38 protein-coding genes and 1 pseudogene (1 of these 39 running past the window's edge) are annotated in these 57,671 nt (G+C 42.4%); 35 read left to right on the forward strand and 4 right to left on the reverse strand.

Translation table 11 applies throughout. From position 1 onward, the window contains the following. Positions 1-912 precede the first annotated feature (912 nt). The 14 genes from GC102_RS31200 (at position 913) to GC102_RS31265 (ending at position 16,789) form a co-directional block, all read left to right on the forward strand. The gene (locus tag GC102_RS31200) at positions 913-2,061 is read left to right on the forward strand and encodes a branched-chain amino acid ABC transporter substrate-binding protein (protein ID WP_171692962.1); all 1,149 of its coding nucleotides are present in this window, start codon (positions 913-915) and stop codon (positions 2,059-2,061) included. Between the two features lie 80 nt (positions 2,062-2,141). Beyond that, positions 2,142-3,050: a branched-chain amino acid ABC transporter permease gene (locus GC102_RS31205; protein WP_216628227.1), complete on the forward strand. Its 909-nt coding sequence runs from the start codon at positions 2,142-2,144 to the stop codon at positions 3,048-3,050. A gap of 3 nt (positions 3,051-3,053) precedes the next feature. Next, entirely contained in the window at positions 3,054-4,061 is a 1,008-nt protein-coding gene (locus tag GC102_RS31210; RefSeq protein WP_171692963.1) for a branched-chain amino acid ABC transporter permease, read from the forward strand. Between the two features lie 18 nt (positions 4,062-4,079). Further along, complete coding sequence (locus GC102_RS31215; RefSeq protein WP_171692964.1) at positions 4,080-4,862, forward strand: ABC transporter ATP-binding protein; 783 nt, start codon at positions 4,080-4,082, stop codon at positions 4,860-4,862. Continuing rightward, the gene (locus GC102_RS31220) at positions 4,855-5,568 is read left to right on the forward strand and encodes an ABC transporter ATP-binding protein (protein WP_216625559.1); all 714 of its coding nucleotides are present in this window, start codon (positions 4,855-4,857) and stop codon (positions 5,566-5,568) included. Before GC102_RS31215 ends, GC102_RS31220 begins: the two co-directional genes overlap by 8 nt. Positions 5,569-5,875: 307 nt before the next feature. After that, complete coding sequence (locus tag GC102_RS31225; RefSeq protein WP_047681044.1) at positions 5,876-6,424, forward strand: peroxiredoxin; 549 nt, start codon at positions 5,876-5,878, stop codon at positions 6,422-6,424. A gap of 81 nt (positions 6,425-6,505) precedes the next feature. Next, entirely contained in the window at positions 6,506-6,895 is a 390-nt protein-coding gene (locus GC102_RS31230) for a glycine cleavage system protein H (protein WP_171692966.1), read from the forward strand. 459 nt (positions 6,896-7,354) lie between these two features. Beyond that, complete coding sequence (locus GC102_RS40405; protein WP_171692967.1) at positions 7,355-9,100, forward strand: sensor histidine kinase; 1,746 nt, start codon at positions 7,355-7,357, stop codon at positions 9,098-9,100. Continuing rightward, the gene (locus GC102_RS31240) at positions 9,093-10,778 is read left to right on the forward strand and encodes a response regulator transcription factor (RefSeq protein WP_171692968.1); all 1,686 of its coding nucleotides are present in this window, start codon (positions 9,093-9,095) and stop codon (positions 10,776-10,778) included. Before GC102_RS40405 ends, GC102_RS31240 begins: the two co-directional genes overlap by 8 nt. A gap of 140 nt (positions 10,779-10,918) precedes the next feature. Further along, positions 10,919-12,622, forward strand: coding sequence for an extracellular solute-binding protein (locus GC102_RS31245; protein WP_171649230.1), 1,704 nt, complete (start codon positions 10,919-10,921; stop codon positions 12,620-12,622). A 117-nt stretch (positions 12,623-12,739) separates the two neighbouring features. Then, the gene (locus tag GC102_RS31250; RefSeq protein WP_171649268.1) at positions 12,740-13,609 is read left to right on the forward strand and encodes an ABC transporter permease; all 870 of its coding nucleotides are present in this window, start codon (positions 12,740-12,742) and stop codon (positions 13,607-13,609) included. An 18-nt stretch (positions 13,610-13,627) separates the two neighbouring features. Continuing rightward, positions 13,628-14,518, forward strand: coding sequence for a carbohydrate ABC transporter permease (locus GC102_RS31255; protein ID WP_171649231.1), 891 nt, complete (start codon positions 13,628-13,630; stop codon positions 14,516-14,518). Between the two features lie 19 nt (positions 14,519-14,537). Next, positions 14,538-15,797: a Gfo/Idh/MocA family protein gene (locus tag GC102_RS31260; protein WP_171692969.1), complete on the forward strand. Its 1,260-nt coding sequence runs from the start codon at positions 14,538-14,540 to the stop codon at positions 15,795-15,797. 11 nt (positions 15,798-15,808) lie between these two features. Beyond that, on the forward strand, positions 15,809-16,789 hold the full coding sequence (locus GC102_RS31265; protein WP_171692970.1) for a metallophosphoesterase family protein: 981 nt from the start codon (positions 15,809-15,811) through the stop codon (positions 16,787-16,789). Between the two features lie 500 nt (positions 16,790-17,289). On the opposite strand, the gene GC102_RS31270 is transcribed toward GC102_RS31265, so the two are convergent. Beyond that, positions 17,290-17,877, reverse strand: coding sequence for a hypothetical protein (locus tag GC102_RS31270; protein WP_171692971.1), 588 nt, complete (start codon positions 17,875-17,877; stop codon positions 17,290-17,292). A 25-nt stretch (positions 17,878-17,902) separates the two neighbouring features. After that, complete coding sequence (locus GC102_RS31275; RefSeq protein WP_171692972.1) at positions 17,903-18,535, reverse strand: zinc-dependent metalloprotease family protein; 633 nt, start codon at positions 18,533-18,535, stop codon at positions 17,903-17,905. Between the two features lie 954 nt (positions 18,536-19,489). Here GC102_RS31275 and GC102_RS31280 point away from each other — a divergent pair. The 4 genes and pseudogenes from GC102_RS31280 to GC102_RS31295 form a co-directional block, all read left to right on the forward strand. Next, positions 19,490-19,781: pseudogene (locus GC102_RS31280) on the forward strand (transposase); the annotation flags it as partial. A gap of 102 nt (positions 19,782-19,883) precedes the next feature. After that, a complete protein-coding gene (locus GC102_RS31285; protein WP_171692973.1) occupies positions 19,884-21,665 on the forward strand; it encodes a cache domain-containing sensor histidine kinase in 1,782 nt (593 codons plus the stop codon). A gap of 4 nt (positions 21,666-21,669) precedes the next feature. Continuing rightward, entirely contained in the window at positions 21,670-22,890 is a 1,221-nt protein-coding gene (locus GC102_RS31290) for a response regulator transcription factor (protein WP_171692974.1), read from the forward strand. Continuing rightward, the gene (locus GC102_RS31295) at positions 22,887-24,167 is read left to right on the forward strand and encodes an ABC transporter substrate-binding protein (RefSeq protein WP_171692975.1); all 1,281 of its coding nucleotides are present in this window, start codon (positions 22,887-22,889) and stop codon (positions 24,165-24,167) included. Before GC102_RS31290 ends, GC102_RS31295 begins: the two co-directional genes overlap by 4 nt. Positions 24,168-24,191: 24 nt before the next feature. Here GC102_RS31295 and GC102_RS31300 read toward each other — a convergent pair whose 3' ends face one another. After that, on the reverse strand, positions 24,192-25,061 hold the full coding sequence (locus GC102_RS31300; RefSeq protein WP_171692976.1) for an AraC family transcriptional regulator: 870 nt from the start codon (positions 25,059-25,061) through the stop codon (positions 24,192-24,194). Positions 25,062-25,236: 175 nt separating this feature from the next. Between GC102_RS31300 and GC102_RS31305 the strand changes: the two genes are divergently transcribed. The 5 genes from GC102_RS31305 to GC102_RS31325 all read left to right on the forward strand — a co-directional run bounded on the left by GC102_RS31305 (position 25,237) and on the right by GC102_RS31325 (position 31,348). After that, positions 25,237-26,550, forward strand: coding sequence for an ABC transporter substrate-binding protein (locus tag GC102_RS31305; protein WP_171692977.1), 1,314 nt, complete (start codon positions 25,237-25,239; stop codon positions 26,548-26,550). A gap of 77 nt (positions 26,551-26,627) precedes the next feature. Beyond that, a complete protein-coding gene (locus GC102_RS31310) occupies positions 26,628-27,503 on the forward strand; it encodes a carbohydrate ABC transporter permease (protein WP_171692978.1) in 876 nt (291 codons plus the stop codon). A gap of 13 nt (positions 27,504-27,516) precedes the next feature. Next, positions 27,517-28,380 carry a carbohydrate ABC transporter permease gene (locus tag GC102_RS31315; RefSeq protein WP_246321218.1) on the forward strand — a complete coding sequence of 288 codons (864 nt, stop codon included), beginning with the start codon at positions 27,517-27,519 and terminating at the stop codon, positions 28,378-28,380. A gap of 56 nt (positions 28,381-28,436) precedes the next feature. Further along, on the forward strand, positions 28,437-29,783 hold the full coding sequence (locus tag GC102_RS31320; RefSeq protein ID WP_171692979.1) for a glycoside hydrolase family 172 protein: 1,347 nt from the start codon (positions 28,437-28,439) through the stop codon (positions 29,781-29,783). A 68-nt stretch (positions 29,784-29,851) separates the two neighbouring features. Next, complete coding sequence (locus GC102_RS31325; RefSeq protein WP_171692980.1) at positions 29,852-31,348, forward strand: glycoside hydrolase family 32 protein; 1,497 nt, start codon at positions 29,852-29,854, stop codon at positions 31,346-31,348. A 311-nt stretch (positions 31,349-31,659) separates the two neighbouring features. Here the strand turns inward: GC102_RS31325 and GC102_RS31330 are convergent, their stop codons facing one another. Beyond that, positions 31,660-32,541 carry an AraC family transcriptional regulator gene (locus tag GC102_RS31330; RefSeq protein ID WP_171692981.1) on the reverse strand — a complete coding sequence of 294 codons (882 nt, stop codon included), beginning with the start codon at positions 32,539-32,541 and terminating at the stop codon, positions 31,660-31,662. A gap of 306 nt (positions 32,542-32,847) precedes the next feature. On the opposite strand from GC102_RS31330, the gene GC102_RS31335 reads away from it, so the two are divergent. From GC102_RS31335 to GC102_RS31395, 12 genes are all read left to right on the forward strand, one after another. Further along, a complete protein-coding gene (locus tag GC102_RS31335) occupies positions 32,848-34,227 on the forward strand; it encodes an ABC transporter substrate-binding protein (protein ID WP_171692982.1) in 1,380 nt (459 codons plus the stop codon). Positions 34,228-34,295: 68 nt separating this feature from the next. Then, positions 34,296-35,177, forward strand: coding sequence for a carbohydrate ABC transporter permease (locus GC102_RS31340; protein WP_171692983.1), 882 nt, complete (start codon positions 34,296-34,298; stop codon positions 35,175-35,177). Positions 35,178-35,193: 16 nt separating this feature from the next. Beyond that, positions 35,194-36,039, forward strand: coding sequence for a carbohydrate ABC transporter permease (locus tag GC102_RS31345; RefSeq protein ID WP_171692984.1), 846 nt, complete (start codon positions 35,194-35,196; stop codon positions 36,037-36,039). A 39-nt stretch (positions 36,040-36,078) separates the two neighbouring features. Beyond that, on the forward strand, positions 36,079-37,578 hold the full coding sequence (locus tag GC102_RS31350; protein ID WP_171692985.1) for a glycoside hydrolase family 32 protein: 1,500 nt from the start codon (positions 36,079-36,081) through the stop codon (positions 37,576-37,578). A 223-nt stretch (positions 37,579-37,801) separates the two neighbouring features. Continuing rightward, entirely contained in the window at positions 37,802-39,145 is a 1,344-nt protein-coding gene (locus GC102_RS31360; protein ID WP_171692987.1) for a NosD domain-containing protein, read from the forward strand. 372 nt (positions 39,146-39,517) lie between these two features. Continuing rightward, positions 39,518-40,525: a substrate-binding domain-containing protein gene (locus GC102_RS31365; protein WP_171692988.1), complete on the forward strand. Its 1,008-nt coding sequence runs from the start codon at positions 39,518-39,520 to the stop codon at positions 40,523-40,525. A 39-nt stretch (positions 40,526-40,564) separates the two neighbouring features. After that, entirely contained in the window at positions 40,565-42,169 is a 1,605-nt protein-coding gene (locus GC102_RS31370; RefSeq protein WP_171692989.1) for a response regulator, read from the forward strand. A gap of 12 nt (positions 42,170-42,181) precedes the next feature. Further along, on the forward strand, positions 42,182-43,957 hold the full coding sequence (locus GC102_RS31375; RefSeq protein WP_246321219.1) for a sensor histidine kinase: 1,776 nt from the start codon (positions 42,182-42,184) through the stop codon (positions 43,955-43,957). A gap of 274 nt (positions 43,958-44,231) precedes the next feature. Next, positions 44,232-51,200 carry a GH32 C-terminal domain-containing protein gene (locus GC102_RS40905; RefSeq protein ID WP_171692990.1) on the forward strand — a complete coding sequence of 2,323 codons (6,969 nt, stop codon included), beginning with the start codon at positions 44,232-44,234 and terminating at the stop codon, positions 51,198-51,200. Between the two features lie 301 nt (positions 51,201-51,501). Next, positions 51,502-55,551, forward strand: coding sequence for a GH32 C-terminal domain-containing protein (locus tag GC102_RS31385; protein ID WP_246321220.1), 4,050 nt, complete (start codon positions 51,502-51,504; stop codon positions 55,549-55,551). 475 nt (positions 55,552-56,026) lie between these two features. Beyond that, entirely contained in the window at positions 56,027-57,025 is a 999-nt protein-coding gene (locus GC102_RS31390; protein WP_171692991.1) for a substrate-binding domain-containing protein, read from the forward strand. Between the two features lie 103 nt (positions 57,026-57,128). Next, positions 57,129-57,671 carry the 5' portion of a sugar ABC transporter ATP-binding protein gene (locus tag GC102_RS31395; protein WP_171692992.1) on the forward strand. 1,014 nt of this gene lie beyond the right edge of the window, so only the first 543 of its 1,557 coding nucleotides appear in the window; it begins with the start codon at positions 57,129-57,131; the stop codon falls past the right edge of the window.

Below are 57,671 nucleotides of genomic sequence, written 5' to 3' on the forward strand. Positions count from 1 at the left end.
TCGCAGAGCGGCTTTTGCCCAACGATTGAAACATGTTTCTCAGCATCATTTCCATGTATGATTCCCCCAGAAGAATTGAACAATGTTGTTTAATTGTATGAATGAAATATACACTATTATTTTGTATTTGAACAGTCATTGTTTAAAAATAATGTGATTCGGATGAAATGGTTGAACAGTTTCTGTTGAATAACTTCGTAATCCATAATGCAAGCCCTCGCTCGGATCAACCTTTCTAGTGGTCAATTGTGGAATCGTCCCCGCGATGGGGCTGTTCCAAAATCATATTTGAAATATTCAGCTCCTACTTTGTGAATTTCAAAGCCTGAAGCTACTTTCATTGGATTTTTCCAATAGAAGTAGAGATTTGATAGCCTGAAAGTCAATTCCATTGGATTTATTCCAATAAAAGTACGATTTTCAAGGCAAGAGAGTTGATTCCATTGGAAAAATCCAGTAGCAGCATCATTTCGTTCGGAATACCGATTAGAATGTTGTTCCATAAGGTCAAATGACCTTAAAAGGGGAATTGTCTAGTAGGTTTAACTACTATTGGGACAACCTCTTTTTCATGAAATAATACTTTTTGGGGTTAGGGGGGAGGCGATTAAGCTTATTTTATTTTAGATAGGATAGTTAGTTGCGGATTTTTGCAAAGCTATTGAGATAGAGTAGTGGAGGAAGCGGCGTAAGCCATTCATTTATTATAGGAAGCTTCGCTCTAGGCGCCGACACTTCGAGAAAGGTGTGCTGCGCTTCTAACAGTATGGAAAATATGTGCAAAATTGTTCATATACAACAATGAACAATTAGATAATATACACAATAAACACAAATGTAAAATATTTCTTGTACACATTTTCCTGTTTTGTGTATAGAATGAACATCGAACACACAACTAGGGGGTCTACTATGAATAACCGAATTAAGAGCATGTTTGTTGTAAGCGCTATCACGAGTTTGATGATTTTGAGTGCTTGCGGACAAGGAACGACCTCCAGCAGTAAAGCTGCCGATGGCGACATTTTGATTGGACTGCAGCTTCCACTAAGCGGTAACGAAGCGAAAATGGGACAAGATATGAAACAAGCCGCTGAACTCGCTGTAGAGAAAATCAATGGGACAGGCGGTATCAACGGCAAAAAGATCAAACTGGCTGCTGAAGATGACGCTTGTGATCCACAAACCGCGACGGCGGCAGCTAACAAACTGGTGTCTCAAGGTGTTACCGCAATTGTAGGCGGTTATTGCTCCGGGGCAACGATTCCGGCAACAGGCGTTTACCATCAAAGCGGAATTCCGATGGTCATTACCGCTGCGAACTCGATGAAAATATCTGATCAGAAGTTCCCGGAAATATTCATGATCAACGGTACGACTCTTCACCAAGCTGAGATTGCAACCGATTACATGATGAAAAAGAAAAACGCGAAAAAAATCGCCATCATCCACGATAATTCCGGTTATGCAAAAGATTTAGCCGAACGTACGAAAGCGGCAGTTACTGCTGCAGGCGGACAAGTCGTCGTCTATGACGCGATCAATCCGGATGAAACAGACTTCTCCCCGCTTGTTTCCAAGCTGAAGCAAGCTCAGCCGGATGCAACGTATTGGACTGCTTACTATAAAGCAGGCGGATTGTTTATCAAACAGTTCAAGCAGCAGGGCGTTAGCGGAATTATCGGCGTAGGTGACGGAGCAAACGATAAAACAATCGTCGAGATCGCCGGCAAAGGCGCGGTTGAAGGAGCTTTTATCACAACGCCGCCAACGGCAGATTTGCTGCCAGAAGCGAAGAAGTTTACGGATGAATACAAAGCGAAATTCAACCAGGAGCCAGGTCCTTACTCCGCACTTGAATATGACGGTATGAACATTATGGCCGATGCGATCAAACGTGCGGGTTCCACGGACAAAGCCGCAATCGCAGCTGCTTTGAAGAAAACGGAACTTAAGACTCTGAATTCTGATCAAACAGCCTTTAACGACAACGGTACGCTAAAAAAATCGAACTTCGTGATGTTGCAAATCAAGAACGGCAGCTTTTTGAAAGCCGAATAATAGAGATTTCAAACAATTTTGGAGTGGTGCGGTGCCAGAAGGCGCCGTACGCCACTCTAACAGGAATAGGAGTGCCCGCCTTGCAAATAACGACTGACTTGTTTATTCAACAGTTGATCAACGCGCTCATCATCGGCTCGTTCTACTCTTTAATAGCTCTGGGCTATTCCATGGTTTACGGCATTATCAAATTGCTGAACTTTGCCCATGGCGACGTGTTCATGGCTGGCGCTTTCGTTGGCTATACCGTGCTTGCGAAGCTTACCGGCGTGGGAGGAAGCGTGCTAGGATTAGTGGCTGCCTTTGTCATTTCAATGATTGTAACCGGATTTCTTGGGATGGGTATTGAACGGATTGCTTACCGTCCTCTCTTGAAGGCACCGAAGCTGTCCATTCTTATTACCGCGGTAGGCATGTCGCTTGTTCTTGAAAACGGCGTGATGGCAGCATTCGGCTCCAAGCCGCATATTATGCCGATTACGCTCCCGACGGCAGGTTTTCAATTGTTGGGTGCGCAAATCACTTATACGCAAATCGGGATCATCACCATCTCGCTCCTACTCATGGTTGGACTGCAGCTGTTTATCCACAAAACCATTTATGGGAAGGCGATGCGGGCAATCGCCCTTGACCAGACGGCTTGCAGCTTGATGGGCATCAATGTGAGACGCGTAATTGCGCTTACGTTCTTTGTAGGCTCATCTCTCGCAGCCTCGGCAGGTATGATGAACGCAACTTATTACGGTACCATCACCTTTATGATGGGTTTCATTTTTGGACTGAAAGCGTTTACTGCAGCAGTCATCGGCGGAATCGGCAGCATTCCGGGTGCCATGCTAGGCGGTCTTGTACTTGGACTTCTGGAAACATTCGGGACATATGCGCTCGGAAGCGAGTGGAAGGACGTATTTGCCTTTATTATTCTCATTTTATTGCTAGTCTTGAAACCAACCGGCATGCTTGGAAAAAAAGTGACGGAAAGGATGTAGATGATGGAGAAAACGATACACCATACCGTTGCTAAACCGAAATTACTGGAGAAGCGCAAGCCCTTACTGCTTGGGATGCTACTCGTTGCCGCGGCGTTATTTCCGTTCTACGCAGGCAACTACTGGCTTGACGTTGGGTTTCTGGCCGTGTTTTACATTTGTCTTGGACTCGGGCTGAATATCGTCGTCGGTTATGCTGGACTGCTCGATCTCGGGTACTCCGCCTTCTTCGCAGTAGGAGCGTACACAACAGGCATACTGATGACCCAGTTTCATATGAATTTCTGGCCTACGATGCTAATAGGTGGCGCTTTGGCGGCCTTAGCCGGCATTCTTGTTGGAGCTCCGACGCTTCGTTTGCGCAGCGACTACTTGGCCATCGTTACACTAGGGTTCGGCGAAATTGTTCGCATCTCTGCCAAAAATCTCGATTTTACAGGAAGCGCCTCCGGTATTTACGGCATTATGAGCCCGTTTCCGGCTCCGGTGCAGTTTGGTGGCGTAACGATCAACAATTTAAGCTATTCGTTCTGGGCAATCCTCGCGCTTATGCTGATCGTCATCTTCGTATCCTTGCGTTTGAAAAATTCGCGAATTGGTCGTTCCTGGGCTTATATCCGTGAAGATGAAGATGCAGCGGAAGCAATGGGTATCAACCGCACGCGATCGAAACTTGCTGCTTACTCGATGGGCGCTATGCTCGGTGGCCTGGCCGGTTCCATCTTTGCTGTCAAGATGACTGCGATCGCGCCGGAAAGCTTCAGCTTCATGCAATCGACGATGATTTTGCTCGCCGTCATTCTCGGCGGAGTAGGCCGAGTATCAGGTGTTATTATCGGAGCCGTTCTTGTTATCGTCATACCGGAATTGCTTCGGGATTTCGACAAAGTCGTTCATTTGAACATCGGCGTCGATCGTTACCGTTACCTAGTATTCGGCGTCGCGCTTGTAATTTTAATGATTTTCCGTCCTAAAGGGCTCGTCCCCGACAAAGAAGATACTGATGAGTAACCGGAGGTGAAACCCTTTATGCCGATTATCCAAGTCAAAAATTTGCATCTGCAGTTCGGCGGATTGACAGCCGTGAACAATTTGAGTTTCGACATTCCAAATGAAACCGTGATGAGCGTAATCGGACCGAACGGTGCAGGTAAAACGTCGCTGTTCAATATGCTCTCTGGCTTTTACCGACCGACGCGCGGGGAAATCGTATTTAATGGCACGAATATCGTCGGAAAGCAGCCGCATCAGATTACAGCGCAAGGCATGGCGCGAACGTTTCAAAACCTCAGGGTATTCCCGAATTTGACGGTTCTCGAGAACGTCATGGCCGGGATGCATTCTCGAACGAAGCAGGGCCTCTATGGCGCCTTGTTTCATACGAAAGCGCAGCGGCTGGAAGAAGAAACGATCCTGAGTGTCGCGGAAGAATGCATCCGGTTTGTTGGCATTGACAAGTACAGAAACCGCCGAGCCAAAAACTTGCCATACGGGGCGCAGCGATATTTGGAAATTGCCCGGGCGCTAGCCATTCAGCCGAAAGTCCTATTCCTGGATGAACCGGCAGCAGGCTTCAACTTTACTGAAAAGCAGGATTTGATCGATCTAATCGGTCGAATACGCCGAACTTACAAGATTTCTGTGGTGCTGATCGAGCACGATATGGGGCTTATCAATAAAGTGTCCGAGCGGGTTCTCGTTCTTAACTATGGACAAAAGCTCGCGGAAGGAACGCCGGATGAGGTATTAAATAACCCGCTCGTTATCGAAGCCTATCTCGGAAAGGAGGATGAAACCGATGAATCTGCTTGAAGTGAACGGCCTGAAGACGTACTACGGTAAAATTCAGGCGGTTAAGGGCGTATCCCTTACCGTGAAACAAGGTGAAATTGTTGCTCTGCTCGGCGCTAACGGAGCCGGTAAGAGCACGATCCTAAAAACGATTTCCGGTCTTATCCGTCCTTCGGAAGGTTCGGTGTCGTTTGGCGGCGAGAACATCACGACGACCGATGCGCATGCCATCGTGGAAAAAGGTTTGATCCATGTTCCGGAAGGCAGACGCGTTTTTGCCGCGCTGACAGTAACGGAAAACTTGGAGCTCGGCGCGTTTACCAAAAAAGGCGCCAAATCAAAGACGGCGCAAAAAATCGCCATGGTTTTCGACATGTTCCCTCGATTAGCAGAGCGTCATAAACAAATGGCTGGTACGTTAAGCGGAGGCGAGCAGCAGATGCTTGCGATCGGCAGGGCGCTGATGGCCGAGCCGAAGCTGCTAATGCTCGACGAGCCGTCCATGGGGCTAGCTCCCATTATCGTCATTGAAATCATGAAGATCATTAAAAACATTAACGAACAGAACAAGACAACGATCTTGCTGGTAGAGCAGAATGCCAAGGCTGCACTCAAACTAGCCCACCGGGGTTACGTGTTGGAGACGGGCAACATTACAATGGAAGAAAGCTCGGAAGCACTTCGCAGCAACGACAACATCGTCAAAGCCTACCTAGGCGCACATTAAGCCTATCATTTGGCAGAGCCGGTTCGTAGGAACGGTTTATTTCAAGGATTAGCAGGGGCTGTCCCAAAAGTCATCTATCTATGACATTTGGGACAGCCCCTACTGCTTGTAAATTGATTTTTTTAACCTCAATGAAGGGGATCAGGGCATCCAAAAGCGTACATAGGGAAGCGAAATCGTTCATGTTCATCAGGTCTTCATATATTATAATAATTATTATATAGTATCCGATCTAATTATTGACTTTCATCTAGTCGGATGTTACCATTTTATACGAATAAGATAGATTTGAGGAGGAATCATACCCATGGCAGAGCGTTTAGTTGGTAAACAAGCTCCAGATTTTACAATGGAGACCGCTACAGGTGACGGTAAAGAATTTGGTAAAGTTTCTTTGTCTGATTACAAAGGAAAATGGTTAGTATTATTCTTCTACCCATTGGACTTCACATTCGTTTGTCCAACAGAAATCACAGCACTTAGTCATGCTGCTGCTCAATTCAAAGAATTGGACACTGAGATTCTTGGTGTTTCCATCGACAGTATCCACACACACAAAGCTTGGATCAATACTCCAATCAACGATAATGGTCTTGGCAAATTGGAATTCCCACTTGCTGCTGACATCACGAAATCCGTAGCACGTGACTACGGCGTTCTGATCGAAGAAGAAGGTATCGCGCTTCGCGGTCTGTTCATCATCGATCCAGAAGGCGAATTGAAATACGAAGTTGTTAACCACAACGACGTAGGCCGCAGCGTAGAAGAAACACTTCGTGTGCTTCAAGCGCTTCAATCCGGCGGATTGTGCCCAATGAACTGGAAACCAGGCGACAAAAACCTGGTTGTAAAATAAGCTTTTGAATACATAGAGAAGCTCCTCTGGTTGGCATGCGAATGCGAGCAGGGGAGCTTTTCTTCATGAAGGAGAGCGGACATGACGGTTCCGACGAATTTGAAATATACAAGAGATCACTACTGGATCAGGCTCGACGGGGAAAAAGCTGTTGTCGGGTTAACGGAGTACGGGATCAGCGAGCTGGGAATGATTGTTTTTATCGAGCTCCCAGATCAGGATACTCATGTGAGCAAGGGGGAATTCATTGGCTCTGTTGAGACTGCAGCGGACGATGAAAACGATCTGCTAGCCCCTTTATCCGGCAAAATAACATCAGTCAATCGGCTGCTGGAAAGAGCGGTAATGCTGATTCACGAATCCCCCTATGATAAGGGCTGGCTATTCACGATTCAGTGGAGTCAAGAATCTGAGCTGGAGCAGCTATGGGAAGAAGAAACTTATGATCGGGAGTTTTCGCTGGAAGACTAAGATCTGGGCTATAAAAGTAAAGAATGCAAGACCACTTCATTGGGGTCCTGCATTCTTTTTTTGTATATAAACCAATTAGAATGGCAAGTTTCCGATTTTAGAGTCATTCAGCTTTCGTGAGGGAAGATGGGCAATAGAGTTTATCAATGTTGTATTTCCTACAACAATTCACACGCCAAAAGGCTATTTTGCCACTTGAAGTTGCAGATTGTACAACATTTTGAGTCCATTTGTTGCAAAAACGCCTGTATGGGGCGAAATTGTTGTACGTTATGCAACAACGAAGGGAGAGGAGTGAGATTTGGACAGCAATTGTTGTACTTTTTACAACATCATTTAACTGAGGTACGCGTGGATAACTTGGATTAGCTCGCCTAGGTGAAAAGGTAGACGCTTTCACAAATTTTTTTGATATGATGAGAGGTGATTGAACTATGAACGGTCCAACAGGGAGGAAATGTGAAAAAAACAACTAAGCTGCCCAAATTGTACGTTTTTCAAAAAGTCATTATCGTGTTCACCGCATTGATTATTCCTGTCTACCTAGTAAATCTGTTGATGAATATGATGGGTCAATCCTTTATCAAACAGGAATTTTCGAATTCAATCCAATCCAAAGTACAATTTTACTCGAACCAGTTAGATGATCAAATCTCTTTCATCCGAAACCAGCAGCTGCAGGTTATCAACGATTCCGATCTCCAGAAGCTAAACTTTCTATCAGGCACACTTGATGACTATGAAGAAATCCAACTCGTTAAAAGGGTAAAGGAACGATTGGCCACCATACAGAACTCCAGTGTGTATTTGCTCAATACCGGGGTATATTTGAAATCATTCGGTAGAACGATCTCTACGCAAAGCGGAATCACTGAGCTGCCGAATCAGGAGTATGAGGTGATTGAAAAGTTCTTTAAATATTCACCCAAACCATCCTTATACTACAGCAATGGCCGATTGTTTTTTATCGAGTTTGCAAACAATTCAAGTGTCATCGTCTATTTGGAGCTATCCGTCCAAAAATTGGAAAAGACACTGAATCAACTAGTAGGAAATTATGGCGATGCGGGTGCTGTTCTCACAAATGAAACGTTTAGTTTCGATATATCACCTAAGCATGAAGATGCCATTGTCAAAAGTATATACAATACCGTTTCTAAAGAGCAGAATTACAAAACCTTGGACAGTAATGTCCTTAAAGTCGGAGATCAAAGCTACTGGGTCGCCTACAACCGAATAAGTACGCTCGGACTAACACTTTTTTCCTATGTAAATCAAAATGAGCTCACAGGGTCTCTCAAGAGATTCAATGTTTGGTTAATCATTATGTCCTTGGTCTCGATGGCCATCATTCTTGTTTTTTCATTTTCAGTCAAAATGATGATTCATAATCCGCTGAAAGAGTTGATTGCGGCGTTCAAAACGCTGGAAACGGATAACCTGAACATTTCGATAAGGCCGAAAAATGACATTGAGTTCGGTTACCTGTATAGAAGCTTTGATAAGATGATAGACAAGCTTAAGCAATCGATTCAACAAAATTATGAACAAAAAATAGCGCTGCAGCATTCCGAATTAAAGCAATTGCAATCGCAGATCAATCCTCATTTTCTATACAATGGATTTTTCAATATTTACATGATGTGTAAGGCCAAAGATTACGAAACGGTTGCCACATTTGCTCAGAAGCTGGGCAGTTATTATCAGTTTGTTACAAGAAGCGGAGAAGATGAGGTACCGTTCGCAAAGGAGTATCGACATGCCATGGATTATGTGGAAATCCAACGTATTAGATTCTCCAATCGGATTCAAGTCGTTGCGGAGGAAATTCCGGATGCGTGCAAACATCTCATGGTGCCGCGTCTGATCCTGCAGCCGATAATCGAAAATACGTTTGAACATGCTTTTGAGAACGAACGCAAAGGCGGCAGTATCCATATCACAGTTACTTGTGAGAATCATAGATTGTGCATATGTGTGGAAGATGACGGAAATAAAATTACGGATGAGTTTATTCATTCCCTGGAAGAGAGACTCGCCAATTCCTTCAATTTGCTTGAAAAAACAGGCATCATCAATGTTTGTAATCGAATCCGACTGAAGTATGGCGAGGAGAGCGGGCTATTTGTATCCCGAAGTGAATATGGGGGACTGAAAGCAGAAATCATCATTCAATTCAATTATGGGGGCGGCAGCGATGCATAGACTTTTAATTGTTGACGACGAGCCGGCAATTGTCGAAGGGCTTGTACAGATGTTTCAGGAAAGAGAGGAACTCGATCTCGACATATGTAAGGCATATTCAGCGTTTGAGGCGATTGGAATTATCAAAAAGACGAAGATTGATGTAGTTCTCAGCGATATTCGCATGCCAGAGAAAAACGGATTGCAGTTGATGGATGAGATTTTATTTTACTGGCCTTCCTGCAAAATTATTTTTTTGACGGGGCACAACGAGTTTGACTATGTGTACACAGCCATTCAAAAAAATGTGGAAAGCTATATTCTGAAAACCGAAGAAGATAAGGTTGTCATCGGTGCGGTTACTAATGCGTTAAGGAAAATAGAGGATGAGCTCACGAACAATGATCTTGTTGATAAGGCCCGGAAGCAAATGCTGGTCATGGCACCGCTATTGAATAAAGAAATGTTCGAAGCTTTACTTTTAGGCGAAAATGCAGCCGATCTTTTATCCGAAGACCTATTTGCGGGACAAGAATTAAAGCTGAAGGGGGATTCCCCTGTATTGATGCTTGTTGGCAAAATGGACTGTTGGCCGGAAGGCATGTCGTATGCCAATAAACGAAATGCGCTTTATTCCGTTAGGAACTTAGTTGAGCAATACTTGCCTTCCTCGATGATAAACGAAGATATAGTGTATGAAAATTCGACAATTGTTTGGTTCATTCAGCTGAATTCCGATACGGACAGGTTTCGAAGTGAAGACGATGCGATCGATTGGGGAGGCCTAGTCACCTATTTAAAAGGAGTACTTGAATCGGTTCAAAATGCGTGCCGCGATCTGCTTCAATTAGACGTTTCTTTCATCATTTCAAGGGGAGCAGTCGAATGGGACAGCATTCATAAGGAATTTGAACTTATGAAAGCAATGATTAGGAAAAGATCCGCAGCTGGGCTCAAAATGACGATTATGGACCTCGGTATGACGAACGGGTTTTTCAAATTGGAACCGGCGAAGGTTTCCGCTTACTCGGATGAATTCAACAAAAAACTGCGATTGCTTGAAAAAAGGCTGGATGAAGGGGACGAGCAGCAAGCAGAAATCGTTTGTAGGGATCTGATCAGCAGTTTGAAAGTGGATATGGGTCAAAATTATCTTGTCGGACTTGAAAGGTACTATATGTTCGTACTTGTCTTCTTAGCCTATATCAATGGGCAAAATATTACGGAAAGAATCAAGGATCATAGGCATTTCGAAAATTTTGCCATGATGGACATTCCCGGTGATTGGCTAACAACGGAAGCCTTTTATATAGAGCTTGGCAAACAGATATGCATGGAGAAGAAAGAGCAAGTTGACAAGGGTGAAAATTTGTTAGTTGAGCGAATTCATAGGTTCATAAACGAAAACTTGGGTGGAGATCTTTCTCTTGCGAGAATCGCTGAAGTGGTTTATTTTAATCCTTCGTATCTTTCACGTTTTTATAAGCAGCTAACAGGGCGCAATCTTTCCGACTACATCAATTCAGCCAAAGCGGAAGCAGCGGTGAGCATGCTAGAGGACATGCAGGTGAAAATCAATGAAATTGCTTTGAAATTGGGATTTGAATCTCCTTCCTACTTCACGGCATTTTTTCGGAAAATGAAAGAGGTGTCACCACAGGAATTTAGGGATACTATCATTCATAAAACGAGGAAGTAAACAAAACAGAACGATGTAAATAGTTTATTATAGCGAATATTCGTCCCCCAGCATTACAATAAATAGTGTAAAGCTCGAGCCTTTACCATAGTTCGTTAACAACGCTAGTTCTCAATTTGCGAAAATATGGGGGGTAAAACATGAAAAGAAAGCATGTCAGTTCTGTTCTCATGACTACACTGATGGTTGCATCGTTAGCGGCTTGCAGCAATAATGAAAGCGCTTCAAGCTCTACGAGTGCGCCGCAGCAAACTTCCAATACCCAAAAAAACGAAACCGTAGATCCATTGGGGAAATACGCTCAACCGGTCACCGTTACCGAAGTGCTAGGTTTCCGTCCTCCAGAAGACCCGAAAACGCCAAAGGGAATTACACCCGATCAGAATGCCTATCTGAAAGATTTGAAAGAAATGCTGAATATTGATCTGAAATACTTGTGGAGCGTACCGACAGAACAATACGAGCAAAAGTTTTCTCTTGCTGTTGCTTCCGCAGATTTGCCTGACATCTTGGATTTGGATGCGCTGCAATTTGAGAAATTGAAAAGTCAGGGCATGCTTGCAGATCTGACGGATGCTTATAGTAAATATGCATCTCCCGCTTTAAAGAATTATATGCAGGTGGATGGCGGGTTTGCTATGAAGACCACAACAACCGATGGCAAACTGTTGGGTATTCCTGGTTTCGAGGATCCGTATTTATCGACACAGCTATTGTGGATTCGGAAGGATTGGCTGAACAACCTTAATCTGCAGCCTCCGAAAACCATTGACGATTTGGAAAAAATAGCGGATGCCTTTGTCAAAAATGACCCTGGCAAAACCGGTAAAAATGATCGATATGGCATTGCGATGCAGAAAGCCCTCATTGGTTGGGGATTTGATGCGAGGGGTGTTTTCAACGGCTATGGTACGGCTCCAAAATCTTGGCTCAAAGGAAAAGACGGCAAGCTTGCAGCAGGTGAAATCCAGCCTGAAACGAAAAATGCCTTGGCTAAGCTGCAGTCTTGGTATCAAAAAGGGCTTATTGATAAGGAATTTGCGCTGAAAGACGAGAACAAGGTTGTGGAAGATATTGTTGCCGGCAGGGTCGGTATTTCGTACGGTGAATGGTGGTACCCGAACTGGCCGCTCAATATTAACAAGGATAAGGATCCAAATGCAGAGTGGGAAGCTTATCAAATTCCATCGCTGGATGGTCAGCCAGGGAAATCGATGGTAGGCAAAGTGCGGATGAGTCACATTATTGCTGTTAACAAAAAAGCGAAAAATCCGGAAGCTGCGATTAAGATGATTAACTTCTACCTCGAAATGGGCAAAAAACAGTATCTGGAGAAAAACAAAGCGGAAAACGGGTATGTTTACAATTGGTTCGTGCCTAGAATCTACAACCCTGCTCAAATTGAAACCATTTACACAGAGGTTAACAAGGCCTTGGATGCGAAGCAAGAGGCGATTACGCTTGATGATGATAATTATAAAAATGTCGCGGACGTGTTTAAGGCAACTAAGGAGTTCCTTGCAGGCGATACGAAGAACGCAACCAAAGGTTCAAATTGGGGTCAATACTACAGCCGTGCAGACAAAAATGGCGGTTGGGGCATAACGCGCCAAATTCGTGACAGCAAGCAAGTGTTCTTCAACGAGTTCTACGGTGTTCCGACGGAAACACAGGTAGAAAAGGGAGCGCAGCTTGATAAACTTCTCGACGAAACGTATACAAAAATCATTATGGGTGCACCTATAAGCGAATTCGACAAATACGTAGAGAGCTGGAAGAAGCTTGGCGGAGACGATATTACGAAGGAAGTAAACGAGTGGTACACGAAGAATGCCGTAAAATAAGGTGAACCATAGAACGGGGGAGAGAGAGTTTGTTACAATCTCTCCCCCATTTTTTTAAAATGGGACGTTTGAATTTGTGTGCGATTGGAGGCTTCACAGTTGAGAATAAAAACAGAAATGCCGCTGCATCTGATGCTGCTGCCTGGCGTGTTGGTGACACTTGTATATGCTTACGGCCCTATACTGGGAGTCGTGATGGCTTTTCAAAAATTTGAACCGGTGCTTGGTTTTTTTAAATCGAAATGGGTCGGGTTCAAAAACTTTAAATATGTATTCAATCTGCCGGACTTTCATCAGGTCATGTGGAATACGATACTCATTTCATCTTTAAAAATTGCCTTTTCCTTACTCGTTCCGCTCGTATTGGCGCTTCTACTGAATGAGATTACAAAGAAGTGGTTTCAGCGAATGATCCAAACAAGCATTTTTTTACCGTTTTTTCTCGCGTGGACCGTACTGGGCGGGGTCATTCTTGAGTTATTTTCATTGAGGGGCCCGGTTAACGACATCATTTCAAGCTTTGGTCTGGAACCGATTATGTTCATGGGCAGCAACAATTGGTTTCGAGCCATCATGGTCGGCTCAGATGTTTGGAAAGGTATGGGCTACAATATGATCATTTTTCTGGCTGCCATCACAGGCATCAATGCAAGTCTTTACGAGGCTGCAGAAGTAGATGGCGCTGGCAAATGGAAACAAATGATCCATATCACATTGCCGGGCATGATGCCCATCATTATTTTAATGAGCACTTTAAGTCTGGGTAATGTATTGAACGCAGGGTTTGATCAAATCTTGATCATGTATAATCCAACCGTTTATCAGGGTGCTGATATTATTGACACGTTCACTTACAGGCTAGGCCTATTCAGTCAACAGTTTGCGCCTGCAGCGGCAGTGGGGTTGTTTAAGTCAGGCATTTCTGTCGGTTTGGTATCGTTATCGTACTACCTTGCGTACAAATTCAGCAATTACCGAATATTTTAGATGGCTGGGGGATTTCATATGGTTTATAAACCATCGCTAAGCAGAAAGCTTTTCGTCGTGATGAATGCTTTGGTACTGACATTCATAACAATTATAGGGATCGTGCCGTTCATTCACCTTTTGGCCGTATCGTTAAGTTCCAATACGGCGGCGATGGCTGGCGAAGTTAAGCTGCTGCCGATCGGATTTACACTCGATGCTTACGTTTATCTCGGACATAAGGTGGAATTTATTAGGTCTCTTCGTGTTTCGCTGGAGAGGGTCGTGCTCGGAACGGCAATCAACATGTTTCTAATTTTCATTACTGCTTATCCGCTTGCCAAAGAAACGGAGCAGTTTCGCTCCCGAACTGTCTATGTGTGGTTTTTTGCGATTACGATTTTTTTGGGCGGAGGACTTATTCCGACGTATATGATCGTGAAATCGACCGGGCTGATTAATACGATTTGGGCGCTTATTTTGCCTGGAGCACTGAATGTATGGAATATGATTATGATGCTGAACTTCTTCCGAGGCATTCCGAAAGAAATGGAAGAGGCGGCTACGATCGACGGAGCCAATCATTGGACTTTGCTGTGGAAAATATATTTGCCTGTATCGTTGCCGGCGATCGCAACCATTGGGCTTTTTACCATTATAGGGCACTGGAATTCATGGTTTGATGGCATTCTCTATATGAACTCGCCGGACAAATATCCGCTGCAAACATATCTTTCCACCTTAATAACAGCCATGAATGCACAAATGCAGTCCGTTAATGTCGATCAGCTCAAACAGCTGGAGAATCTCAGCGAGAAAACGCTCCGAACTGCGCAGATTTTCATGGGTGCGCTGCCGATTCTCATGGTTTACCCGTTCGTACAAAGATTTTTTATCAAAGGTATGACAGTAGGCAGTGTGAAGGAATAAAAATAAGGCGGGATAGACAATGGGGAAAATTACAATTGCATTAATCGGAGCTGGACAAAGAGGAGTCAATTATACGGGATATGCGCTTGAACATCCGGATGAGCTGCAGGTAGTTGCCGTTGCAGAACCGAACCAGCAGAGAAGCCAAAAGTTTAAATCGCTGCACGGATTGTCTGATGAGATGTGTTTTGAGAGCTGGGAGGATTTATTGGCCAGACCTAAATTGGCGGATGCCGTGCTTATTTGTACGCAGGACAACATGCACTATGAACCGACGATGAAAGCATTGGAAGCGGGATATCACGTACTACTCGAAAAACCGATGTCCCCCGATCCGCTGGAATGTATCCGTATGGGTGAGCGTTCGGAACAATATGGGCGAGTATTTTCAATTTGTCATGTTCTTCGCTATACGGATTTCTTCGGAACAATCAAAACGTTGTTGAACGAGGGAGCGATTGGGCAGCTTATGTCCATTCAACATAATGAGAATGTGGCTTATTGGCATCAGGCGCACAGCTTTGTCAGAGGCAATTGGCGCAAAGCCGCCGAATCGAGTCCGATGATTTTGGCCAAATCCTGTCATGACCTGGATATTATTCTTTGGTTAGCAGGGGCAGATTGCACCCATGTATCATCTTTCGGATCGTTGTCTCACTTTAAAATGGAAAATGCCCCGAAGGGAGCACCGCAGCGATGCTTGGACGGATGCCCAGTCTCGGATACATGTCCATACTATGCGCCTAAAGTGTATCTTACGGATAATATACACTGGCCTACTTCAGCGATCAGTGATGATCTTAGCTTGGAAGCCCGAACGAAAGCGCTGCAAGAGGGGCCATACGGGAAATGCGTGTACCATTGCGACAATGATGTAGTTGACCATCAAGTCGTCAATATGGAGTTTGCTAATGGAGTGACGGCTGCTTTTACGATGAGCGCATTTACGAATGACTGCAGTCGAACCCTCAAGCTGATGGGAACAAAAGGCGAAATTCGCGCTGCCATGGAAAAAAATGAGATTGAAGTCATTGATTTTGAAACAGGTACGACAAAGCAAATCTCACTTGAAACACCTGGAGGGCATATTGGTCACGGAGGCGGTGACTTCGGCCTGATCCGTGATTTTGTTAAGCTCGTTCAGCAGGGCGGGCAAGGAAATGGGTTAACTTCTGCAGCTCATTCGGTGCAGAGCCACCTGATGGCTTTTGCTGCGGAGCGGTCAAGGCTAGATCGAAGAGTGGTCAATATGAGAGAATTTACATTCGATGGAGCATAGGCGGTGGAGTTATGAAAAAACGACTAAAATTTCGAGACGATGGTACGTTTGTCATCGTACAATTTTCCGATGTGGAATTTCTCGATGAATTTGATTATGACCCGGAAACACCGAAGTATGATTCAGAGACAAGAGCGCTTATGGAACGAATCATCGAAGCCGAGAAACCCGATCTCATTGTGTTTGCCGGTGATGTAATCGCAAGTAACCGGGCGAGAGATCCGATTCAATCGTTCCGCCAAGCCGTTGATGTAGCAGAGATGAGCTGCATTCCATGGGCGGCCGTGTTCGGCAATCACGACTCGGAGGGTGAAGTGCCTAGGAAAACGATGCATGAGCTGCAATTGCAGCATGAATATTGTGTGGCAGAACCGGATCCAGAAGGCGTTAACGGGGCTGGGAACTTTGTTATAACTGTGGCGGGTAAGTCCGATGAAACCGCGGCAGCGCTGTATTTCGTGGATAGCGGCGACTATTCTTCAATCGGTGATCGGGTAGGCGGATATGACTGGATTCGCAGAGATCAAATCAATTGGTATGTGGGCATGTCGCGAGAGCTGACAAGGCGAAACGATGATCAACCGCTGCCTGCGCTTGCCTTCTTCCACATTCCAATACCAGAGTACAATGACGTATGGGATTTTCAAGTATGTTATGGGCATCGTTATGACTCTTGCTGCTCTACTCCTGCGATTAATTCAGGTATGTTTGCAGCAATGGTGGAGATGGGCGATGTAATGGGGACGTTTGTCGGTCATGACCATGGCAACGATTTTTGGGGAACACTACATGGTATTCGTCTTTGCTACGGACGTTCGACGAGATATGTAAGCTATGTAGATGGTGTCCGTCATGACTTGCTGCCTACAGGAGCGAGAGTCATTCGACTGAATGAGGGTGAGCGCCGGTTCGAAACGTGGATTCGTCAGAATGACGGAACCATCGTGGAAGAGCAGCCGGAGCATCGGCCGGAAGGCAGGAAAGTGGAGTGAGTACCTTTCGGCTGCCACTTTTGAAAACGAGGGGATATCAAGTAGGAAAAAAGGGGCTGTCCCAAAAGTCATATTTGGAAAATTTAGCTCCCATTTAGTGAATTATTGCAGTCTGCCTGCTGTTAAAAGAAAATAAACCATTAGACTGAAAAATAAAGTATTAGACTTGGAAAATAAAGTATTAGACTGGAGTTAGCGTTAAAGCTAACGAAGTTTAGCGGCTATATTTAAAGTTTTCCCTTTATAGAGAGCCCTCATGGTCATAGGACTTTATTATCTCTAACGCTTAAATCTGTTAACGAGGTGTCTACTTTTTATTCTAGTTACACAAGCGTCAACAAAGACCACCAAACGTCGGAAGCGTTGGGCGGTCTAGTTTACACAGTCTCAGGAATCACATAAAGAATTCCTCAACCTCATCAATAAAAGATACACACAATGCACGAATTAGAGACAACTAATTCTAACCTGCCATTCACTGACAAGATGACGGTTTATTTTTACTCATTCGCTTCTTTCTTCTTATTCTTTGCTGCTTTTTTAATTTTTTCGATAAACTTATCTAAGTCCTGACTATTTCCCGGTTGAGAATTTAACAGTTTAGATAGAGTATTTGATTCAACTTTTCCATTTTTCACTTTCCAAATACCATCATCAAAATTGTATGACCAGTATTTTCCATCCTCGGTCTTGTCTAGTATTAATATAACTTCTTCTGACTTCTTTAAAAATTTATTTTTTGCTTCAATATCTTTTGAAGACCCATGTTGCAAATATGTTATAGTGCCATTTGCCTCGGTGCCATATAAAACCTCACTAATTTGAATGGTAGAAGGGGTAATGTCAATTGAATTATCTCCCTTTGTATTAACACCTGAGTCTTGCTTGTACGTCTGACCTTCATCTAAAACAGTTCCACGAACAATTAAATCAACATTCCAGAATTCTTCTTCCAAACTATTAAAAGATGACTCCACACTTAGACTTGAATGATTATTTTTTTTGTCCCAGTTTAATCCTGCAACTGAACCGACAACGAGCGATAAAGACAATGCAGCAGTTACAAAAGCAATTCTTTTTTTATCCACTTTGTACACCTCCACTTCCGTTTTATTAGTATCTACTATTTAATTGACTCACATCATATGCAGATGGAACCAATCCTCCAGCAAGTGCGCTAGTCATTAAAGAATTAGCTTCTTCAGAAATAAATGCAGTATGTGCTAGTCCCATTGCATGACCTATTTCATGTGCTACAACTGCCTGTCTTTTGCTAGAAGTAATAATATTCCCATCATTAGTGTATACAGCCGCATAATTTACTGTTGTACCCGTGCCACATTTTAAATCTATATCAGAAGTTGGATAGCCTACGCAGACTGTACCATCACTCCTGTAGGGTTGTGTCCATGCTGTACCATTGCCCCAGCCATTAAGAGTCCATTGTGAAGATGACACACTATACATATCAACATTAGATGTGGAGTAATCTGCATCTTCCATGTGTACATCTGCACCACTGTTAGACCACAAATTTAATCCCCCTGTGAAAGTCGCACCATTGTAACTGGAGTTTAGGTGATCATCGTTTGCACGGATCACCACTTTACCATCAAAACTAATATTAGTCCATTTCCATCCGTAATACGTTGCATTTGAAATAGAAGAAAACGTTGTAAATGAAATAATACCAATAGCTGCACATGATACAGAGAGTGCAATATTTCTGAGATACTTTCTTTTCAATTTGATTCCTCCATTACGTTTACTTACAAAAGTGTAATTTTGTAAATAATTCTATTTTTTAATTAATTAAAGATCTAAGTAACTATATCATGAAATTCTATTATTTTCCATAAATGCTAATTATTTGATTATAAAGAACCAATCTGAAAGGTATTTACGTGAAAGGAATAGGTCTCAAGTCAGTTTCTCATACCCTAAAAAAGCCTATCTTCGTAGATGCCACGCATATAAAAGCCCGTTATAACCAGAAATCCCCACGAGAAATCTTGCAAGATCGATCCCGGAAATTGAGAAAAACCGTCTACCATAATAGAGTTGTAGACTGGAATAATTAAGTTGTAACCTGATAGGCAAGCAGTCACGGCAGCCAGGTTGTTGTGCAGCTGCTCACACTCCTGGATGAAACCGTGCGCGAGCTGCAGCTCGCGCAGTCTAATACTTTATTATCTGTTTTTTGTCTTAACGGCTTCGTAGTCATGGGGCGCTAGTCTAAAACTTATTTTTAATATCTGACGATTTTTCAACTCAGACACCGCGTCAACTCAACAACTGCAGTCTAAGACTTTATTTTCGTCTAACACCTGCTACTCCCATTGGATTAATCCAATGAAAGTAGGGAATTTGCAGCCTAAAAGTCAATTTCATTGGATTTTTTCCAATAGAAGCACTAATTTCGAAGCCTGAGAGTCGATTCCATTGGAAAAATCCAATGGAATTATGAATTTCGTTCTGAATATCCATCCGAATGTCCCAGAATATCAAAGGTCTTAAAGAGTTGGCTCGCGGGCGAACCTTCAGGGTTCTCTCCCCAAGATTCCAGGAAACAAAAAAAGAGGGTGTCCCCAAAGTCATAAAAATGACTTGAGGGACACCCTCTCAATTTTTTGTAACAAAAAGAAACCGTTCTTTGGTAAATGGAAGTGCGACCAACCATTACTAAAGGAGACGTTTTCTTTGTACATTCAATATACCGTGGAACAACTTTGCCTGCCAATGGATTTAGAAGAAGATATTCCTCAAAATCACCTCGTTCGTATCGTTAATGCAGCAGTGAATCGGCTGGACGATGCTATCTTTGACGCTGCTTATCTTGGAGGTGGACGAGACAGTTATCAACCTAAAAATGCTAACCAAAGTTATCATCTACGCCTACACCCAGCGCATCTACTCCTCCCGCCAGATCGCCAAGGCTGTCCGTGAAAATCTTAGCTCCTTTTTGATTGAAACATTTCTACGGACTGATTTTTTTAACAAAGACCGAATCCTTTACAGATATTGGCTAAAGAAATCACAATGCTAAGAGGTTAGAATAATAGTAAGGTGATTTTTAATAAAAGGAGTATTTTTTATGAAAAGCATTCAAAGCCGTTTATTGATCATGCTGCTTGTTTTTATTATCCTACCGTATTTTCTGTCCATGCTATTGATTTATCGGCAAACGAAAGAGAATGTGGAACGGCATGAGCTTGAGAACAGCCGCGAGCAAATACAGCAGGCGTCCGAAGACCTGGAGCAATACTTTGATGACATCGTTAATCTTCCGTATATTTTATACCGAAATCCTGACTTGTTCATGATTTTCGAAAAAGGCTTCGAAAGGTCCCTTTATTTCAATCAGGTTGAAATCTATAAAGGCATGACAACCTTTTACCTGATGAGAAACGAAATTAGGCAGGTTCGGTTATACATCGAGGAAGGAAAAAACTCGTTTACGGTTTATAATGCGATGATAAGTTCCCGTAAGCGGCAGCCGGATTTATTGAAACAAGCCTCTATTCAGAAGCTAATAAACTCTGATTCGAACTTTCTAATCGAACCGCCACATCAGATTGAAAATTATAACAATACAGCAATTATGCCCCCATCGGACAAAACGATGGTTTTGACGATTCATCACAAAATCTTGGACGCCCTTTCGAAAGAATTTCTCGGTATCATCACGATAGACATCGATTTGGACAAATTTGCTCGCATATCTAATCATTTTCTTCAAAAAAATAAAGAATCCGTATTGCTTTCCGATTCGGACGGTCACGTCATCTATGCAAGTGATGCAGCCATGATTGGCAAGGTCGTTCCGGAAGAATTACAAGAGAAAATCAATCAGTCGGCTGCAGGCGCTCAGTTTTCGAATGGCGATATTATCTTTTCCAAAACGTTGTCGGAACCATTAAATCAATGGCACTTTGTTAAGATAACCTCTAGCAAATTTTTATTTAATGACGTGAGGAAAACCGCCTACACGAACATCATCGTCGGTGTAATCGTGGGAGTTCTGGGCTTAATCATGATAGCCATCATATCATACAAGATTACTCGTCCGATCAAGCTGCTTAGCCGGAAAGTGCTGAGCATTGAAGGAGGGAACATGAATGCTCCGTTTGACGATAAGAGGGAAGATGAAATCGGCAATCTGGAAAGGCATATCAAGGAAATGATGAACCGGATCAATCGGCACATCGACCGTGAGTACAAGCTGGAGATTGAGAACAGGAAGAACCAGCACAGGGCGCTAAAGTCCCAGATTAATCCTCACTTTTTATACAACTCTCTCCAATCCATTGGAGCGGTTGCCTTATTGAGCGAATCTCCCAGAGTATACGATTTGGTAGTTTCCCTATCCAAAATGATGCGGTACTCCATTCGTGTGGATCAACAGGCCACAGTTCGGAGTGAAGTGGATTATGTAAGAGCATATTTGAACCTTCAAGAGGAGCGTTTTCAAACTGATTTTAGCTATTCCATCGACATACCCGAGGACATTCTTGATATTTCAGTTCCGAGTATGATTTTGCAGCCGCTCGTTGAAAACTTCTTTAAACACTGTTATGAAGAGGGGTTCGAACAAGCTCACTTGCGTATTTACGGTGAAGTGCGAGGTGAATATTTGAATCTGGTTGTGGAAAATAACGGCCGAAGTATGACGAATGATGAGCTGACGGCATTAAAAAATAAAGTCTACACGCCGGTATACGAAGGAAACTACTCGCCCCAGCATATCGGCTTGAAAAACATTCATGACCGCTTGGTTCTTAATTATGATCCGACCGCAGGAATCCTACTTGATTCGATGCAGGGACAAGGGTTTTCCGTGAAGCTGGTGATTCCATTCTACCTAAAGGAGGAATGACGTAATGAAAGCTCTTATCGTCGATGATGAGACCAATGTAAGGAAAATTATTCGCTTTATGGGACAGTGGCAGAAACATGGGATTACCGACATTTTGGAAGCGAGAAATGGTGAAGAGGCAAAAGCGTTGATTGATCTGGAAAGTCCGGAAATCATCATGACAGACGTGAAAATGCCCAAAAAGAACGGGATTGAGTTGATCGAGTGGTTGGATGCCAATTCCTATACGGGAAAAGTAATTTTGATTACAGGGTTTGACGACTATTCCTTCATGCGTAAAGCGATTAAGCACGGCAGCTTCGATTATTTGTTGAAGCCTATCGAAAATGAAATGCTAAATGAAACACTTGCAAGAGCGGTAGAAACTTGGCGAAAAGAAGAGGAAGAACGCAGCAATGTAGAGCCGGGCGTCTATGAGGAGGCTAAGAAGCTTCGCTTAAACAAGGGGGTTACCTCGGCATGTAACGGGGAACTTTTTGATTCTGACGAAATTGCCCTGTCTCTTCCGCAAGCGGAGGCATATGATCTTACATTGATTTATTTTTACCAAACCCATCATTCGGATCCCTACCTCCAGCATTTGACGGATGAGCTGGTTACTCGGGAATGGGGGAATGCCTATGCTCTTCAGAACGACCCTAATGTCTGTGTGATCCTTTCTGTTCACGGCCAATTCTTCCCGATAGAGGAATGGATTACCCAACACATTGATATTCCCGTTCGTTTGGTTAGCGGCCATCCAATGACTTCGCTTACAGAACTCCCGCAATCTTTTCAATCTGCGCAAAGGGCAATGGCTGAGCAAAACTTCAGAGCCATACATCGTTTGATGGATTTGGATGATGCCAGACGAATGCATGACATTGTTACTTTTGTAAATGAACATTATATGCAAGAGTTAAGTTTGGACAAACTGTCAACCCGGTTCTTTCTGAGCCGCGAACATATCTCGCGACGATTCAAGCAAGAAATAGGGATGAACCTATCCAACTACGTTATTCAATTAAGAATAAAACAAGCCAAACAATGGTTAAGCCAAACGGACGAGAAAATGTACTCGATAGCATTAAAGCTCGGGTACCAGGATGAAACTTACTTTTCGAAATTGTTTAAACGAATGGTTGGCATGACGCCTCTTGAATATCGGAATAAGGAGGGAAACCGGGAAATAACGGAATTGGGATTGCTTCATAAAAGTTGTCAATGTAACGAGGGGGTATCATGAAAATCAAGGTTTTTCAATACATTTTAGCCGGGTTGCTTACCCTATCGCTTTCTGCTTGCGGGGCGGACAATCGTTCGGTAAAGGAAATGGATACAAAGCGTGCTGATCAGAACATCACTTTGGAGGTTCTTAATCCTAAAGTGGAAATTTCCACCGAATTCGAGCAGATGGTAAAGGAATACGAGAAGGAAAATCCGAATGTTAAACTGAATATTTTAACCTTTGGCGGAGGGGCAAACTACCTTGCTGAATTGAAAGCAAGATTTGCGGCAAATAAAGGTCCAGATATCTTCCCTAACGGCGGTTACGAAGAAGCGAAGGCATGGAAAAGGTATCTGGAGGATTTATCCGATCAGCCGTGGGTGAAAAATGTGGTTGATGAGGCTCTTGAGCCGATGAAAATGGACGGGGAAATTTACGGGATGCCTGTAAATTTGGAAGGCTACGGCTTTATCTATAACAAGGATTTATTCGCAAAGGCTGGTATCGACACACTGCCAAAAACGCTCTCCGAATTAAAGGCAGCGGCGGAAAAACTGCATTCCGCAGGTATTACCCCTTTTGCAGTCGGATATTCAGATAGTTGGTTTTTCATTCTCATGTTGAATATTGCTTTTGCCCAGCAGGACGATCCGGACGCTTTTATTCAAGCTTTGAACGACGGGACACAATCCATCGAAGGGAACAAAAAGTTCGAAGATCTGACTCGAATGCTGGATTTGACCGTTCAATATGGTAATAAAGATTTTCTGACGACCGACTATAATACCGAAGTCTCTTTGTTTGCAACTGGCAAAGCGGCGATCCTTAAACAAGGGAATTGGGCTCAATCTAAGATTGATCAAATAACGCCGAATATGAGTATCGGTTTTTTGCCCATTCCGATCAATGATGACGCGAGAAACGATGCCTTACCGGTGGGCGTATCCAATAACTGGGCTGTAAATAAAGAATCTTCGCCGGAGAAAAAGAAAGAAGCCAAGAAATTCTTAAACTGGATGGTTTCATCGGAACAAGGCAAAACGTTTATGAAGGACCAATTCCATTTTATTTCTGCGTTTAAAAATATAGAGACGGACCGTTCAGGACCACTCGTGGACGATATTATTCGTTACACAAAGGAGAAGAAAACGTTGACCTGGAACTGGTTTAAATTTCCTTCGAGGGCAAGAGAAGAGTTCGGCTATGCCATGCAAGCTTATGTAGGCAAACAGCTTAATCGCGATCAATTACTGCAGGAGCTCCAAAAGTCCTGGAAAAAGGCTGAGCAGAAATAATTGGCTCTTCACAAGACGAATTATCTAACCTTTTCTACGGTAGAAAGAGGGCGGTGTCCCCTCTACCATTTTAAAAAATCTGCTGAATGCATGAATGTTGGGAAAGCCCATCTTCTCGGCGATGATGGAAAGCGGATCGGTGGTAAATTGGATCAAATGGCGCGCTGCGTGCACACGCATTAAATTATGGTATTGAATCGGACTCATACCAAACGCTTTTTGAAAGAGACGAACTAAGTAATGTTTGCTAATTCCAGAATTTTTTGAAATTTCATCCAAACTGACTTTTTTGTTTGTATTGTGCATGAGGTACTGTTTAACATGCATCAAGGAATGCATATTCGTTTCAAGATGCGGATTGAGGTTCCAGTAATTTTCCCGTAAGAGTTGAATCCACAATTGGATAAATAAGCCCTTTACCTTGACCTCATAAAAAGGCATCTTTGTTTCGTACTCGTAGATTATATCCAATAACATTTTCTCAATCATGATTGGATTTTTCAAACGTAAATGGCTGGACAAGGGGACTGGCATCTGGTCAATGATATCATTGCGGAACCAATTATATTCCTCTGCACTGATTTCCTCCTGAGGACGAAAACTAACCTTGACCTTCTCGCTATCAGCAGTATAAAAAAAATCAAAATGTATGTGTGGCTGTCTAAGACGGCCACCTTCTACTTTAATAATTTTATGTCGTTGCTTCGGGCGAAATAAAAAGATATCTCCGCGTACTCCCTCATAAACGATATCCTCGATCGTACAGACTACCTTGCCCTCCATGATGTAAAGCAGTTCATAATCAAATAAAACTCTTTCTTGAATGATCCACGGACCATCCTCGATATTATCCATAGCAACGCGAATATAAGGCGAAATTTGATGTAATATCACTTTTTTTTCACCCCATTGTCATTTTTAACATCTTAGCACAAAAGCAAAAAGTGATAAATAATAAATAATTTTTGCTAAATACAAATGAATAGTAAACGTTTACTATAAGGTTAGACTTCAGATTGCAAGGCAACAATTGCTATTTTGGAGAATAATTAATAGGGGGATCTGAACAATGAAAAAATTGTCGATTATCATCATTTCGCTTCTTGTCGTTCTGAGTTTAACAGGATGCGGAAAGAGCACAGATGGCGGTGCAAAAGCAACTACCGATGTTAATAGCAATACGCAAAAGCCGGTGACACTGTCTATTTCCATGCATGTTGCTAACGTAAAGGATCAAGAGCCCTATATGTATAGAATTGTTCAAAAATTTCAAGAGAAGTACCCGAACATCAAAGTTGATTTACAGGGAGACGATACGGATACACATGTAAAGAAAATGAAGATGGCAGCTCAGGCGAATGAATTGCCGGATATTTTCTGGATGCTTCCGGCTCCTGCTAAAGAGATGAATAAAGCGGGAATGCTCCTTGATCTTACTGATTTTATTAAAAACAACAATGAAATCGCTTCCAGTATGGATCCGAAGCTGATTCAAGGTTATCAGGATGGAGGCAAACAGTTCGGTCTGCCCTATCAGGCGTTGGTAACCGGTTTATGGTATAACAAGGCATTATTCGACCAATATAAGTTGAAAGTTCCGGAAACTTACGATGAACTGCTTGCTGCAGCCAAGGTCTTTAAAAGTCATAATGTCGTTACCATAGCCAAAGGCGCAAAAGATGCATTCAGCACCTGGGCATTCCTCGGAATGCTTACGCGCTATGGATATTTCGATAAGATTGATAACATCTTGGCAGGTAAAGAAAAGTTCAATAACCCTGATTTCATAAAATTTTATCAGAAGATCGATGATCTTCGGACAGCTGGGGCTTTCCCTGAGAATGTATCGACGCTTTCTTATTTCCAAGCTGTGGACATGTTCGCATCAGGTAAAGCAGCTATGCTGGATGCAGGTGTGTGGGAAACCAAAAAACTCGAATCGAGCCCGATTGCTAAAAATGTAGGCTTTTCGTGGGGACCGACTTTTTCGGACGGTGTAGGAAACCAAAAAGTCGCAATGGTTGTTGGTGCAGCTCCGCTTGTCGCAAGCGCAGAAGTGAAAAAGGACGCAGCCAAATATGATGCGACCACCAAATTCTTTCAATTCTTCTACAGCCAAGAAGGCGCGGCAATTATGGCGGAGAACGAAGCACCGCCGGTTGTTAAGTATAACGGTAAGGTAGATAAAGAAAAGTACCCTGTTTATGCTTCCGTATTGGAACAGATGAATCTTCCTGGATGGGTAAGACCAGTAGCTCAACCGGATTTAGTATTATCCGAGGCAGTTGCCAGCGCTCTAAATGATAGTATTTATGGTGTCATTAACGGGATCTTTAAGCCGTCCGACGCATTGAATCTTATCGATAAGAAAGCGGCCCATTAACAAGCTATTCAACATTCTGCCGGATGGAAAACCGCCGGCAGAATCCAACAAAAATTAGTATGACAGGGGAGAGTGTGATGATTTGGCTTAGCAAAAGAAAGTACATTGCAATAATGCTTTTCCCAACCTTGTTAGTTTATCTTGTTTATATCATATTGCCCATTTTCGTCTCTTTCTTTTATAGCTTGACTACATACACGGGTATAGGTGCGGCTCATTTCGTAGGGTTAAAAAATTATATGGATTTATTCCAAGATGAGTTGTTTTGGGTATCGTTGAAAAATACGCTTATCGTTCTGGTTATTTCCGTTGTCCTATTGTTGCCGGGTTCGTTTCTGTTGGCTCTGCTGCTAAATGCAAAGGTGAAGGGAAGCAATGCAATTAAAGCACTAAATTTCGCACCAAGCATTGTGGCGCCGATCCTGGTTGGATTGATTTGGGTTTTTATTTTAGATCCCCAAATGGGTCTCGTTAACATTGTATTTAGGAAGTTAGGGCTGGATCAACTTGCCTTAGAGTGGATTGGCGGCACTGTTTTGACCCCATATTCCGTGGGAGTGGTATTTGTTTGGCAAACGATTGGATTTTTAGCGACCATATTTTTGGCAGGGCTAAAGATGATTCCGAAAGATGTCTATGAATCAAGCACAATTGACGGGGCAGGCCGGTGGCAACAAATGGTCTTTATTACCATCCCGATGCTTAACGAGACGGTAAAAATTAATGTCATTCTCATTATTACGGGCGTATTCAAAATATTTGAGACTGTATTCTTGCTGACGAATGGCGGGCCGAATCACCTTTCTGAAGTGATGGTTACCTACATGTACAATGAGACATTTACTTCAAGTGAATATGGCTACGGAATGTCCATTGCTGTGGTTACATTTTTGTTAACGATGATACTTTCCCTCGTATATATGCGTCTCAGCAAAAAAAACATCGAAGAATAGGAGGTGAAGAGGATTGAGAGACATCTCTGACATCGCTGGTAAACGTACAAATTACATTGGCAGCATAGGTACTCATATACTGGCATATGTCGTTACGTTTATTGTCTTGTTGCCATTCTTGTGGATGATCCTATTATCGTTCAAATCGAACAACGAAATATTGAACGATCCGTTCACGTTTCCAAAGACGTTAAGTTTTGATAACTACTCTCGTGCTTTGTCCACCTTGAAATTGGGAGTGTTGTATCAAAACACTTTTATTATTGCTGCAATTACGATCATTATTGAATTGCTTATCACTTTTATGAGTTCTTATGCGCTATCACGAATGGTATTTAGGTCAAATAGATTGAAAAATTCGATAACGGCACTTTTACTGGCTGGACTCGCGATCCCTGCATTTATCCTGCTGTTTCCGGTGTACCGAATTACCATTTCTCTTGGATTGTTAAATTCCTACGCTTCGCTGATCATTCCATATATTGCGACTTCAGTTTCATTTAATACTCTATTATTCACGGGCTTTCTTAGAGGGTTTCCGAGAGAAGTGGAAGAAGCGGCTATCATTGACGGAAGCGGTTTGTTTACATTGTGCAGTTCGATTGTAGTTCCTATCATTATGCCTGTCATCGCTACCGTATTTATCTTTAATGTGTTGTATATATGGAATGAATTCCCATTTGCCGTGACGCTGATCAGCAAAGAGAGCATGCAAACGATCTCGCTGGGGATCTCACAGTTCAAAGGAAGATTCAATATCGATTACGGAGGCATTATCGCAGCAAGTACACTTTTAATTATTCCGCAGCTCGTATTCTTCGCCATTTTCCAAAGATTCATCATTGAAGGAATGACGGCAGGAGCGGTAAAAGGGTAACCATTTAACTTTGGCAACAACTAAATTCATATAATAATACGAAGGAGAAATCAACTATGCACACTCAATCTTTGAACTTACTAAGTAAACTAACTCAAATTAAGGATGTCCGTTCCGCCCGCGTTTCAAGTTGGGATCAGGATGGTCGAAATCAAGATTATTGGATAATACCCGCTGGAGAATCGATTGTTTTAGGCGATATTGAAGGTCCGGGAAGCATCTCTCATATTTGGATGACATCTTTTTGTCGCAGAGTTCATGGGCCAAGTGTTATTCATCCGGATGGCGGTGGGAATAACGCTCCAGTCAATGAAATTCATAATGCCCTTGGAGTCACATGGGAGTCTGCGGATCCGGCATGGTATCGTAAAGTGCTAATTAAGATGACATGGGATGATCAATCTCATCCTAGTGTTCTGGTTCCTTTCGGCGACTTCTTCTGTATCGGCCATTCCATGCCAGGCAATTTTGCATCGCTTCCGTTTACGGTATCCGTCAAGCCGGAGGAGCAATTCAAATTTGGCGGGGTCGCTTCAGTGAACTGTTACTTGCCAATGCCGTTCAACTCAAGAGCGAAAATCGAAATTATCAATGAAAATGATGTTCCATTTGGCTTGTACTTCCATATTGATTATGAATTGTATAAACAACCATTTGGTGAAGATACGGCTTATTTCCATGCACAATGGCGCCGGGAAAATCCTTGCGACGGTTGGGGACCGGATCTGCAGGTCAATACGCCGGAAGTTAACCGGGTCGCCAATCTTGATGGTGAGGGTAACTACGTTATTCTTGACGCAAAAGGTAAAGGACATTATATCGGATGCAATTTGTCTGTTACTCATTTCCAGGGAAGCTGGTGGGGAGAAGGCGACGATATGTTTTTCATTGACGGTGAGAAGCTGCCAAGCATTGTCGGGACAGGCGCTGAGGATTATTTCAACCATGCTTGGGGCATGCAGAAAAATGCATTTCCATTCCATGGCTCCATTGTTCATGAGAGTGACGTTCCGGGCTACCAGGTTTCTTACCGATTCCATATCACCGATCCGATTCATTTCTCGGAAAGCCTCAAGGTGACGATTGAACACGGCCATGCAAATCATTTGTCAGATGACTGGTCATCAACGGCCTACTGGTATCAGACACTTCCGTCCGAACCGTTCGGTATCCTGCCTGTAGAGGAACGAATCCAATTAATGCCTCAATTCCCAAGCCCAGGACCATTAAAGGAAGTTGTCCTCAATGAAGAAATGAAGCAATCGTACGAACTGGCAAAAGAGCGGATGGATCAATATTCAGATGGCCGCAACGCCCAGGTGCAGAAAAAATTGGACAGACTGGTGCAACATTCACAAGGCAACATAGAACAAAGCAAAGCCATCAGGACTTTATTCAAATAATTATAAAATGTGCGTTCATGGGGGCCTTTGAAGGCCCTATTGAATGACTAATAAATGGAGGAGAATTCATGGAACTGCCAAAAACCAAAATCTCGCATCGGGATGCATTGCTGAATGCAGAGAGTTCTATCGCTAAAATCAAAGATTCCGTTAATAAAGATCTTCTTCGATTAAAATATCATTTCATGGCACCAGCTTACTGGATCAACGATCCTAACGGGCTTATTTTCTACAAGGGAGAATATCATTTATTTTATCAGCATTATCCATACGCACCTCAATGGGGCTCCATGCACTGGGGGCATGCGAAAAGTAAGGATCTGGTGCATTGGGAGCACCTTCCTATCGCCTTGGCTCCGAGTGAGAGCTATGATCTGGACGAGAAAGGAGGATGTTACTCAGGGAGCGCGGTTGACGATAACGGCGTAATGTCTTTACTATACACAGGAACTATTATTCGTGATGGCAAAGTGATCCAGACTCAGAATCTAGCTACCAGTAAAGATGGAATCACTTTCGAAAAATACGAAGGTAACCCAGTTATTTCTTCCCCGCCAGAAGATGGGTCTTCTAACTTCCGTGACCCTAAGGTTTGGAAACATGAAGATACGTGGTATATGATCATCGGCTCGAGTAAAGACGAAAAAGGAAATGCCTTGTTATATAAATCTCCTGATTTACGTCAATGGGATTATGTTGGTGTACTTGCTGAAAGTGACGGTACTATGGGGACAATGTGGGAATGTCCCGACTTCTTCCCGTTGGGAGATCGTTATGTCCTTATGTTCTCGCCTATGGGAATGGGGGATCGAAAAGCCATCTATCTCATTGGAGATATGGATTATGAAACTGGCAAATTTGAATGGGATGTCATAGGAGACGTCGATACCGGCTTTGAATATTATGCGCCCCAATCTTTCCTGGACGGCAAGGGTAGAAGAGTGATTATTGCTTGGTTGAACGCATGGGACTGGATGCCTTGGTTTAAAAATTTCGGTCCAACGAGTAAAAATAATTGGTGTGGAGCAATGTCGACGCCAAGAACGGTAGAATTGGATGTAGACGGAAGATTGAAATTCCCGCCTGTTGAAGAGTTGAAGGTGCTCCGGAGAGAGCATTATCATCATGCAAATACGAAAGTTGTTCCTGGAGTTCCGTTACTGCCAGAATACGTTGGCAGTGATTGTTTGGAAATAAAGGTGGAGCTACAATTGGCTGGATGCCAAGCAGAGGAAGTAGGTTTTGTACTTAGAGCTTCCAAAGATAGAGAGCAACAGACCCTATTAAGTTATAATCTACAATCCAAAGAGCTTCGTTTTGATAGGAGTAAATCCGACGGCTGGAGCGGTGGGATTCAAACAGTAAGGCTGGAAGCCTCCGAGACACTTCAATTGCATATCTTTATCGATACATGCGTGATTGAAGTATATGCGGACAATTATCGGGTTGCATTGACCAATAATATCTACCCTGATCCTTCTAGTGTTCATCTCGATCTGTACGCTGTAGGAGACATCGTAAATCTGAATACCCTGGATATTTGGAAACTTCGTTCCGCTTGGTAATTTAGTTGTGCATCACCTAAGACAGGGACCAGTTTTACTTGTTGATCTTGGAAAGGTTAATTTTACCGCTTAGGAGTAACCGTGAGAAAAATATCTTAGAGAAAAGGTTAAAAAGAAGGAGGTTATGCCTATCAAGAATCCATTATACATGTGGCTAGGCAAAAAACTTGGAGTCATCTCAGTTAAGAATAAACGCAATTAGCGATGGAACCATAAAAAAGAACGCCTCAATTCGCATCTTTGTGCTTATGAGACGTTCTTTTGTTGTTAACTAATGCGTATTTAAAAAACTTCCGGGGGTTCTAGGATTGTTATGAGTTAGATTTATTCTTTTTTCGATAAAAAGAAGGATTAACGCCTTCTATTTTTTTGAATGCTTTGCTAAAAGAATGAATATCCGGAAACCCGATAAGTTCCGCAATTCGTTTTAAAGGTTCATTAGTAAACTGGATCATCTCTCTTGCTTTTTCTATTCTCATTAATTGGTGATATTGGATAGGACTCATCCCAAATGTTTGATTAAACAGGGTGATCAAATAGTACTTGCTGATTCCAGATATTTTGGCCAGTTCATCTAAAGTTACCTTTTGACCCGTGTTATGCTTTAAGAAAATTCTGACTTGCTCCAGCTCATTGATATTGGAAAGTAAGTGAGGATTTCTGTTCCAATAGTTTTCGCGTAATAGTGCGGTGAATAATTGAATAAATAATCCCTTCATATTCAATTCATAAAATGGCAGCTTCATTTGAAATTCTCTTATAATTTCAAAAAGTATTTTCTCGATAACTAAATGATGCCGTAAGCGTATATGACTTGCTAAAGGAATCGTTAATACGTCAATCTCGTCGCTTCGGAACCACTTCATTTCTTCTTTCGTCATATTTTCAAATTTTTTAAAAGAAACTTTAACATCGTGACTATCTTCTTGATAGAACAAATCAAAATGTAAATGGGGTTGCCGAACTAAATCTGTTCCAACTTTGCTAATCGAATGCCTTTGTTTGGGGCGAAAGAAAAAGATGTCACCTGGTTCTCCAAAATAAACATCATCCTCAACAGTAACTTTTAATCTGCCTTCTTTGAGATAAAGGATCTCATAGTCAAATAATACCCTTTCCTCCAAATACCAAGGAAATGAGACATAGCTATCCATAGCAATTCGTAAATAGGGCGACAGATTGTGTATGTTCAAGTATGAACCTCCAACCAAAATATTTGACAAATTAATAATAATTTAAGCCAACGACAATGCTTGAATATTAGTATATCATTGGTTTTGTATAAAAGAAAACGTTTAACTGAGAAAAGAAAACGTTTACCTGAGAAAATCAAACGTTTTCGAGAAACGCAATTTTGGATAATCTTTACTTTTACTTGGGGGGATTGCCTGGAGATTTTTAAGGGTATAGGAAAGCATAATGGCTATGAACGTTTGGCAACCTAATAGTCCTTTAGGGGGACTACCATTTGTTAAATAATAATGAGGGGGTAACTTTTTATGAAATTAAAAGGTAAATTATTATCTGGTGTTCTTGTATTATGCATGTCTTTTTCAGCGATTTTGGTTGGATGTTCTAGTAATGAAAAGAACCCTGAAAGCTCTGCGTCCGATAAAGGACAACAAACTTCTGAGAAAGGAGCATCTGGCTCGTCGGATAAATCCATCACGGTTCTGGTTGAGGGCGGAAGTCCGGCGAACACGGTCGCTACCCAAACGGCGGAAGAATTTAAGCAAAAGACTGGCTATGAAGTGAAGATTGAAACGGTTCCCTACATCGGTGTCTATGACAAATTGAATGTAGAAATGAAAGCGAACTCAGGAGCTTACGATGTTGCCACGATCGATATCTTGTGGTTTCCTGCTTTGGCAAAAAACTTGGTAGCTATGGATGACTTAATGACGGATGAGGTCAAAAATGATTTTGTACCTAATGTAGTCGATGGCGGTAAAGTGAACGGTAAAATTCTGGGCATGCCGGTTTGGACGAACTCAAAAATTTTATTGTATCGAACCGATTTGTTTAATGATCCGAAGGAACAAGAAGCATTTAAGGCTAAATATGGATATGATTTGAAGCCGCCTACGAATTGGCAGCAATACAGGGATGTCGCCAAGTTCTTTACTCGTGATACGAATAATGATGGGGCAACTGATCTATATGGTACAGGCGTATTAGGAATGAATAACGGGGATTCAGTTGCCAGTTGGTTGGATCATGCCGCGCAAGCAGGAGCCAAACCGTTGGTTGTGGGCAAAGATAATAAAGCCTTAGTCAACTCGGCACCATATGTAAAAGCTCTGGAATTTGAAACAAAGATTTTACGTGAAGATAAGTCTGCGCCAGAAGGTGCACTAAACATGGCGTCTTCTGAAATTTCTGAAATGTTTTGGAATGGAAAAATGGCTATGATGCTTGAGTGGGCTCATTTCTTTGTCCCTTCTAACGATCCAGCCAAATCGAAAGTAGCGGGGAAAGTGGGGGCGGCGCCAATGATTGCCGGAGAATCCGGGGTAGGGGTTGTACCAGGACCTTGGTATCAAGTGATCCCGAGCACTTCCAAAAAACAAGATATCGCAAAACAATACGTGAAATTTATTTATGAAAAAAATGAATTGTTTATGAAAGCATTAGGAGTGGCTGCACGAAAATCGGTCTTTGATAAATACGGCCAAAAACCTGAATATGCACACCTGAAAGCGCTTGAAACTACACTGGCTGCCAGCCAAACACAAAATCGTCCAATATTGCCACATTGGAACGAAATCGAAAATGAAGCATTAGTCTCTGCAATTCAAGTAGCTCTCTCCGGAAAGGAAACACCGCAAGAAGCATTAAACAGAGCCGCAGCAAAAATTAATGAGATACAAGGAAAATAAATGGAAAAAGGGGCTCAGGTTCGAGCCCCTTTTTAACCGAATTTAATTCACGCAGAAGGATGATGGTTATGTCCCTAAGAGATCAGAAGCTTTCTTTCTTATTTTTTCTTCCGGCTTTCGTCTTCATGATCTTGTTTTTTGTTTACCCAATGATATTGCTTTTTAAAGATAGTTTTTTTGACGATGAAGATCCTTCAAAATTTATTGGTCTTCAGCATTATTCTCACGCTTTAACTTCGGACACATTCTATCAATCCTTAAACAACACGATTGTGTATGTGATAGGAGCGGTTGCAATTGAGTTAATATTGGGCATGTTTCTTGCTCTTCTGCTAAGTACAGGGTTTAAAGGCGCCAATATCATTCGCACTTTGCTTTTGAGTCCGTTAATGATTTCTCCTTTGGTTTGTGGTTTAATATGGAAATTTATGCTAAATGACCAATTTGGTATCTTGAATGTAATTATATACAAATTAGGTTTGATTAAGAATCCTCAAAGTATCTTGTGGTTATCTGACAGCAAGTTGGCTTTAATTTCCTGTATAATTGCCGATGTATGGCTTACCACGCCATTTATGATGTTGATATTATTAGCGGGCATACAAGGTATACCTGAAAGTTTATACGAAGCTGCCCGCATGGACGGAGCAAATAAGTTTCAAAACTTTTTGCATATCACACTGCCAAGTTTAAAACCGGTCATTTTAGTTGCAGTTGTCATACGTATGATTGATGCAGCTAAATCTTTTGATATTATTTGGGTGATGACACAAGGCGGTCCGAATGGTTCCTCTTCCTTAGTAAGCACATTAATTTATAAATCGGTAGCCAGATACAATCAAGAGGGCTTTGCAAGCGCAATGGCGGTAATCTTTATGATTATATTGCTGGCGATATGCTCATTCTTTTTTAAACAATTCTGGAATCCTCAGAAGAAAGCGGTTCGATAGGAAGGAGATCAGCAAGATGATTGTAACCTTGAGTAAACAAAAATCCAGAGTTACCGAGATACTTGTCTTCGTCATATCAAGTTTCTTTTTGATTGTTACTTTATTTCCATATGCGTACCTTGTGTTATCTTCACTTAAACCGCCAAGAGAAGTGATTTCCACAAACCCTACGTTGTTGCCTTCTGTTTTTACTTTAGCCAATTATAATGCCTTGTTTCATCAACTGGCAATCGGCAAATATTTTGTTAACAGTCTTATAACTGCAATGTCAGGTACACTATTGAGTGTTTTTCTGGGTTCATTAGCTGCTTATGGCTTAACCAGATTTGCATCAAAGTTAGGGAATTTATTTCTACTTTTTACTTTGGGTGTTCGTATGACGCCTCTGATTAGTGTTGCAATACCGATGTATCGTATTATTGGGCAATTAGGTTTAATGGATACAAAATTAGCATTAGTTTTAGTCTATACCAGCATAAACATTCCGTTTGTTATCTGGATGATGATTGGTTTTTTTGACAATTTGCCAAAAGAGCTTGATGAATCTGCGCGTGTCGACGGATGCGGGATGTTTGGAACTTTTATGCGTATTATCTTACCGATCTCGCTGCCTGGAATCGCAACTACCTCAATTTTTAGCTTTATGCTTTCCTGGAATGATTTCTTGTTCGCATTACTTTTAACAAGCACTTCGGCCAAAACGGTGCCAGTAGGAATTTCAGAGTTTTTAACAGCTTATGGTTTGGATCTAGGCCCCATGACGGCTGCGGCAACCATATTTAGCGTGCCTGTTATGCTGTTTTCGTTTGTAATGCAAAAATACATTGTTCGTGGAATGACAATGGGTGCTGTTAAAGAATAGAGAATTTGAATGATGAAATAAAGAGTGGAGGAAATATTGATGCAATATGATCACCATACGTTCCATAATCTTATGTTAGGTAAAGCAGAACAATCGGCTGCAACTATAAAGGAACATGTGGGTAAAGACCCTATGCGCTTAAAGTTTCATTTTATGCCTCCCGCCTATTGGATGAACGATCCTAACGGGCTTATATACTATCAAGGAGAATATCATATGTTTTACCAGTTTCACCCCTATTCAGCCGAGTGGGGTCCGATGCATTGGGGCCATGCAAAAAGTAAAGATTTGGTTCACTGGGAGCACCTTCCTATTGCACTTGCGCCAAGTGAAGTCTATGATCTTGACCAAAAAGGCGGATGTTTTTCCGGAAGCGCCGTCGATGACAACGGGATATTGACTTTGATCTACACCGGCACGATTATGAAGGAAGGGCGTGTCATTCAAACCCAATGTTTAGCTTCCAGTACCGATAGCGTGACATTTCAAAAATATGTAGGAAATCCGGTTATCTCTGTTCCTCCAGAAGGGAGTTCCTCTGATTTCAGGGATCCGAAAGTATGGAAACACGAAGATAAATGGTATATGGTCGTAGGTTCAAGTAAGGATGGAAAAGGAAGAGCTTTGCTTTATCGCTCGAATGACCTGTATGTATGGGAGTATGTAAGTGTATTGGCTGAGAGTGACGGTACGATGGGTACGATGTGGGAATGTCCGGATATTTTTCAGCTTGGCGATCGTTATGTACTAATGTTCTCCCCAATGGGAATGGGTGAAAAAAAAGCGAGTTATTTAACCGGTTCATTAGATTATAGTAGTGGGAAATTTACTTGGGATTATTGTGGAGAAGTGGATTGCGGGTTCGAGTACTATGCTCCTCAATCTTTCCTTGATGATAATGGAAGACGAATTATTATAGGTTGGTTGAACGCTTGGGATTGGATGCCGTGGTTTAAGTCGTTCGGTCCGACAAAAGCAAACTATTGGTGCGGGGCCATGTCTCTTCCGAGAACGGTTGAATTGGATACAGGCGGACGTTTGAAGTTTCTTCCGGTTGAACAATTGCAAACTTTGCGTAAAGAGCATTACGTAGTTGAGAATGTGTTGGTTGAGGAAGGACGAAGACCCGTTCCCAAAGAAATGAATGGCGATTGTTTGGAGATCATGGTGAAGTTTTCATTGGAAGATTGCGATGCGGAAGAATTCGGATTGCGATTGAGATGTTCTGAAGACGGTAAAGAAACCTTGATATCCTACGATGTCAACTCCAAGGTACTCCAGTTTGATAGATCCCGTTCAGATTCGTTTAGTGAAGGCGTGCGAACGTGCACGCTCGAGACAACGGCTAATGGTTTGGTAGTATTGCAAATTTTTGTTGATACTACATGTATAGAAATCTATGCAAATGAAGGGCGCTCCGTGATGTCAAACAATATCTATCCTGATCCAGCGAGTACGGGGATTGATATTTTTTGCCGTGGAGGAAAGGTTAAAATGCTTTCATTAAACGTTTGGAAACTCGAATCGATTTGGCGGTGATCATAAGTAGTATGATGTGTATGGAATTCTTCTGATCCCAATGTGAGACAGCTTTTATGGGATGTTAGCGAACACCTAACTTGTGCGGGGCGTTGGCGCTTGGTTTGAAGGCGTTGAAAACATCTAACGAATAAACCGAAGCGTTCTTCAAAGGATAGTTCATTCATTCGTGGATCTTGAAGCTTTATGAACAAACACACTTAATTGATAGGAGAATTTATTTATGGCTAGTAAAAATTATTACGACGTAACAGAGTGGCCTGTCGGTAATCCGTATGAGGATATTGGTGAGGTAATCAATAGCATTATAGCAGATATTAAAAGTAGGCAAACGGACACTGATGTGAATAAAGGCGGAAAGCCGGGTGCGGTTATCTATATTCCACCGGGAGATTATCATCTTGGCAGTCAAGTAGTTATAGACATCAGTTATCTTAAAATTATGGGTTCTGGACACGGGTTTACATCTTCGAGTATTCGTTTTAATACTTCTGAGAATGAATGGGCGGATTTGCATGAATTGTGGCCGGGAGGAAGTCGCATACTCGTAGATATTCCCCTAGAAGTAAATGACGAGGAATATAAAGGAGCTGCATTTTATGTTGAACGAAGTGGAAATCCCCGAATAAGTTCGGTAGAGTTTTCTGACTTTTGTATTGATGGTTTGCATTTTATTGAAGATGGTTCAGGAGAAACAAATCCGGAAAACACATACACTAACGGGAAAACGGGTATTTATGTTGCAAGTGCTTGTGACTCATTTCGGATTACAGGCATGGGGTTTGTGTATTTAGAGCATGGAATTACTATTTATCATGCAGATGCACTGACTATACATGATAATTTCATAGCTGAATGTGGTAACTGTATAGAACTACGAGGTTGGGGACAGGCTTCAAAAATAACCGATAACTTGATAGGAGCCGGTTTTAAAGGATATTCAATTTACGCTCAAAATTTTGGTGGACTTTTGATTACAGCGAATAATGTTTTTCCACGAGGTGCGAGCAGTATCTATTTTGATGGTGTGACACGTTCCAGTATCACAAATAATAGACTTCATTCATTTTATCCAGGAATGGTGGTATTCAGGGAAAATTGTTCGGAAAACTTGGTTTCTTCAAATCACTTTTTACGTGACCATGAACCTTGGACTCCTTTTCTGGGAATAGACAATGGTTTAGATGATTTGTATGGTCTCCTCTATATCAGTGGCAATAATAATTCTGTAATTGCTAATCACTTTTCTGAAGGAATTAATACTCAGAACATCAAGCCGGTAGGTGCAACACCTGTAATCATACGTATTGTTTCGGGTAATGGAAATTATATTTCTAATAATCATGTTGTTGCCACGGAGGTTCATGCCAAGATAAGTGATTCTTGTTTCTCTGCGCAAGTAGACGCTTTGTTGACTACCGAAGCATCAGAGCCGCTTACCGTAACAACAGTATTGGTAGAAAAAGAATCGCTTCAAAATACGATTCTTGATTCGGGAAGTGATGCACAGGTTGTTATGGACAAGACTGTAAATGCATTCAGAGCCACTCCAACGCGAGGAGCATAAATAATATATTCAACTATGTTTTTGTGGTAGTTTTTGTTCCAAAGTTTCAATTGCAAGTCGGATACTTGAATTATTTCGGTTGTCATTTAATTTTTGGGGTGCTTCCTATCGATGGAAGTGCCTCTTTTTCAAAAATATATTGTTAGCGGAATGACTAGGGGGGCTGTCAAGGAATAGGCTTGACTCTAATGTGGTGAGAGATATAAAATGTAATTACATTGCAATATAAACGTTTACGTAAACGTTTTAATAATGGAGTCAGTATTGGACTTATTTTATGTCGATCGAAGTAGGGGTGAATCCTGTTATCGTTTTTTCCAATGTCAGATATATTTGTCGAATGGTAAAAAAATTAATAGGGGCTAGTTTACTATGAAAAGCATAAAAGTATTATTCTATGTATTTGTTGTATTTGCATTGTTTACGCTAACAGCATGCTTTTCAAGTAGAGTACCGGAACCTTCACAAACTTCTGAAGCAACAGTTGCACCTTTAGCAACAGAAAAAGCAGAACCGGCAAATAAAGAGAAAAAAGTCGTGGTAGGATTTACTTTACAAAATTTAAGTAATCCATTCTTTGTTGCAATGTCCAAAGGCGCAACTGCTGGTGCTATGCTGCATGGTGTTGATGTAATTACAGTAAGTGCAGAAGGTGATTTGGCTAAGCAAACAGCTCAAATCAAGGATTTCATTGAGAGAAAAGTAAATGTGATTCTTCTGAATGCTGTTGATTCCAGAGGTATAGCGGGTGCTGTTAGTCAAGCTAGAGCGGCAGGAATCCCCGTCATTGCAGTTGACGTAGATGCAGATGGAGGCGTGAACACGGTTGTAACCTCAGATAACTATCTTGCTGGAAAATTAGCAGGGGAATATATTGTTAAGCGCTTAGATGGAAAAGGATATGTTGTTGTCATTGATGGCCCCCCTGTATCTGCTGTAACGGATCGTATCGCTGGGTTTGAAGAAGCAATTAAAGCTGCTCCGGGAATTAGAGTAGTTACTAAAATAAATGGGCATGGCAACCGTGAAATATCGGCTTCCATGATGGAAACTATTTTGCAAACATATAAAAAAGGGGGAATTGATGCTGTATTTGCAACGAATGACCCTTCTGGCGTTGGTGCTAAAATTGCTGCGGAACAGGCAGGTCGCGATAAAGAAATGTTTATTGTAGGTGTAGATGGAGCACCAGATGCCGTTAAAGCGCTCAAAGAAAAGAATAGTTTTGTTGCGACCTCAGCACAGTACCCGTTTGAAATGATTAAATTGGCAATGGATGAGGGTTTTAAAGTACTTAAAGGTGAAAAGATAGAATCGTTAATTAAAATTCCTGTGGACCTGATTACTCAGGATAATGTAGAAACGTACAAAGGCTGGTAGTATTCTCAATAAAATTTCGAAAGCATAGTGGTGAGAAAAATGTATAAGATTATCATCGCGGATGACGAAGACAACGTAAGAGAGGGAATACGAGATAGTCTAAATTGGGATGAGCTGGGATTTGAGGTAGTTGGCGATTTTGAAAATGGTCGTGATGTACTCCAATCCCTCGAAGAGCTTCAGCCCGATGTGGTTTTAACGGATATTAACATGCCTTTGATGGACGGTTTAGAAGTGTCACGCTATCTCTATGAACATTATCCTCAGACCAAAATCATTATTCTTACGGGTTACGATGACTTTGAATATGCACAGCAAGCAGTGAAGTTGAAGGTACATGATTATATTTTGAAACCGAATACCGCCGATGAATTATGTCAAATCCTCTCCAAGGTAAAGTCGGATCTTGATAATGAGAATCGTAAGCTAGAGGATTTAAGCAAGCTTAAGCAGCAGCTTAGAGAGAGTTTGCCTCTCGTAAGAGAGCGGTTCTTGAATCAGTTGGTTACTGGAGATCTACGAGAAAGCAAGCTTGAGGATAAGCTTGCCTATTTGGATATTGATTTACTGGGAAGCCATTATTTAGTCGCAGTAATTGATGTAGATGATCATGGAGAACTGCAAAGATTTTATCCTGAAAGCGAGAGCGAACTGCTATATTTTGCAGTGTGTAATATTAGTGGGGAAATTATTGCAAGAAAAAAGAAGGGAGTCGTGTTCCAAAACAATAATGAAAAAACGATTGTAATCCTCTCTGGCGAGAATATGGAAACGCTCCGTGAAGAGGCAGTGCAAATTCTCGAAGAGATCAATCGATCGGTAAGAGAGTATTTGAAGTTTACAGTGTCTATTGGTGTTGGAGATATTAGCGCTTCTCTAAAAAAAATTCATCATTCTCATAAAAGGGCTTCATTTGCGCTTGATTATCGCTTTTTTCTTGGAAAGAATCGGATCATACATTTCGGCGACCTTGAAGTAGGACTGGGTGAGAGCGTTCCTTACGATAAACATTGGGAAAGAAAGCTCGCTCCTACCTTAAAGTCAGGAACCCAGCAGGAGATTGAATGGATCGTTGAGAAAATCATTGAAAATCTGAAGGAATCCTATCTGCCAATGGATCGCTGTTATATTCACATACAGCAAATAATCGTCTCGATTTTGGATTTTTTGGATGAGCTTGAGATTCGCGAAACACTTCATAGCTCAGCTTCAAGCCCATTGACCGAAATTTACGGGTTAAAAACACTTGAAGAAGTTGAAGATTGGCTTAAAAATTATTGTTTGCATATCACGAGTGCCATCCTTGAAACTAGAAACAATTTTTGCAAGATGCAAGCTTTGAAAGCGGAAGAATATATAAAAGTAAATTATGCGGATACGAAAATATCCATGGATATGGTTTGTAAGTATCTGGTTCTTAGTACAAGTTACTTTAGCCTTATTTTTAAAAACCATACCGGAGAAACTTTCATAGGTTATCTAACTCGGATTCGTGTGGAAAAGGCGAAAGAATTGCTAAAATGTACGGATTTGAAAACTTACGAAATCGCGAATCGCATAGGCTATATTGATCCCCATTATTTCAATTTAATTTTCAAAAAAGCGACGGGTATGACCCCGACTGTATTTCGCAAAATGATGTAAAGGGGCGTAAACATGGTCGGGAATCGAATTTTGAACTTTTTTCGTTTTAAAAGTATCCAGTCAACCATTGCTGTCGCTTTTTCATGCTTAATTGTGGTTACGATTACGGTGATTGCATGGATGTCTTATCATCTTTCCACAGATGCAGTGAAAAAAAATTCGCGCGACTATACGTATCAACTGATGGGGCAAGCAAGCGCGAATATAGATAGCTATATCAATTACATGGACAATATTTCACGAATGGTTCTTTCCAGCTATGATATCAAAGAGTACCTCTTGAAACAGGTATATCTTGGTGCAATCGGTAAGGAAGACTTGAAACAGAAAATATCCTTCCAGCTGAATACCGTGTTAAATACAAGAAAAGATATTTCATCAATTCTAATATTTGGTATAAATGGGGAAATTATCCCTTACAATGAAAAGATTAAACTAAATCCACAAGTGGATTTGGCGGAACAAAGCTGGTATAAGAATGCAATTGAAGCGAAGGGGAAAGTCGTTATCTCTTCGTCACATATACAAAATATGATTCTTAACGATTATAATTCCGTGATATCCTTAAGTCGTGAACTGAGTAGTGATGTCGGGGATGAAAAGCTTGGCGTTCTGCTTGTAGACTTGAACTATAGTGTCATCACCGATATTTGCAACAAGATTAAACTTGGAAATAGGGGATATGTTTTCATTGTGGATGCACAGGGAAACATTGTTTATCACCCGAAGCAGCAAATGATTAACAATGATCAGAAAATGGAATTGATCTCTGAAGTTATGCGTACTCCTGGCAGCAGCTTTGTGACTTCAGAAGGTAAAAATAGCCGGATGTACACGATTAAAACATCGCAAAGCACAGGATGGAAAATTGTCGGGGTCACTTATGTGGATGAATTAGTCTCCAATAAGGATGAGTTGCAAACGTATACTTTTTTTGGAGGTATAGGATTTCTTATCATCGCAGTGTTGCTCTCTATTATTCTATCCTTACGGATTTCAAGGCCCATTAAACATCTTGAAAGTTCGATGAAAGAGGTAGAGAAGGGAAATTTCGATATTCAGGTTGATATTCAAAGCTCCAATGAAATCGGGCACTTAAGTAATCGATTTAATCGTATGACGACAGAGATCAAAGAACTGATGCTGCAAAATGTGAAGGAACAGGAGTTAAAAAGAAAGAGCGAGTTACAGGTGCTGCAAGCTCAGATAAATCCTCATTTCCTTTATAATACGTTGGATTCAATCATATGGATGGCAGAGACCGGAAAGTCAAAGGAAGTTATCCTTATGACAGCTTCTTTAGCAAAGTTATTCCGTTTAAGCATTAGTAAAGGACAAGAATTCATTTCCATTTTCAACGAAATCGAGCATATCAAAAACTATTTGACGATCCAGAAAATGCGGTACAAATCTAAATTGGATTTTGAAATCAATGTGGATAAGAATATCCTTTCTTATAAGATGATCAAGATTATTTTACAGCCTCTAGTAGAAAATGCCATTTACCACGGAATAAGAAATAATGCGGGGAAAGGAAATATTCAAATAACGGGGATGCGAAAGGGGGACCGTATTCTTCTTCAGGTCATCGATAATGGCATTGGAATGTCTCTGGAGGAGATCCATAACATGTACCAAAAAGATCGGACATCTGCGAAAGGGAGTGGTATCGGCGTACAAAATGTGGATCAAAGAATCAAACTCCATTTTGGTGATCAATATGGCCTTCATTTCGAGAGTGAATTAGGGAGAGGAACGACTGTTAATGTTTGGTTGCCAGTCATATAATAGAAGTAACAAGATATAGCCCTAGCCTGTCATAACAGGCCAGGGCTATTTTGTTTAGCAGAAAAACTTCAACAGTTGCAAGAGAATTTTCTATTATTTTTTGTATTTATCACAGGTATGATTAAGATGCAAAAAATAACAATCCACCCTTTTAGGGAGGTGGGGTTTCTTTGAGGTAAGTGATTAGTGTCAATGTCATGCATGACTTCATTTGGGGGATTTGGTTATCCAAAAAAAACAATCGATCCATTATTTTATGAAAGGGGTTACAAAAATGGCGATTAGCGCCCGAAAGGTAAAAAGTAATGTTGCGTTAGGTTTAGCTAGTTTTATGTTGTTTTCTAATGTGGTTGCTTTTAGCGGAATATCAACAGCCGCGAATGCTTTACAACATCCTGTCACAATTGAAAATCCTGATTTTGAAGCTGGCGATCTATCAGGATGGATGACAACCGGGAATGCATTTAGTGATCTTCCCTCATCTATACAGCATTTTTGGGGAGACCATCCTTTTAAACAGAACGGGACTTATCATGCATGGGGATGGAATCCGGAGGCAGTAGATCCCAGCGATAACAGCAAAAACATCTCAGATTCCAGAACAGGAACGTTGAAATCGAGTACGTTCAGGCTTTCTGGGAATGGCGAGGTTAACTTCTTGGTTGGCGGAGGCAGTGATATCGACAATTTGTATGTCTCTCTCGTTCGTGCTTCTGATCATACAATCTTGTTTAAAAGTGCGGGGTTCGCATTGCCGGATCAATTTGAGCGATATGTACGAGTGAATTGGCAAGCTCAAGATTACATAGGCGAAGATCTCTATATTGAAGTTGTGGACAATAGCACGAGTCAGCACATTAATGTGGACGATTTCCATGTATACAATGTAACGAATAGTATTGACAATCCAAGCTTCGAAACGGGAGACTTGAGTGGTTGGAACGCTAAGGGCGATGCTTTTTCAGTCTCCAACGCGGTAGCTTATGGTGAGGATCAAACCTCTTATTATCAAAAAGGAAAGTACTTTGTATCGGGCTTGACCGGTGATGCCGGAAGTGCAGAAGCAAAGTCAGGTTCTCTGCAGTCTACCTCATTCAAGCTGGAAGGAACAGGCGAAGTAAACTTTCTTATCGGCGGAACGAATGATATGGATCATACTTATGTTGCTCTAATTAGAGAGTCCGACGATACAGAATTATATAGAGCAACCGGTTCTTCTCTGGGTGACGGTCCCGAATCCATGAAAAGAGTGATATGGGATGCTTCCGCTCTTCTTGGCGAAGTAGTCTACTTGAAAGCTGTTGATCTGGGTCAAGGACACATCAATGTTGATGATTTCCGTGTATATAATACAATGCATAACATTGTAAACCCTGACTTTGAAACGGGCGACTTAACAGGATGGACCGTCATATCAGGGGAAGCGCCTGGTCAAGTTTCATCCACTGTGAAATATTGGCATGAAAATCCGATTAATAAGACAGGTCAGTTCCATTTTTGGGGCGATGACATGAAGCAAGGATCTATCAAATCCAGTGAGTTTATCCTTGGTGGAACTGGCGAGATTAATTTCATGATGGGTGGCGGAAATCTCGACACGCAGTATGTTGCTTTAATGCGTGCTTCTGACAATACGGAACTGATGAGAGCAAAAAATACACAATTTGCAGATTCGGAGGCGTATGCAAGAGTGACTTGGGATGCTTCGGCTTACCTAGGGGAGCAAGTCTATTTAATGCTTGTGGACCAGGTAGCAGCAGGAGGATGGCAGCACGTGAATCTTGACGATGTCCATGTTTATAATCTGCCTCATGACATTGTGAATCCTGGCTTTGAAACTGGGGACTTGACGGGTTGGACTGTTACGAGTGGCGAGGCGCCTGGTCGGGTTACTTCTGAAGTTAATTACTGGCATCCTGACCCGATTAATAAGGTCGGTGAGTATCACTTCTGGGGTGACGATTGGAAGGAAGGCAGTATCCAATCAAGCACATTTGTGCTTGGCGGGAAAGGTGAAATTAATTTCATGCTAGGCGGAGGTAATTTCCCCCAAACGGAGTATGTTGCGCTTGTTCGTGCTTCTGACGGGAAAGAACTGATCAAATCCACGCATACGGCTCATGCAGGCTCTGAGGGGTATGATCGAGTAGTGTTGGACGCTTCTGCATTTATAGGTGAGGAAGTGTATCTGAAAGCAGTGGATAGCGTGCCTGGCGGCGGGTGGCAGCATGTTAACCTTGACGATATTCATGTATTCAACAACGATCCGGCCGATATCTTGAATCCAAGCTTCGAAACAGGTACTTTAGAGGGCTGGCAAGCTGCAGGTGATGCTTTTACAGGAACTGTTTCCGCTGAGACAATGTCGGGTGAAGACGCAATTAACCAAATAGGCAATTACTATATTCAAGGCTTAGCTGGCGCTGGTTCGGGTAATGCGAATGCAAGAACAGGCTCTCTCCAATCGTCAGTCTTTAAACTTGGCGGCAACGGTGAAATTAACTTTATGTTAAGCGGTAATCATGATCCGAGTAACCTTTACGTTGCGTTAGTAAACGCGGAAGACGATTCAATCCTATTTAGTGAGACACCGGCAAATGGTGCGGTAAACCCTGAATCTCTTCGACGGATCGTTTGGGATGCCAAAGCCTACTTAGGGCAAAAGATGTTTTTGAAAATTATGGACAATAGCCTAACAGGACATTTGAATGTCGACGATTTCCATGTTCGCAATACAGGTTCTCCTTCTTATGTGATGAATAATGAAGATTTTGAAATAGGAGATTTATCTGGATGGACAGTTGGCGGCAGCGCCTTTACAGTTTCTAATCAGAACACTGATTCTGCGGGAAATGCCTACGGGCAGCAGTGCAATTATCATGTTATTGGAAATAACGAAGCGACAGGCACTTTAACATCCAGTACATTCAGGCTGGCCGGGACAGGGACTGTTAATTTTAAAATTAGTGGAGATATAGACGTTGACCATCTTTATGTGTCATTAGTTCGAGCTTCCGACCATAAAGAATTGTTTAGAGCAACAGGTCATAACTCTCAGAGTTATCAAACCGTTAGTTGGGACGCTTCGAAATTTATAAACGAAGAGCTTTCCTTCACCATAGTCGACAATGTGGCGACAGGTCATATCAATGTCGATGATTTCAACTACTATGTGTCCCATGAAATTATGAATGGCGATTTCGAAAGCGGCGACTTACGAGGTTGGAAGATCGTTGAGGGTAACGCTTTTGATAATACGGTAACAACGCAGGATAAATTCTGGGGAACAAAGCCATTTAAGCAAAATGGACTGTATCATCTCTGGGGCTTTCAAGGCGGTGGAGACGGCAGAAAGGGAGTTATGGAATCCAGCCATTTCATCGCTTCGGGCGATAAGAATATTCCTACATCGGGAAGATTAACTTTCCTGATGGGCGGCGGTTCGGATATCGATAACTTATACGTTGCGCTAGTAAGGGATCGAACAGGCGAGACTCTTTTCACGACTACAGGCAAGAGTGATGAACAATATTCAGAGCATGTTTTTGACGCTACCCCGTATGCCGGTGAAGAACTGTATTTCCGGATTGTGGATCAAACAACCGCCGGATGGGGACACCTCAACCTGGATCACTTTGTAACGGTGAATGCGGTTTCGCAATTGGAAAACCCTGATTTTGAAACTGGCGATTTGTCTGGATGGACGCTGGAAGGTGAAGCATTCGTAGATTCTGTCTCAAATTTAGCCGGGAAAGGAAACTATGGAACGTATTATGTGAACGGGAATAAAGCGAGTAATCCTGCCTTGACTGGTACATTGTCATCCAAAGTATTCCAATTGACAGGGACTGGCATTCTGAGCTTTTTGGTCGCTGGAGGCAAGGATGCTGATCAGCTGCATGTAGCCCTTGTCAGAGCTTCTGATGATATGGAACTGTTTAGAACCACGGGATCGGACTCAGACATATTTCAGGATGTTACATGGGATGCTTCAGCTTACCTGGGGGAAGAAGTATATTTTAAAGTCGTGGACAATAAGACCTCAGGTGCTTTTGGTTATATCAATGTAGATGATTTTCAATTAAGTATTCCGCGTGAAAACTATTCAGAACCATACAGACCACAGCTCCATTACACACCTGAAAAAAATTGGATGAATGATCCAAACGGTATGGTCTATTATAATGGAGAATACCATCTGTTTTACCAGTATAGTCCTTTTTCCACATCCCCTGCTTTCGATAAGATGCATTGGGGGCATGCGGTAAGTACAGATCTTACCCATTGGAAAGAACTTCCGCCGGCCATAGTGCCTGATGAACATGGTGCCATATTCTCAGGCGGTGCTGTAGTAGATGCGCATAACACATCCGGATTTTTTAATGAAGAAGGCTCCGGTCTGGTAGCGTTCTATACTCAAAATGGATCACAGCAGGTGCAGAGTATCGCTTACAGTAAGGATAGTGGCAGAACCTGGACGAAATATACAGGAAATCCTATCCTGTTGCCGGAAGCTGCAGCGGATTTAAGGGAACCTAAAGGAACTGTGCCGGATTTCAGGGATCCTAAAGTATTCTGGCATGAGGATACTCACAAATGGATCATGCAATTAGCAGTTGGTCATCACATTGAGTTCTATTCATCGACGAATTTAAAACAATGGAGTTATGAAAGCTCATTTGGTTCTGACGGACTTGGATCACATTATGGTATCTATGAATGTCCTGATTTGATCGAATTGCCCGTCGATGGAGATTCAACCAAGAAGAAATGGGTTATGATCATTAGTAACGGTGATGGCAACGGAAACAGAAGAGATGTTGACCCTCAGCCTCCTGGCAAAGGATCAGGTATGATGTATTATATCGGCACGTTCGATGGCAAAACCTTTACACCGGATGAACGGCCAACTCCTGATCAATCCAATTGGATTGACTATGGTTCAGATTTCTATGCAGCAGTAACATGGAGCAATATTCGGGATGAGCAAGGAAGACCCGTATGGCTCGGCTGGATGAGTAACTGGAGATATGCGAGTAATACGCCTACAAGTACTTGGCGGGGTGGAATGAGCATTCCGCGTACGATTGAGCTTAAGACGACAACGGATGGAATCCGTCTGATTCAGGAGCCGGTTCAGCAGTTGGAACAATTAAGAAAGCCGGTTCTGCATTGGACCAATTTCCAAGTTGGGCAGGATAACAATGTATTGCAAGCCGTTTATGGAAGTACAATGGAAATTGTCGCGGAATTCGGTATTCAGGATGCATCGGAATTTGGATTTAAGGTTCGTAAGTCTAACTCTCAGGAGACAGTGATCGGGTATGACACGTCAAGTCAAAAAGTGTTTGTGGACCGTACACATTCTGGAGGGCCTGATGTAAGTGATATTGTTCCTGTCCGACAAGAAGCTCCTTTGCTTCCGGAAAATAACAAAATTAAACTTCATATCTTCGTGGATGAGGATACCCTTGAAGTGTTTGCAAATGATGGAAGAAGAGTCTTCACAGATCAAATATTCCCTGATTCGAGCAGTAAGGGACTTGAGCTTTATGCAAAAAATGGGGAAGTGAACGTCAACTCCTTAAGTATTTATCAACTTGACAGTATTTGGGCAGATAGGTCGATCAAGAAGCTTCAAATGGATAAAAGAAGCTACACGCTTGAAACGAATGGAACCCACAAAACCGTTGTATCGGCTCTTGTATTAAGTTCAATGACTCAAACTGCAAGCCAAGCGGTATATGGCGGTGCCATTCCAGATGAAAGCAACTCTGTAACGGGAATCGTGTATGGAGGTTTGCAAGGTATGCCATTAACGGTATATGGATATGGCGATCTAACAAGCAAGCAAATTGTTACGGACCAAGCAGTTTTCAAAAGCTCTGATCCTTCTGTAGCCATTGTGAATGCTGCCGGCATCGTATATGGGAAGCGACCGGGTCAAACCTTGATTACAGCTGCGTATAAAGGACATGTGACAACAGCTTCTGTCACAGTTGTACAATCAAATGAAACTCATTCAGACCCCGACCCTACGCCGGAGCCCCCGCTAACTACAGGGGCGATCACAACGCCTAACAATCAGGGCCGACTTGTTGTTCCGACAAGCGTAATTAATAAAATTGCTGTGGGTAAAGTTTCGAAAGAGACGTTGAATAAAGCATTGGAAGCAGCCGGGATTGACGCTAAAGGCACCGAAAAGATAACAATCGAATTGGATAAAGCGGATGATGTTAAAGGGTACAGCATCGAGATACCATCTACGTTCTTATCTAGTGATAATGCTAATCAACAATTTGAAATTCGTAGTCCGATAGGCACCCTGACTTTATCGAGTCAGATGTTTACCAAAGCCGCATTCAATGAAAATGACAACATTGTATTAAGTATGACCCTTACGGATCGTGATGCAGCTGGCAAAGGCAAACAATCTGAAATCGGAGCAAGACCGGTTCTTGAATTAATTGCCACTTTGAATGGTAAAGTTATTCCATGGCGTAATGCGGATGCTCCTGTACAGGTAGCTATCAATTACACGCCTGTAGCAGAAGAAATGAACCATACAGATCATTTAGTTGTCTGGTATCTGGATCCATCCGGCAGCATCGCGCCTGTTCCAAATGCCAAATTTAATAAAGCAACGGGTGAAATGATCTTTAAAACGATCCATTTCAGTTATTATGCAATTGCTTACGTGAATAAGTCCTTTGATGATCTTAATGATTATGCTTGGGCTAAAAAGCAGGTCGAACTCCTTGCATCCAAAGGCATTATTCAAGGCACAACAGAGACAGCTTTTGCTCCGCAAAAGGATATTACAAGGGCAGACTTTATTCTGCTGCTTGTACGCGCACTTGAATTAACGGCCCAAGCGGATTCCAACTTTGATGATGTTAAATCTGATGATTATTATTATGAAGCGGTCAGCATCGCCAAAAAGCTGGGTATTACCAATGGCATAGATGGCAGTCACTTTAACCCGAATGCCTCCATTACAAGGCAAGATATGATAGTTATGCTGAATAGAGCAATGGCTGCAGCGAAACGCGATGCAGCCAAAGGTACAAAAGCGGACTTGAATGTATTCCAGGATCGTAATGATATTTCGTCATATGCAATTGAAAGTGTTTCTTCTCTTGTGAAATCCCACATTATTGAAGGAAACAATGGGAAGATTCATCCATTCGATCATACGACGAGGGCTGAGACGGCTGTAGTGCTTTACCGATTATTGAATTAGGGAGAGGAACAACCGTCAATATTTGGCTGCCTCTCAAAGAGTAGAAGTAACAAGATATCGCCCTAGCCTGTCATAACAGGCCAGGGCGATCACAACAAGACAACAAGACAACATGTGGCAACGTTACGGGAACAGACTTATTCTTGTTTCATTCGGAGCCAAAGGTTGTCTTTTTCGTTTTGGCGAATTATGCGGAAGGGGGGGTGATATCATGTCGTGAAAAAAATAGCTTTGAAGAGAAGGTAAAATAATGAATTGCTGTACTAACAACCAGAAAATAAAAGGAGAGCTGAGCTGATACATGAAAATGAAATGGTCACAATTGCGGGTCCTGTTTTTCACAATGGTTATTTTTGCTTCAAGTATAGTCATTAATTCCCCGGTTTCGAAAGCGGTTTCAAGCGTTGTCGCTCAATGGAGCTTCAATGAAGGGACGGGCAATGTGACGAAGGAGCAAATTTCCCAGATAAATGATCCGATCCATTATTTTAAACCTGAGCCTGCTATTCCGGAATGGAAAACAGATGGCATTAGCAGCAGCGCTCTGCTTTTTGACGGCTATTCAACATGGGTATCGCATCCTGCCATTTCCATTCCACAGAGCCAAATAAGCGTTGAAACCTGGGTTGCTCCGCGGGCTTATACATGGGGTGATGATTTCAAGCTGGATGCTATTGTCAATCAGCAATCCAAAAGCGCAAATCAAGGGTTTTTATTAGGTATGTATCGTTATGGGACATGGTCCTTCCAATTCGGTTCAAACGGTACCTGGTACGATGTATGGTCCTATGAGCCCTTGCCTAAATACGAATGGTCTCATATCGTAGCTACTTATGACAGCGCTTACGATAGTACGGGAGGGTTAGCTGTGCTTTACTTGAACGGCAAGCAGGTAGCTTCGAAAAGAACGCCACTCCATACGTTGATTACTTCATCCACGAACAATTTGTTGATTGGGACTAATAATGAAAGCACATACGGCGCTAGTCCATCTTTATTTCCGTATCATACATTTAACGGTCTAATTGATGAGTTGAAAATTTATAACGGCGCTTTGACAGCAACTGAAGTCCAAAATTCGTACGACTCGTATTTGACCAACCTTGGCGGCAACTTGCCAACACCCAATCTGTCTTTTGATCGGAGCGTTTATAACGGGGATAATTACCGACCGACCTACCATGCTATTGCGCCCCAGCATTGGATGAATGAGCCGCATGCACCACTTTTTTTTAACGGGCAATATCATATGTTCTACCAATTTAATCAGCAAGGGCCTTACTGGCATAATATGCATTGGGGCCACTGGGTCAGCACGGATATGGTGCATTGGCGGGATCTTCCCCCTGCGCTCGCGCCTTCACTTTTCCAAGTTGATCCGGACGGCGATTGGACGGGCAGTTCGGTTATCGATGACAGTGGGAATCCAGCGCTGTTTTTCACGGCGGGTAACGATGCGACAGCTCCTAATAATCAAAATGTTGGGTTGGCCAGAAGCACGTATCCTACAGATCAGGATAATGATTTGAAGCGATGGGATAAAGACGCTTCACTTGCGGTCACTCAACAGGCTGGTCAGGGAATAAAAGGCGAATTTCGTGATCCGTTTGTATTTAAGGACGGCAGCACCTGGAATATGCTTGTTGGATCGGGCGTTAGCGGTCAAGGCGGAACAGCATTAGTCTATACCTCGTCGGACATGACAAACTGGCAGTATAAAGACACTCTTTATCAAAATAATCTATACCCTGAGAAGTTGGGTAATGTATGGGAGCTGCCTGTTCTGCTGCCGATTAAGGATTCATTGGGCCACCAGAAATATATATTTATGGTCAGCCCTGTCGGGGGGCAAGCCCGCGTATTTTACTGGATTGGCACCTGGAATAACGTCACATCCAAGTTTACCCCTGATCCTGGTTCGGATGCGCCGCAGTTGATGGACTATGGCGGTTTCCATTTTACCGGGCCGAGCGGATTTGTAGATAAATCAACATCAGCGTACAATACACCAAATCGTACAATATTGAATACGATCACTCAAGGAAATCGGAGTTCGCAGGCAGACTCGGATGCCGGTTGGGCGCACAATGCTGGATTACCTGTTGCACTGGATCTGCGTCCTGACGGTCAACTCGGCATCAATCCGATTTCTGAACTGCAGTCGCTCAGAGGCTCGCAGCTGTTGGATATCGCCACGGACACTTCGTTTGCTGATGCGAACCGACTTTTGGCTGACCTTCGGGGTGATACGCTTGAAATCGATATGGAACTAGCGCCAGGTGATGCGGATAAAGTCGGCATGTATGTACGGAAGTCTCCTACCAGCGGTGAGAAGACACTGCTATACTACAAAAACAGCACGAAAGAATACGGAGTGGACCGGACGAACACCATCGCTGGGCAACCGCAAGGCATCGACAACGGCACGATAGATTTGGCCGGCGATACGGTGAAGCTTCACATTTTCCTCGATAAATCGATGGTGGAATCCTATTTGAACGGGCTGAAATCGATTACTACCCGTACATACTCAACTTCCAGCGATGCGCTAGGTCTGCAGTTGTTCGGGGATGTCAACCCGGATACGATCAGGGTGAAACATTTGCAGATCTGGAACATGAATTCTGCCTATACGCCCGTACCCGTAACCGGAGTAAGCCTGAATGCGGAAAGTCCCCAAGTTTTCACCGGAGGCAAGCAAACGCTTTACGCTACTGTAGCCCCATCCAACGCAACGAATAAAGACATCGTTTGGACTTCAAGCAACTCTGCCGTCGCAACCGTAACAAATGGAAGTGTCAGCGGAAAATCGGTCGGAACTGCGATAATTACGGCGAAAACGCGAGACGGAGGTTTCCTGGCGACAAGAACTGTTACAGTTGTTGCGCCTCCTGCATCAACGCCTCTGACCAATGGCAATTTCGAAGCGGGGAACTTAAGCAATTGGACGGTCGTCAGCGGCAATGAATTCACCGATCCCGCCGTTGTGACCAAATCTTCTACCTGGTGGGGCGTGCAACCGTTTAACCAACAAGGCGCCTTTCACCTGTGGGGCTCCAATGGAGCTGAGGGAGACAGCCCAATCGGCGAGCTTAGATCGCAAACCTTTACGTTAGGAGGTAATGGTCAAATCAATTTCCTGATTGGAGGCGGAATTGATATTGACAACCTTTATGTCGCTTTTGTTCGTTCTTCTGACGGCAAAGAGCTTTATCGGACTAGCGGGCCTGGGACCTATAAGGATTGGCCAGTTCATAAAGGGGACACTGAACAGTATACGAGGAGGTACTGGGATGCAACCCAATACATCGGAACGTCTATGTATATTAGAGTCGTCGATAATAGATCCGATTCATGGGGTCATATTAATGTAGATGATTTCAATATACCTATCCAAGCAACAGAGCAGCTACCCAATTATAATTTTGAAGCAGGCAACTTAAGCAGTTGGATTGTGGAGAGCGGCAATGCGTTCACTGATGGTGATGTGAGCTCCGCATCGACTTTTTGGAATCCGCCGCAATCTTTCAACAAAGAAGGCGATTATCACTTCTGGGGCTTCAATAATGGAGGCGATAATCGAGTTGGAGCGATGAGATCCGCAAGCTTTGTGCTTGGAGGGAACGGATTAATCAACCTTCGCGTAGGAGGAGGGCAAGACATTAATAACTTGTACGTTGCTCTTGTTCGAGCTTCCGACAACGCTATATTGTTCAAAGAAACAGGACCTAACAACGAGGGATATACAGAAAGTAACTGGGATGCTTCAGCTTATATTGGCACAAGATGCTATATTAGAGTGGTCGATAATTCGACAGGAGGTTTTGGCCATATCAATCTCGATGCCGTGAATGTTCCTGTTCAACCCGGTTCTTTGATAGGCCAGTTGACGAACCACGATTTTGAACTGGGCAACTTAAGCGGTTGGAACGTGACAAGCGGCAATGCATTCACCGACGGCGACGTGAGCTCCGCATCGACTTTTTGGAATCCGCCGCAATCTTTCAACAAACAAGGTACGTATCACTATTGGGGCTTCAATAATGGAGGCGATAGCCGGGTCGGCTCGATGCAATCCACCAATTTCGTGCTTGGAGGGGACGGACAGATCGACCTTCTCGTAGGGGGAGGGCAAGACTTGAATAATTTGTACGTTGCTCTTGTCCGGGCTTCCGACAACGCTATTTTATTCAAAGAAACTGGACTAAATAATGAGGCGTATACTCGAAAGAATTGGAATGCATCTGCATATATAGGAACGACATGCTACATTAAGATGGTCGACAATTCGTTGGGTGGCTTTGGCCATATCAATGTTGATGATGTGAATGTTCCAATTAGAATCCCTTAAATGATTTTGATCAAGACCGTCGGACTCAATTCCGATAGAAACAAACAAGACTTAAAGACTTAGCCTGATTCCACATCATGCTAGGTCTTTTTTTTAATATAAATGAAGATAATAGAAAATTTTCAACAGTTGCGAGAAAATTTTCTATTATTTTTTGTATTTATCACAGGTATGATGAAGACATAGAAAACAAACATTCACTCTTTTAGGGAGGTGAGGTTTCTTTTAGGTAAGGGATTAGTGTCAATCATGCTTGACTTCATTTGGGGGATTTGGTTATATCCAAAAAAAAAGGAGGGAGAAAAGAACATGCTGAAGAGTTTTACAAATGGCTATTTGTGTCGCTAAACGTGATAGACAATTGGGCTCTCAAACATGTTCATAGAAAAACAATTACACTTTAATTATCACATATCTTCCTATTGTTCGCCAAACTTTTTTAAAAAAAATCATAATAATTCGGAGGAATTTGAATATGAAAAACATGAAAATATTCTTGTTACTATTTGTTATATTTGCACTTTCGGCTTGTGGTAAAGCAGTGGAAACAAAACCCGTAGCTGCCACACAAGCGCCAGCAGAAACAGCTAAAGCTGCTAAAGCAGCAGATCCGACACCAGGGAAAAAAGTGGTTATTGGTTTGACTGTACAAAACTTAAGCAATCCATTCTTCGTAGCGATGTCCAAAGGTGCAGCTGAGGCTGCTAAGAAACACGGCGGTGAAGTTATCGCAGTTAGCGCAGAAGATAATTTGGCTACACAAACCGCTCAAATCGAAGATTTTATTACCAAAAAAGTAAGTATGATTATTCTAAGTTCCGTAGATACCAAAGGTATTGCAGCAGCAGTGGGTCAAGCTAAAGCAGCAGGTATCCCAATCATTTCTGTCGATACAATTTCTGAAGGCGGCGTTAATGCGAGTGTAACTTCCGATAACGTTCAAGCAGGACGTATAGCGGGTGAATATTTGGTTAAACGGTTGAATGGAAAAGGAAATATTGCCGTATTAGATGGTCCGCCGGTGTCCGCTGTAACAGACCGCATTGCAGGATTTAATGAAGCTCTCAAAGCAGCTCCGGGAATTAAAATAGTTGCTAATCAAAATGGTAATGGTAATCGTGAAACATCGCTTGCTAAAATGGAGACCATCTTACAAGCAAACGGTAAAGGACAAATCGATGCTGTATTTGCTATTAATGATCCAACAGGTATTGGCGCCAAAATTGCTGCAGAGCAAGCCGGTCGCGACAAGGAAATGTTTATCGTTGGTGTGGATGGATCTCCGGATGCAGTGACGACACTTAAAGAAAACAAAAGCTATGTTGGAAGCTCAGCACAAAATCCGTTTAATATGATTACCATTGCGGTTGAGACAGCATTTAAAGTTCTTGCTGGTGAAAAAGTGGAACCATTAATTAAACTTCCAACTGATTTCATTACGACAGAAAACGTTAAAGACTATAAAGGCTGGTAATATTGAATCATTATTACGATGTGGTACCTGCAAGCGGGTACCGCATCGTAATTATTCAGTCTTCTATCATTGATATAAACTAATAATATGGTGGAGTGAGAACATGGAAGCTGTGCAAGCGGAAGTTGAAAAAAACATTTTCTCTGAATCGTCGTCACAAGTGTTAAGCATGCGAGCGATTTCCAAGTCTTTCTCAGGGGTTACCGTATTAAAAAATATAAACATCGATCTGTACAAAGGTGAAGTACATGCTTTAATGGGAGAGAACGGTGCCGGTAAGTCAACGCTTATGAAGATTATGGCAGGGATATACCGTCCAGATAAAGGCGAGATATTGTATCGAGGCAAATCGACCACATGGCATAATGCCATGGAAGCGCGCGAGAAAGGAATTAGTGTCATTCATCAAGAGCTGAATCTTTCTCCGAATATAACCATAGGTGAAAACGTATTAATGGGAACCAAATTCCCGAAAAATAAGTTCGGTATGGTGGACTGGAAGAAAGTTCACGAACGAGCCCATTTCCTATTAAAATCAATCGGATCTGATTTAGATCCTAGATCATATGTCTCAACCTTAAGTGTTGCCCAACAACAAATGGTGGAAATCGCGAGAGCCTTATCAATAGAAGCAGAAGTTCTAGTG

It is taken from the genome of Paenibacillus germinis (assembly GCF_013141785.1).
GTDB classification, from domain to species: domain Bacteria; phylum Bacillota; class Bacilli; order Paenibacillales; family NBRC-103111; genus Paenibacillus_E; species Paenibacillus_E phytorum.

Bases quoted from the DNA above. Each gene is read 5' to 3' on its own strand.
- GC102_RS31200 (WP_171692962.1), top strand. From the start codon at position 913: ATGAATAACCGAATTAAGAGCATGTTTGTTGTAAGCGCTATCACGAGT.
- GC102_RS31210 (WP_171692963.1), top strand. From the start codon at position 3,054: ATGGAGAAAACGATACACCATACCGTTGCTAAACCGAAATTACTGGAG.
- GC102_RS31215 (WP_171692964.1), top strand. From the start codon at position 4,080: ATGCCGATTATCCAAGTCAAAAATTTGCATCTGCAGTTCGGCGGATTG.
- GC102_RS31225 (WP_047681044.1), top strand. From the start codon at position 5,876: ATGGCAGAGCGTTTAGTTGGTAAACAAGCTCCAGATTTTACAATGGAG.
- GC102_RS31230 (WP_171692966.1), top strand. From the start codon at position 6,506: ATGACGGTTCCGACGAATTTGAAATATACAAGAGATCACTACTGGATC.
- GC102_RS31240 (WP_171692968.1), top strand. From the start codon at position 9,093: ATGCATAGACTTTTAATTGTTGACGACGAGCCGGCAATTGTCGAAGGG.
- GC102_RS31245 (WP_171649230.1), top strand. From the start codon at position 10,919: ATGAAAAGAAAGCATGTCAGTTCTGTTCTCATGACTACACTGATGGTT.
- GC102_RS31250 (WP_171649268.1), top strand. From the start codon at position 12,740: ATGCCGCTGCATCTGATGCTGCTGCCTGGCGTGTTGGTGACACTTGTA.
- GC102_RS31255 (WP_171649231.1), top strand. From the start codon at position 13,628: ATGGTTTATAAACCATCGCTAAGCAGAAAGCTTTTCGTCGTGATGAAT.
- GC102_RS31260 (WP_171692969.1), top strand. From the start codon at position 14,538: ATGGGGAAAATTACAATTGCATTAATCGGAGCTGGACAAAGAGGAGTC.
- GC102_RS31265 (WP_171692970.1), top strand. From the start codon at position 15,809: ATGAAAAAACGACTAAAATTTCGAGACGATGGTACGTTTGTCATCGTA.
- GC102_RS31285 (WP_171692973.1), top strand. From the start codon at position 19,884: ATGAAAAGCATTCAAAGCCGTTTATTGATCATGCTGCTTGTTTTTATT.
- GC102_RS31290 (WP_171692974.1), top strand. From the start codon at position 21,670: ATGAAAGCTCTTATCGTCGATGATGAGACCAATGTAAGGAAAATTATT.
- GC102_RS31295 (WP_171692975.1), top strand. From the start codon at position 22,887: ATGAAAATCAAGGTTTTTCAATACATTTTAGCCGGGTTGCTTACCCTA.
- GC102_RS31305 (WP_171692977.1), top strand. From the start codon at position 25,237: ATGAAAAAATTGTCGATTATCATCATTTCGCTTCTTGTCGTTCTGAGT.
- GC102_RS31310 (WP_171692978.1), top strand. From the start codon at position 26,628: ATGATTTGGCTTAGCAAAAGAAAGTACATTGCAATAATGCTTTTCCCA.
- GC102_RS31320 (WP_171692979.1), top strand. From the start codon at position 28,437: ATGCACACTCAATCTTTGAACTTACTAAGTAAACTAACTCAAATTAAG.
- GC102_RS31325 (WP_171692980.1), top strand. From the start codon at position 29,852: ATGGAACTGCCAAAAACCAAAATCTCGCATCGGGATGCATTGCTGAAT.
- GC102_RS31335 (WP_171692982.1), top strand. From the start codon at position 32,848: ATGAAATTAAAAGGTAAATTATTATCTGGTGTTCTTGTATTATGCATG.
- GC102_RS31340 (WP_171692983.1), top strand. From the start codon at position 34,296: ATGTCCCTAAGAGATCAGAAGCTTTCTTTCTTATTTTTTCTTCCGGCT.
- GC102_RS31345 (WP_171692984.1), top strand. From the start codon at position 35,194: ATGATTGTAACCTTGAGTAAACAAAAATCCAGAGTTACCGAGATACTT.
- GC102_RS31350 (WP_171692985.1), top strand. From the start codon at position 36,079: ATGCAATATGATCACCATACGTTCCATAATCTTATGTTAGGTAAAGCA.
- GC102_RS31360 (WP_171692987.1), top strand. From the start codon at position 37,802: ATGGCTAGTAAAAATTATTACGACGTAACAGAGTGGCCTGTCGGTAAT.
- GC102_RS31365 (WP_171692988.1), top strand. From the start codon at position 39,518: ATGAAAAGCATAAAAGTATTATTCTATGTATTTGTTGTATTTGCATTG.
- GC102_RS31370 (WP_171692989.1), top strand. From the start codon at position 40,565: ATGTATAAGATTATCATCGCGGATGACGAAGACAACGTAAGAGAGGGA.
- GC102_RS31375 (WP_246321219.1), top strand. From the start codon at position 42,182: ATGGTCGGGAATCGAATTTTGAACTTTTTTCGTTTTAAAAGTATCCAG.
- GC102_RS40905 (WP_171692990.1), top strand. From the start codon at position 44,232: ATGGCGATTAGCGCCCGAAAGGTAAAAAGTAATGTTGCGTTAGGTTTA.
- GC102_RS31385 (WP_246321220.1), top strand. From the start codon at position 51,502: ATGAAAATGAAATGGTCACAATTGCGGGTCCTGTTTTTCACAATGGTT.
- GC102_RS31390 (WP_171692991.1), top strand. From the start codon at position 56,027: ATGAAAAACATGAAAATATTCTTGTTACTATTTGTTATATTTGCACTT.